Origin of the sequence: Serratia sp. T13T92, from assembly GCF_047530105.1 — a bacterium.
In the GTDB taxonomy this organism is placed as follows: Bacteria; Pseudomonadota; Gammaproteobacteria; order Enterobacterales; family Enterobacteriaceae; genus Chania; species Chania fonticola.
This window is the reverse complement of the sequence record NZ_JBLJAK010000023.1, coordinates 1-55,749: the sequence shown is the minus strand read 5'-3', so window position 1 is coordinate 55,749 and position 55,749 is coordinate 1. Positions and strand designations below refer to the sequence as shown.

The following is a 55,749-nucleotide window of genomic DNA, read 5'->3' as shown; positions in this document are numbered from 1 at the left end:
GATCTATCATATCAACCGAATCAAATATATAAAAATCAACATTTTTATTATTTGTTCCGCCCGTTAAGGGTAATCCACCTATATACAAAAATGGGCTATGGACATATTTATAAGTACTCCCTTTTTTTGTAAAACAGCCAACGTAGTGTAGTTGGCCACCTACTTTGGCATAGACAATATTCCTCAATTCAGCTTTGGTCATTCTATATTTCTGCCCCCAGATCACCCCCGAAGAATCAAGACCGGCTTTTACAGCGCAAGAAGCTTCCACCATGCATGTTTCAAGAGCGGGGTCTTTGTTTGCGTCACAAGCAGCTACAACACTAGGTGGTGCGGCAGCAGTCCATTCGATTGCACGAATAGTCATCATACCTGAGCTATCCGGTGTCGTCACAAAAAGGCGACCGACGGAAACCGTTTCAGCCAAACTTGCCGGAGATAAAACAAGAAGGAATGGGATTAAACAGGAACGCCCCATATTAATAATTTTATTTATCATGATAAAAATACTCCTGAATAAGTACTACCATTATTCTTCCTATACATTCTGGGGCTGTAAGCATTATTTAATAAATCGATAATTATTCATAAACTAAACTAAAATTGAGAATCGCATTAAAAACACCACGGCTGATTGTCTTATTGGCTATAGCTTTCGGCTCACCACGGACGAAAGCATTAAAGTTTATATCCATAGTGCCAGGGTTTATTTCAATGTTCATGTTTGTGCCATTGTTAATATTTATCGGCTCGCCGTTGTTCGTATTTTCAAGGCCAATAGCCAATCCTGAGTCCATATCACCAGAACTCACCGACAAATAACCTGGCAGAGCGGTACTTCCTGCTCCAGTAAAAGAAACACGAATCATTTTTGCCAGCGATGTATCACAATTCTGTAAATGAATAGTAATCGTCTGGCTTTTCACCCTTTCGTGAGCATAAAGATATTTATCGATGATTTCACCAAAGTCCAAAGGTATGTTTTCATCACCCGGTGAAAGTACGCAAGGTTGTCTAACCAGTTCCCCGGAGAATTTAAGGTTTTCCGCCGCATACCCGCCAGATGAAATAAATATGAAACTCAGTATCAAATTTCTGAATAGTCCAACATTCATTGATTCATCTTCCTAATATTTCTACTGATACTGAACTGTTAACGTTGCAGATGCAGTAAACTTCCCCTCGGAGAGAGTCACACCATATTCGCTCAGTGGAACCGCTTCAAGCTTTGGCCTACGGGCGGGATCAATTAAAATGGGTTGAGAAAATGCAATAGGTTTACCATCACTATAAATCTTTATGCCAAGTCCGTTAATCGTGCTCTGAATTGTTCCAGGCGAAAAAGAAGCGACAGAACTAGATGATAATGTCATACTCATGGTCCAAGGCGGAGAATCTATACAGTCTAATATGAAGTTGATTTCCTTACGATAACTGTCACCATCAATTTTATTAATGCCGACCTTATCAAATGAAACGTTAATATCTTTCCCGCCGTTAACTATACAAGGAGGGGGTTCAATCAGCGTTCCTTTAAATTCCATATCAACTGCACAGGCATCAGACACGGTAAAACCAACTAATGCGCTTATAAGTATCTGCTGCCATTTATTACTCATTGATAATATACCTGCATGATCGCTGTCGCGGAAAAAACTTGTCCTTTGAGTGTTGCCCCTGGCCGTTTTACCAAAGTAGCGTAAAGCTGGGGTAAGACTGGATAGCTAAAGTTAAGGAACGAATTCACCGGAAAAGCAGTTGTGCCATCGGTTAAGGCTATCCCCAGATCGGTAACGGTGGTCTGCAGATTACCATCTCCAAACCCTGCGACTGTTCCTACGACTCTTAGCATCATCGAATTAGTATATTGTGCTGAGCAATTTATGGTGTAACTCACAGGCATTCGGTACTGAGTGCCATCAATGTGGTTAATCATGACATTGTTGCCAAAATCAACCGAGATAACGCCTTTATCTCCTGTACCCGTAATGACGCAGGGCGCAGGTTCCAAAATTCTTCCCTGAATATTCACGGTAATACTTTGCGGGGCAGGGACAGCCCACGAAAAAGTGCTGTATCCGAGGATCAGGGCGAAGACCTGATACATTACGGTGAGCCGAATCATAGATTTCATATTCTTAGTCATACCTCATATAGAAAAAGAGGCTGGCACGAAATGCACCGGCACCAAGCGGTGCCGCTGTTCTCACCGGTGTAATAGTGAAATTAAGGGCGTCCTGCTTTGGTGTAACTAGCAGTGGTACTCCCCTGAAACCGAGCCTGACAGGTTTATTATTTTCATCTTTTATTGCCAGACCTATTCCAGAAGCCCCAGTCACAGCGACCAGCCCGGGATTTGATGTAACCGCAGGGGCTAAAAACGAGAAGGTCACTGAGGGCTGATGACGGTCTATCACTTTATTACCCGTCCAATCATCGCGATTCAGGGTACCAGCACTTATGCAGTCCCTAAGCATCAAACTAAAGGGTACGGGTATGCCAGGATCCCCAACGTGCTGGAAATGCGCAGCCGACAGCGTTCCAAGATCGATTTCCTGATAAGACGAATGTAGATCTAATCTACAGGCGCCTTCGGTCAGTACTCCCCGAACTTGAATTTTTCCTGATACGCCATCTCCGTTCCATTGACCAGGCAGGTTCGTTTGCGCATGAGCGAAATTTATCGCCATGAGAAGTAAGCTTACACGAGCAGCGATTTTTAGCATGTGACCTTCCAACCTAATGATGGTGCTTACTCTTTTACAGGCGTCGCTTTACAGCTTGAGCCCTCGCAGTGGAAAACAAGTTTTGGATGACCGCCATAGTCATTGACATATGTCAGTACTGGCGATGCCCCTAACTTGCTAGCACTGACGTTAAGGTAATCTGATGAAAGAGGTGCCAGCATTAACGGGCGGAATTCACTCTCACTGTTACTAACAGTGCTTCCAGCATCGACAAACGTCACATAATAGGGTGTTGGGTTAGTTAACTTATAGCGTTGCCCTTCACGAACCATTACGACACTTTCCTGCCAGGGTGCAGACCTTGATGTTTCAGGCTGAACAATTTCTGCTGGCCGGTAAAAGAGTTTAATTTTTGTTTGCAATGCAATTTGCAACGTATTTGGTTTGTCGCTGCGTGGCGGAATTTCTCTCATATTGAAATAAAATAATGATTCACGATCTTTAGGCAGACTATCAATAGCCGGCAAAGACTGTAATTTTATCTGACTTTTAGAGCCTGGTTCTACGCGTTGCAGAGGAGGCACGATAGTAAGAGGGCCATTGATTTTATTACCCTTACTATCTTCTATCCATGCCTGAACTAAATAAGGTAATTTTGTATTCTCATTGCTGACATTAAGGCTGACCGATTTGTCATCACCATTAAATATGACTCTTGTGCGGTCTAATGCGATCGCGGCACTTACCGTATGTGCGGTGAAAACTCCCAAAATAGTCACGGTGGCAAAAAGTCCGTTTTTTAAAAATTTCATTAAAGAACTCCGTAATAAATTAATTTGATTTTTTTTAATTCAAAAAAATACAGGGTAAAAGAATGTTTTGCAATTTCTCAGTAACGAGGTTTGTTGGGAATGAAATCTGACATTGTTCAGCACCATTCCAACGCAATTGCATAATGGCAGAAGCCTGGATACCACTTAAGTAAACGCTGCCATCATCATTCACAATTCCTACTTCTCTGTTATCTTTATTCAGCACTGTTGCACCAAAGGGTGGGGAAGACCCATCAGGCAACCTAATGTATATAAGCGCTTTTTCGCCCTGAACAATACTAAAATGACGATAACCTATAGCACCTTCCGTTAACGTTATCTGCTCTACGGTATTTATGGCTTCAGCATTATCACTCAGCTTATTAACGTCGATACTAAGTTGATTTCTATAATAGTTGTTTACATCCGACACGACGGCTTTGCCAAATATATTTGAGCGCGCCACGGCACCAAAACCGCGCACCGGAACATCACTCACCCCATCGGTATCAACCATGACTCGTGCAGAGCCTGGAGTGTTAATACGGTGTAGTGCACCACCTTTCATCGTAGCCGTCAGTCCACCTTGTAACCCGATCCCCGCAGAAGTAAATCCTAACTCCTGATAGCTGGCATTGGCATTCACTTGTACATTATCGCCCGCATGGCTATAAAAACCGCTGGCGGCGTTTTGAGCGCCATTTTTACCCACGCTGATCTGGTAGCTATCGAAATCATTAAGCGTTGAGAAATAGCTCACTTGATTGCTACTCCCCCCTTTGTAACGGGAGCTGTTTAAGCCGATTGAACCATGATCTCCCCAGGGAACTGACAGGGATAAATAAACACCATCATCATTTGAGTTATTAAATTTACTGCGATATGCGTTGACGGAAATATTAATGTTTTTCACGTTAGCAATATCAAGATATTTCGCCAATGCAATATTATAGCGATCATCCACTGAGTTATTCCAATAGGTACGGTGGTTGTAATCTACAAATAGGCTGGCGCCAATACCTGTAAATTGCTGATTAAAGCTCACAGTATACATTTCTTTTGTGCCTGCACGACGATAATCGGACTGTCTTGCATCCAGATAATCGGCCATACTTAAATAGTCTCGCTCTGAGAAGCGATATCCGGCAAAAGTTACCTGACTATTAAACTCATCAAAACGCTTTGAATAACTCAACCGATAGGAGTTACCCTGCAAAGTCTCAGTTTGCGGAAGCTTTGCACGAGAATGCGTTGCATCCAAAGATAAAGCACCAAATAACATCAGATCGCGACCGATACCGACCGCTAAAGCCTGATAATCGTTATTAACCGTGTTTCCTCCGTAAAGTGACCAGCCATTAGCCACACCCCACGAAAACTCTCCCATTGAGAATAAAGGCCCCTGGCTGCGATGACGAAAATCAGTAGGACGCCCGGCCGATACCATATAACGCAACGTTCCCGGCCGCGTCAGATAAGGAATATCTGATGTTTGTACGCTGAACTTCTGGTTTGAGCCATCTTGCTCTTCTACTTCAACGTCAAGCTGACCGTTTACGGCATCGTTAAGATCTTGGATCTTAAATGGGCCAGGCGCGACCTGAGTCTGATAGAGTACCGCCCCTTGTTGCCTGACGGTGACCTTAGCGTTTGTCTTGGCAACACCGGTAATTTCAGGCGCATACCCGCGCAGATTAGGTGGCAACATACTATCGTCACTGCGCAATGAGACTCCGGTAAACCGAAAACTATCAAAAATATCGGAGTTCACGAAGTTTTCACCAAGAGATAAACGTGCCTTCAAACTTTTTATCGGGCGATAAATATAATATCTTGTCCAGTCAAAACGGTTGCTATGGCTACTTCCAGCAGATTTATTATCTATCTGAGCCTGCCAGTCTGCCCGAGCGCGCCAAGGGCCAAAGTTAACACCTGCAGTCCCGTTGCCACTCATGCTGTTATTCTGACTACTATGGCGTGGACGCATAGTAGTGAAATTTGTATTATAATCAAACAATGCACCAAACACGCCATTATCCCAGCGTGAAGGTGGATCCCAGTTCGGTGCCGTGTATTCTAAGAAAGCCTGAGGGATGCTCAGGTTTAATGTTGAAGTTGGCAGTTCAGAGGTTATTTTCCAGCCATCATCGGCAGGAATAACAAGACAAACCTCATCATTGTTGCTCCCTGGTTGCCACTTGAGATCACTAAGATATCCTTCCTTTAAACCAAGTTGTGCGACAAGCTCTTTCGTTAAGCAAGGAAAGCTGGATTTTTCATCTTCAGGAGTTGAATAATAAAGTATATCAAAGTCTGTAATCTTTTTCTGATTCAGAATAACAGCCATGCGATAGACGCCCGGCATGATATAGCCAGCGACAGCGAATACCGAAAGGTCAAGATTATTTTTATCATTCGTATCAAGGATGTCAGTGTTAAACTGAGTTTCTTCAGCCGCATACACATTAATCTGCCCCAAAAAGGCAAGCATAATTATGCATGCGATTCCACTTTTCGATAATTTCAGTATTTTTTTTGACATCCTTGCCACCATCAATTAAAAATAATCTATCTTGTATTTTATAGACGTATTAAAATCGCCTGCTTTTATTATTCCAGCATCGTGCGTCAAGGCTAAATAGTACTTAATACTGATTCCACCCTCGCTTAGTAAGTGTTGAGATAATGGAATCCCGGGTAAGGAAGGTTTGAATTTTTCATCAGAAAGGGCGACACCTACGCCCTGACTTGAGCCTTTATTAATGAAGAGACCATTGTGATTTTCTCCATCAAATGTAATTTCAAAATACCGCCAATTGCTTGCGTTTGGGTTTAACTTTTCCAACGTGCAGTTAATCAAATTGATGCTAAATGGAACGCTCGTACTACGCCCATTTCTCTCTAATTCGCCGACTGTGATCACACCTAAATCTACAGTTTGATTTAAGCTGTTCATATCAATAGTGCAGGCGCTTTCGATAATGCTGCCACGCATATTCAATCTTCCATGGCCAGCATCTTTGCCAACAACAGGATTAATAAAAATAAGGTCGAGACATAAAAGTAGAAAGAATATGGTTTTTTTCACGATTTATTCTCGCTTTAAGCAGACACGAAAAGTAAATACTTAACGTGCCTGTATTAAAGTTACTTATCTGAATTATTATTCGTAAGCAAGCGCGTAGTTAGCGATAGAGGTGAATTCACCTGGGGTAATAACAGCAGTCGGACCGGTATCACCCTGAAGATAAGCAGAGAATACTAAGGTATTGCTTCCGTCCATAAGCAGTTGTGGAGAAGTAGCAGTACCAAACTTAATTGGAGTGCCCGCGCCATCGGTCAGAACGATACTTGCACCTTTCGCAGAACCAGTAATACCCAGCAGGTCTTTATTACTTGCTGATGCTGGACCAGTAAAGGTTGCGGTTACGCCTTTTGTAAGAGCAGCTGTATCACATTTCTCAAGGTCGATTTGGAAAGTAACAGGAGTTGATTTCCCACCATCTTTCAAAGCAGTTGCAGAAACCTGACCCAACTCAATGTTCTGGTTAGAGGTGCCTGGGGTAATTGAACAAGGTGCTTCAATGATTGAACCTGTGAATTTGATCTGACCTTTACCTGCTTCAGTAGCAACAGCAAATGCATTAGACATAAAACCGGCAGCAACGACTAGTGCTAAAATATTTAATTTCACCTAATTTCTCCTTTGTGATTTTCTACTTTCATATAAAAAAGTATTTTCCTGCCCTAATGTTCCTGGCCTTTATAGGTGACTACACTCACTTCACCACAAATCCACTTAACCTGATTGGGCAGAGGGACTATAGTGGGAATTAATGTCGCGTTCATCCAAAACAAGCTCAAATAACATTTACCCATTAAAAACATAGAGTTATGATGCGTTTTTTCATTAAGAATAATGTGTTGCTCAATTGATTTAATACTTTTTCAGGGTAGGTTTAAAAAGTTCTTCCTAAGAGAGTGTAAACAAGTTAGAGAGGTGAGGAGCCTCTTTGTAAGTATTGTTTGGAATACTCTGTATCTCACAAAGACAAAGGAAAAATGGTAAAGATGGCGTACAGCCTGTAAGGCGTTAAACCTTACCAGATGAGTTTAAATAGTCCGTACTGATCTGAGAAGCCAACTGAGCAGATACTGTTGGGGTAATCCCGGACGGATAATGGAGGATATTCTGGATGTGGTCTCAAGTTTCGTGCTAGCGGATAGTCTGGAAGAATTATCCGGGAGAGGTAAAAAAGAGGCCGTAACGTTATCCGTTACGGACTCCTTCAAAAGCTTAACTGGCAATCATCAGGTTTTTAGCAAGAATCAAAAAAAACGGGCGTACATATAACTTAGAATTTTTTATAATTTTAGGCATGTATATTATTAGTAATAAAATAAGATTGTTAGTTATTCCCATCGGAGATGGTTTTTAATTTGTCATCTTAAACATAACAATAAATTTAGAGCCTGCACAATTTATATCTATAATAATTAATTAAAGCTTTATTGAAATCTCCTTTTCGTTCACATCCTATTTTTTTCATTATTCTCATGCGGTAGTAACTGACTGTTTTAGAGTTAATCCCCAGCAATGAGCCTATAAATGTTGGAGTAAAACCATTATAGAGATAAAAGCATATACGCTTCTCTCTCTGGTTTAAACTCCAGAATGAGGCATGTTCACGTACCCGGACTGGTTGAGAATGGGCAGAGTTATGTGAGTTTAGCATTTTGTCAAAGTAGCTTAAATGACAATCCTCGCTTGATATGAAAGAGACAGACCGTGAAATATATTCATTTATCCCAAGCCCTAGCATATGTAAAAAGTCTTTATCTGCTATAATCACGTGTGAGGTTTTTCTTAAGTAAGCATTTCTATGAATATCTTCATAAACAGAGAGTACTTTTCCAGAAAGGTAGCACTGGATGGAAATACCAGCGTTTAATTTACTCGGTGCTATCTTACTGATAGTGTTTTCAATGTACTTCACGACACCTAAACTAAAATACATATTATCTGTGACAATATAATAATTAATATTTTTGATGGGAGAATCATAAGATAATTCGATTGTTCCATTATCCTTAATGGTCCCATGCAACCCATCTACCTCAGGCAGGAAGTTAAATTCACTCATGATATTAATCTCATCTCTTTTATAATGTCTAAGTTCTACATTCACAGAATATAAGACTAAGATAAACTAGCAAATGAGAATGTGTGTCTCTTTGCGTTATTGGTGAGAATTATCTTACTGCAATGTTGGCTATTTTAATAATAAAGAAAACTCAATAATAATTAATAAGGTTTTTTGGGATATTGGTGGGTAATGATGTTGGCGGTTCAATCCCTGCACACAAACATAGTGGCTCTTCATTTACTTGTATAACATTATGATATTTAAGGATAAAATAACTTACTTTTTCTATGTAAAGCCAAACTATTTCTTTATGGCCGTGTTAAAAATCCCATTCTTGAAGACGCTACTGACTCGAAAGTTCTGATATTACGCCTCCCTTAACTCCGATAATCACAATGTTAAAATTATAACATAAAATCAGGTGGTTAATGGGGTTATATTGACTTAATCCTTAATTTTGACAATGTAAATGTTAGAATAATACCATGATATCAAGTGATTAATGCGACTGAGGTATAAGTTTGTGAAAATTGCCAACCTTCAGCATAGTCGAAACCATTGATCACTCATGAAATCATAACCATATGATACTAATCAGTAAATAATAATGCATCACGTAATTGCCTTACTAACTGTAGTGTTAATTTAAGGAGGTGTCTTGTTCAATTATTGCCCCTACAGAAAATTCTTAGACACAGATCAAAGCGAGGGTTGCGGCTTAATGTCATAATATTCACATTATTTAATGGAGGTAATGTAATGGATAAGGTTATTAAGACCAGCGGCCAGGAGACATCATCATGCTTTGTGATCGCGGATGCTGTTATCTTTTGTCCCATGGAAAATACATTTAAATCAATTGCTAATGGAGTTGAGTTCCCTATCCTTGTCTCAGCTTCTGAATGCTTCCTCCACCTGATAAAAAATCATGGAGTACTCGTCACGAAGGGGGCTCTTATGCAAATAGGATGGGAGCAATATGGACTTCATGTCAGTGACAATACCTACTATCAGAATATCCTGACCCTGCGTAAAGGGCTTAGGCAATGCGGTATTGGTTTCGAAGTGATCAAAACAGTTCCCAGAAAAGGTTTATTGATACCAAATTCCATCAAAGTTATACCTTTGTCTAGTGGCGTTCCGGTAGTTCAAGAGGCTCCAGAGGCTCCAGAGGCTCCAGAGGTTCCAGAAGTTCCAGAAGTTTCAGAAGTTTCAGAAGTTTCAGAAGTTTCAGAAGTTTCAGAAGTTTCAGAAGTTTCAGAAGCTCAGGCCAGCATCTCAACTATTTCATCACAAGATCAAATATCTGCTCGCCCAGTTGAAAAGTTACCAGCACAAACCCAAGTTTTAACGCATCACCCAGAATCCTTAAGAAGTAAGCGGATAATGCATTTTGCCTTTAGCCTACTTGCTTTTACATCGTTGATCGTTGGAGGGGGATTATTCCTGCCGGAGTGCTATTCATCAACATTTCATAACATTGGGGATATAAATGGTTGCCGGGTTAATATTAATGAAAATAAAAGCGCAGAAGATGATTTTTATAAGTTTAACGCCAAGGATCCGGTCAGTTGTCAAGGCAACGAAGTGGTCTATTTCTCAACTTTTCAGTTCATACCCAGGGTTTCCGTTATGAAGTGTCGTGAAGAATTTACTTATCTACAACGAAATGATTGCATCTCCTATTACTATATAGAGAATCAATCGTGATAAAAAGATTTTTTAGTTTATGTATATATGTTGCTGCTATTTCCATAATTTTCATTATGTTAGGTAAGTGGTTGTTAACAGGCATTGGTTACTGGCGTGATACGCACTTTTCGTGTGATACCAAGCTCATTGTTAAGAAAAAAGACGATACTATTTCACTGGTAATGACATACTTTTTAAACGGAGATAATGGTTTTGTTGTAATCAAAGGCCAGCTGGAGAGAGAAAAACGTCAATACAATGTGAGTCGAAAAACCTATTTTTCTATGCGTAAAACGGGTGATTTATTGCGTGTAAAATCAACATTAACTATAAAAACGCCAGCGGGAGATAACGCTTTAATGTCAGATTTAAAGAATATATTGCCTGCCTTTTATTTAGAAAAAGACATGATACTGGAGATAACTGTTGAGCCGCAGGGATGGAATGGTTACCTGTTTTCCACAGGATATGTACCTTCATTTTATTGCAGAAGAACATAAATATCGTGGGGCTAAAACTCGAGAACGACAATCACCACCAAGGCGAAAATAAATTGCAAAATTTGCGACATAAACAATCCGAACGGCATACAGGCTAGGAAAGCGCTATTTAGCCACAGCCCGTGGTGCCTTTCATTACCCTGCATTACGATTAGAACAAAATACTTTGGGCGAGAGTTATGCGTTCAGATTATTGCTGGCCATCGGCGGCCAGCAGCGTTTGATCGTGAAATTACCCCTATAAAAATAGGGGGTTAAGCGCTATTTCGCCTGGGCCAGCACGTTACCTTCCCAACCCTGTTGGGCATAGTCGTTAAGATGGGCGATCTTACGCACCGGCTGCCCTTGGCTGAAGTTGATGTCATGCAGTGGAACCCAAACCTGCGAGGCCGCAAAGGCAGACTTGAAGTGATACTCCGCATGGCTCAGATCCGAAATCGCCGTCCAGTAAGTCCCGATGCCTTTGTTCTGGTCCGGGCGCTTGCTGTATTTGGCATACATGTCGGTGACCTTTTGTTCGCTTGGCTCTGCCGGTGAGCCGATCGGGTAAGCCACATTATTGAGCACCGATAAGATGAAGCCCTGCGCCTGGTTTTTATTGTCCGGCTGCGGCAGATTTTTCAAATCATAGCTGGCGCGCACCAGGCGCTCATCCGCTTCCAAGCCACCAGGGATCTCGCTGCGCTTGGCATTCTGATACTTGGCCAGGTTCTGCAGTTGTTTATCGTAAGAAGGGGGATTGGTCATCACCCGATAATTTTTGTCGTGATAGATATTCACTTTGCCATTATCGATCTCGATGATGGCCGAATCGCCGCTAACGTCCTCGATCGCGATGTGTTTGGTATCCGAAGCGTAATCGATAGGCATATGGGCGGCGGCCAGGCGAACATCGCTGCGGATGGCTTTAACCGCTTCATCAACGGTGGCGTAGTTATCCAGGATGTAGCTCAACCAGGCGCGGCTTTCGATCACCGGTTTGTCCTGATTGTCCTGCTGCACTTGGCTGCCATTCATATAAAACAGCGTATGGCCCGCCAGCCCCTTTTCATTCATACCGTCCATTGGGAACACGCCATCGGCGTATACCACGACGCTGCCGTAGTGGGTTTGCCACTGGGCGGCGTTCTTCGCATCCCCGCCGTTATGCGCAATACCGCGTGGTGTGATCACCAGTGAGGGATCTACCGGCCCGAAGAAATCCAGATTGCGTGCGCTGACCATATAGCCCGGGTACATATTCATAAAGGCACGGGTGCAGGCTTGCGCCCCGGTTGCCAGGCTGGCGCTGAGTGCGGCACCCACCAGTAGGGCTGATACGCTGTGTGTGAACTTTTTCATGGTTATTTTCCTTACCTGAATGAGGTGAACAAAATAATGGTAAGCCCGCGAACTAATATCGTAGAGTGGATGAACGGGGGGAAATCCCCCGCAATTTTGTGGAGGAGAGATGGGGAAGATAGGTTTTTCGTTGGCGCAGATTGAAGCTTTCGCCAGCGTTTGCGAGACCGGCAATCTCACCCAGGCCGCCAAGCGGTTGGGGAAGGATCGCACCACCGTCAGTGAACTGATCGAAAATCTGGAATTGGATCTAGGCTATTCACTGTGCGATCGCCGTACCCGCCCATTGCAACTGACCGAGGCGGGCCAACGCCTTTACCGGCAAGCTCGGCTGTTTTTGCAGGAGGCAGAGGCCCTTAGCCTGCTGGCTCAGCATATTCCGCAGCAGGTGCGGCAGAAACTGACGCTGTGCTATGACCCGTTTACTCCGCGCGCTTTTTTAACGGAACTGGCGATGTTTCTGGGTCAGCGCGGTATTCAGCTTGATTTGCTGATGATGGAGCGTGGTGAGGGTGAGCAGGCGTTGGCAGACGATGTGGCGGATATTGGCGTTTATCAGGCGATCAACCGTTCGATTGGCGAAAAGTTTAAGTGGCGAGCCTTGGGGGCCATTGAGTTGGCCGTCTACGCTCGCGAGGGATTTTTCCCCGTAGGCAGCCCGGTCACCTTACTGTCGCTAGCATCCAGTACCCAACTTATTCCCTTTAATGACCTACCCGAACCGATGGCGAAGCGCCTGCAAATCGCCGATCGCATTCAGGTCGTCAATGAACCGGCTTTGCTGCAAACGTTGTTAACCGCCGGGCTGGGATGGGCATTCCTGCCAACTCATCTGAAAATGCAGCACTTGCCGCAGGTAGAGCGGCTCGATACGGAATTGGGGAAACAGGGATTGATGCACCCGATGGTGGCGCTGTGGAAGCCTGGGGCCAATAGCGAGTTGCTGAGCCTGATCGAAAGCATGCAGCAGATCTTTGATGGTTCAGTGGTAGCTTGAGGAGATTGTCGCCCCCTCATGCGAAGGGGCGAATTTCAACGGTTTACTGCTCGTCTTTCTGCTCTTCAGCCTCGACCTTACGGTACCAGCGTGGGTGATGCTTCTTCGCCCAGCGGCGGCTGACCTTGCCTTCAATCATGCCTTTGATCGAGCCTTTCACCCAGAATGCCATATACATATGGATCAGAATGGCGTGGATCAGCACGATCGCCGACGCGGCGTGGATCAACAGTGCATAGCGGATCACCGGGATCGGGAAGTTGTGGGCGAAATAAGGGCGCCAAATGATAATACCGGTGATCAACAGCACGAAAATCATGCTCATGATGCTCCAGAACATCATCTTCTGGCCGGCATTATATTTGCCGACGTCAGCGACCTTATGCTCATTGCCCTTCAACACTTCCACGATGCCCTTGACCCACGGCAAGTCCTCTTTCTCGGGGATGTTATGCTTCACAAAGCGGAAGAACATAAACATCAGCGCGATAAAGATCAGCACGCCAAAGAAAGGATGCAGGATGCGGCCCATCTGCGGCGTACCAAAGGTCTCGGTCAGCCATTGCAGCGTAGGGAAGAACAGCGCAATACCGGACAGCGACACCAGGAAGAAGCAGATGACCACCGTCCAGTGACAGGCCCGGTCGATAAACTTGGTGCGAACGATCATTTTACTTTTGCTCATGATGGTCCTCCTCGTCTTCATCATCCACTTCCTTGTTCGGGCCAATGCCGATGTAGTGGTAAATCAAACCGGCAAAGGTGGCGATGAAGCCCGCCACGGATAAGGGTTTGAGCACGCTTTTCCACAGCCCGATCGACAGATCGATATGCGGGTATTTTGGCAGATTGTGGTACAGCTCGGGGTTATCGGCATGGTGCAGTACGTACATCACATGGGTGCCGCCAACGCCTTGCGGGTTATACACACCTGCCTGGTCAAAGCCGCGTTTCTTCAGCTTTTCGACCCGCTCCTCTGCCACGTCCAGCATTTCTGCCTTGGTGCCAAAGTGGATAGCGCCCGTCGGGCAAGTCTTCACACAGGCCGGTTCCTGGCCCACGCTGACGCGGTCAACGCACAGGGTACATTTGTACGCCCGGTTATCTTGCGGGTTCAGTCGTGGAATGTTGAACGGGCAGCCGCTGATGCAGTAACCACAGCCGATGCAGTGCTCGGACTGAAAATCCACGATGCCGTTGGCATATTGGATAATCGCACCAGCAGACGGGCAGGCCTTCAGGCAACCCGGATCTGCGCAGTGCATGCAGCCATCCTTGCGGATCAGCCATTCCAGCTTGCCGTTCTGCTCCACTTCCGAGAAACGCATCAGCGTCCAGGATTTGGCACTCAGATCGGCGGGGTTGTCATAAACCCCGACGCAGTGGCCCACTTCGTCGCGAATGTCGTTCCACTCGGAACAGGCCACCTGACAGGCCTTGCAACCGATGCAGGTGGAAACGTCAATCAGCTTGGCGACCTCGACCTTGTAATCACGCGCTTGCGGAGGCGGTGTCAGGGTGTTGGTGGCCGAACGTTTGATAATGTCTTGGGATTGCATGGACATAAATTCGGCTCCTTACACCTTTTCCACGTTAACCAGAAACGCCTTGTATTCCGGCGTTTGCGAGTTGGCATCGCCGACAAACGGCGTCAGGGTGTTAGCCAGATAGCCTTTGCGGGCTGCCCCTTCAAAACCCCAATGCAGTGGAATACCGATGGTGTCGACATCCTGCCCGTTAACCTTCAGGGTTTGCAGACGGCGGGTCACCACGGCTTTCGCCTTGATAAAGCCCCGCTTGCTGCTGACCTTGACGGTATCGCCTTGCTCAATCCCTTTCTCCTTCGCCAGCCGTTCACTGATTTCCACGAACTGTTCCGGCTGCATGATCGCGTTAAGGCGCGCGTGCTTGGTCCAGGTGTGGAAATGCTCGGTCAGACGATAGGTGGTACCGACGTAAGGGAACTCGGATTTATCACCCATGCGCTTGGCGTCGGACGGATAGAGACGGGCCGCCGGGTTAGAGATCACGTTTGGATGCAGTGGGTTGGTGCCCAACGGCGTTTCAAACGGCTCGTAGTGTTCCGGGAACGGCCCTTCCGCCATTTTGTCGAGGGCAAACAGCCTGCCAAGCCCTTCCGGTTGCATGATGAACGGCCCAACGCCGCTGCCCGGTGCGGCGGTGTTGTAGTCTGGAATATCATTCCCGACCCACTTGCTGCCGTTCCATTCAATCAGCATGCGTTGCGGATCCCAAGGTTTACCCATTGGGTCGGCGGAGGCGCGGTTGTAGATAATGCGGCGGTTCAGCGGCCATGCCCAGGCCCAGCCCAGCGTGTTGCCCAAACCGGACGGATCGCTATTATCACGGTTGGCCATCTGGTTACCCTTGCTGGTCCAACTGCCGGTATAGATCCAACAGGCTGAAGCCGTGCTGCCGTCATCGCGCAGCATCGCGAAGGAATCCAGCAACTGGCCTTTTTTCGCCAGCAGATTGCCGTTGGCGTCATACAGATCTTCCAGCGCGTAGCCGTTGCTGTCTTTGGCCACTTCCTCGGATTCAGGGTGATCTGGCCGTTCATAGTGCCAGCCCATTTTCAGTAACGGTTCGACACCTTTACCGCCTTCGCTGCCGTACATCTGGCGCAGACGATGGTACAGACCGGCCAGGATCTCGCCGTCGGTAATCGCTTCACCTGGGGCATCGCCGCCTTTCCAGTGCCATTGCAGCCAGCGGCCGGAGTTGGCGATCGAGCCGTCTTCTTCGGCAAAGCAGGTGGATGGCAGCCGGAACACTTCGGTTTGGATCGACGCGGTATCGACATCGTTCATCTCGCCGTGGTTCTGCCAGAAATTGGAGGTTTCCGTGACCAGCGGGTCGATGATCACCAGATACTTCAGCTTGGCCAGTGAGGCGACCACCTGATTCTTATCCGGGAAGGAGGCGACCGGGTTAAAGCCCTGGCAGATATAGCCGTTGACCTTATTCTGATCCATCATCTGGAAGTACTTCATGACGTCGTAGGACTGATCCCACTTCGGCAACCAATCAAAGCCCCAGTTATTCTCTTTCTGAGCAGCGTCGCCGTAGAAGCTCTTCATCAGGCTGACGAAGAATTTCGGGTAATTGCTCCAGTAGTTAACCTGGCCAGGCAAGGTGGCCTTTGGCGTATTGGCGGCCAGATAGGTAGCCAGATCGGTCTGTTTATCCGAAGGCAGCGTCAGGTAACCCGGCAGGCTGGTGGACAGCAGGCCAATATCGGTCAACCCCTGAATGTTGGAGTGACCGCGCAGGGCGTTGATGCCACCACCCGCCATGCCCATGTTGCCGAGCAGCAACTGGATCATCGCCATGGTACGGATGTTTTGCGCGCCGACCGTGTGCTGGGTCCAGCCCAAGGCGTACAGGAAGGTGGTGGTTCGGTCTGCTGCGCTGGTGGAGGCCAGGACTTCACACACCTTCAGGAAATCTTCCTTCGGGGTGCCGCAGATATTTTCCACCACTTCTGGCGTGTAGCGACTGACGTGTGCTTTCAGCAGGTTCCAGACGCAACGCGGATGCTGGAGCGTATCATCACGCAAGGCATAGCCATCTTCACCAAACTGGTAGTTCCAGGTGGTTTTGTCGTACTGACGTTTGTTGTCGTCATAACCGCTGAACAACCCGTCTTCAAACGTAAAGTCATCGCGGACCAACAGGTTGGCGTTGGTGTAATGCTTGACGTATTCAGCGTTGATCTTGTTGTTGGAGATCAGGTACAGCAATACGCCCGACAGGAAGGTAATGTCGGTGCCGGAGCGGATCGGCGCGTAGATATCGGCGACCGATGCGGTACGGGTAAAGCGAGGATCGACGACGATTAACGTGGCGTCGTTGTTGTTTTTGGCTTCCATCGCCCAGCGGAATCCCACCGGATGCGCTTCAGCGGCGTTGCCGCCCATCACCATCACAACGTTGGCGTTTTTGATATCAACCCAGTGGTTGGTCATCGCACCGCGACCAAATGTTGGAGCAAGACTTGCTACCGTTGGTCCGTGTCAGACACGCGCTTGGTTATCAACTGCCAGCATGCCCAGCGATCGGACAAACTTTTGTGTCAGCATGCCGGTTTCGTTACTGGCCGCAGAGGCGCATAACATCCCGGTGGAGAGCCAACGGTTTACCGTTACGCCAGCGGCGTTGGTGGCTTCGAAGTTGGCGTCCCGGTCATTTTTCATCAACCTGGCAATGCGGTCAAAGGCATCATTCCAGCTGATGCGCTGCCATTTATCTGAACCCGGCGCGCGATACTCTGGGTAACGCAGGCGGCTATCGCTGTGGATATAGTCCAGCAGGCCGGCGCCTTTCGGGCACAGTGCCCCGCGGTTTACCGGGTGATCCGCGTCGCCTTCGATATGGAAAATCGTCGATTTGGCGTTTTTTGCCCCATCGCCCAGGCTATACATCAATAAACCGCAGCCTACGGAACAGTAGGTACAGGTGTTGCGGGTTTCTTTGGCGCGCAATAATTTGTAGTTGCGCGTTTCCGCTAACGCAGCCTTGGGCGCGAAGCCTAATGCTGCCACCGTGGTCCCAGCCATCCCGCCAGCGCAGATTTTAAAAAACTGTCTGCGATTGACGTCCATTGCTTTCCCTAATGCTTATCAGTGGTTTTTTAGTGATGGCAAACTAACAGCAATAACCCAAGCGTTATTGAGGGAAATCAAAATAAGGGAGAGTTAGCGGGAAAATACTCCTTAATAAGTAGCCAGCGGCGCGGCAAGTAATCCTTAATTTATCGCGATAGGTCTAAATTTGTTAAGTGGTTAATTTACCTTATTAATTTCAAGTGAAAACTATCTGTGAATATTGTAGATAAACCTGTTTCACCGATTGCCGGGAGAATTATCGACGGTATTTTGTTACCCATTTCCGAATGGGTATTTTTTTTAAGTGGTTATTTTCTTGCGAAAAATGGCGTTAATTTGGAATTTGCTTCGCAAAGTTAATACGCAATCCGATCGAATCGTTGAATAGTTTGTTTTATGAGCATAAATAGGTAGGGAACTAGCCACGAGAATGACGGATAGATTTTTTAAGGACGGAAACCATGATGCAGACCTACCTGACGTTACGTGCGTTGGCGAGGGGGATTAACCCGGAAACGGGGGAATTTTTGAATCACACCTCGCTGGTTCATTCCCCTGGGACGATCCGGATGCTGTTTGCCCTAGCGGATGAGTTTTACGCCGAGCGAGAACGAGTGAAAAAGGCAAAGTTATCACCCGAGGAGCGGCGGCAGAAAAATATTGCCGAAGGCAGGCCAGCCAACTTCAATTTCCCCTGGTCGGAAGAAGACAGGAAGCTATTGGAGGAAGGTTACAGCGCTGGCAAAACGATAGAGGCGTTAAGCGTGGAGTTTGGTCGCTCCCTGCGCGGCATTGCGGTTCAGCTTGAAAAAATGGAGTTGATCACCGAAGAGCAGGCCGCTGCTTATAACTGACCGGGTTAAGCCTCCCTTCTGGAGGCCACTTGTCAGCAAGCTTCAATCCACCGGCGAGGTGGGTAGGCGAACGATGTCCTGATTGTCGTTACCCATCCAATAGACGCCTTCTTTTGCCCAGAATGGGCCTTCGACAAAGTCGAGCAGGTCGGAATACTCTTCGTAGAACTGCTTGCCGTTTCGGTCATAAACCCGCATGTAGCCGGAGTAATGCCCGCCATCGCCAGGCATGGTGAAGCGCGGAATAAACTCGAAGGTTTTATAATAACGCACCACATACTGCTGGTTGGGGCTCCACTCTTCGTATCGCAGTGTCCCTTGTTTCCACCACAGGTAGCAGCCAACAATGGCCGCCACCAGGATTGCCACCGCTACCCAGCGCTTACGCTCGCGTACCAGAGTTTCTTGGCTTTTTATTTTTGGCATCAGTGTTCTTTCAGACCCATTCCAATTTAGCTTTTGGCCAGCATACCAGCACCGCCGCTTTTACTGACCTATGTCACATACATAGGCCGCATCAATCTTTATCATGCTGCATAACGTCCGAGGTTCGGAGTTATTTGGAGTCACATCCCTCATGCAGCATCCTACCTTCCCGACGCCATTTCCCTATTTTCCGTATCACCAAACCCACTGGGGTAAAGGATCTTAGCGTGGAGACATCAACGCCGTCTACGGCACAGTTTTATGCCTTGCGTCTGTTACCGCAACAAGACCTGCTGGTTGCACTACGTGATTTTATCCGGCAGCAGAATTTGCGTGCCGCCTGGATCAGCGGCTGTGTCGGCAGCTTGAGCGAAGTGGCTTTGCGTTATGCCGGCTGCGAAGGCACCACGTTATTGAGCGGAAAATTTGAAGTGGTCTCACTGATTGGCACGTTGGAGGCCGGAGGCGAACATCTGCATCTGGCAGTGGCCGATGAGCATGGCCATATGACCGGCGGCCATGTGATGGCAGGCTGCACCGTGCGCACCACGCTCGAATTGGTGATTGGGGAATTGAACGATGTCGTATTTAGCCGACAACCTTGCGCGCTTTCGGGCTATGACGAATTAAACGTCGAGCAACGCTAATTTTCCTACTAGTTGAGTGAGGTTGTTATGGCACGTAATGGGTTATCGAGTCAGACGTTGGTGTTGATGGTGATTTCAATAGCCATCAACATGATCGGCGGGCAGTTGGTATCGATGTTGAAGCTGCCTATTTTCTTCGATTCTATCGGTACCTTGCTGAGTGCAATTCTCGCCGGGCCGATTATCGGCATGTTGACCGGTTTATTGACCAACCTGATCTGGGGCCTGCTCACCGGCCCGATTGCGGCGGCGTTCGCACCGGTGGCAATGGTGATTGGTTTGGTGGCTGGCTTATTGGCTAGCATCGGCTGGTTCCGGACGTTACCAAAAGTGATCCTGAGTGGCGTGGTGATCACCTTGGCCGTGACGATAGTTGCCGTACCGATCCGTACTTATCTGTTTGCCGGGGTCACTGGCAGTGGCGCAGACTTCTTTGTCGCCTATGTGCATTCTATGGGCAGCAACCTGATCGAATCCGTCGCAATGACCGTGCTGGGGATCAATCTGATAGATAAAGTGCTGGTTGCCATTATCGTCTGGCTATTGGTGCGCAATATGTCGCAGCGAACACTGCGTAATTTCCCTGCAATGGCCGCCGTGCGTTAATGCACCCGTTTACCTCGCTGGCTCTTTGGCTGGTATTGGGTACTAGCAGCTTACTGATGCCGTTTGGCTATCCGTTGCTAGCCTATAGCCTGGCGAGCGTTCTATTGCTGATCCTGATGAAAAGTACCCGGCATCGCTGGCGCTATGTGGCGTGGATCATGTTACCCATGGCGGGCGGCTTATGGCTGGTGCATAGCGGTTGGCTGGCGTGGTGGTTACGGGGGGAGGCGCGTGATGATAGCGAAATGCTCAACGCCGCCGCGCTCTGGCTACGCTTGTTGGCGTTGTTAAGTTTTGGGCAAATCTGGCTGCAATACGTGCCGCCACAGCGCGTTATTCGCGCCCTGTTTGCCAGCCGTTTGCCGCTCGGGCTGGCATACCTGCTGGCGGGGCCGTTGCTGGTTGCCGAACAGCTGAGAGCGCAACTGGCCGCGATTTACCAGGCACAGCTGGCGCGAGGCGTACCGTTAGACGGTTATTGGTATCAACGATTGCGCTACATTCCGGCATTGGTTATCCCGTTAACCCACAGTGCGTTGAATGATTTAACCGCGCGTAGCACGGCGCTGGATATGCGCGCTTTTCGGCTGCATCCCAGACGCACAACGCTATGGGCTCCGAGCGACAGCCTGCTGCAACGTAGCGTGCGCTATGGCTTGCTGTTGGTGGTGGCATTGGAAATAGGAGCCTGGCTGTGGTTGTGGCACTGAATGCGCTGAGCTTTATTCCTCAAGGTAGTCGCTGGCAGTTGGAAAGCATCGATCTACATTGCGAGGTTCCAGGTTTATATGGCATTAGCGGTGGGAATGGCAGCGGCAAAACCACGCTTGCCCAGCTGCTGGCAGGCTGTTTCCCCGACTTCTTACCCGGCACATTACAGGGATCGGGACTGGTCCTCGGTGAGGAAATAGGTTCGCGCCCGTTGGTTGAAATGGCGCAACAGGTGCAGCTCATTCAACAGGCACCACAGCTGCAACTCTCAGGCTGTACCTTCACGGTCGAAGAGGAGATTGCCTTCGGGCCGGAGAATCTGTGCCTGGATGAAGCCGAGATCTTGGCGCGTATCGAACAGGCGCTGACGTTTACCGATTGCCACGCTTTACGCCATCGTCACCCGGCCACGCTCTCTGGCGGCGAGGCGCAACGGGTGGTGATGGCCTGTGCGCTGGCGATGCGCCCCCGGCTACTATTGCTGGATGAAGCCTTTAGCCGCCTGACCCCCGATGCTACCACCAAGCTGTTACAACAGCTGGCCACCTACGCTAACCAGCAGCAGTGCGTGATTTTGCTGTTTGAACGGTCGCTCACCAAGGTTGCCGTTTATTGCCTGCAAACTTGGGCGTTGGAGCAAGGCAGGCTCTCATTATGCTGACGATTGAATCGCTGGAATATCAGTGGCCAGGGGTGAGCGAACCCATCATTAGCGGTTTGGATTTGACCATTGAGGCGGGGGAATGGGTGGCCCTGATCGGGGATAATGGCGCAGGGAAATCCACGTTATTACGCCTGATGGCCGGGTTGCTAAAACCGACCGGGGGCAAGGTTCTCTTGCAGGGGCAGAATATTGCCACCCTAAAAGCGGCACAGCGTGCTCCGTTGCTGGGAGTATTATTTCAGGAAGCGGAACGGCAGATCTTTCGTAACCGGGTACGCGATGAGATCGCTTTTGGCTTACGCCATCAGGGTGTGCGCGGCGATAGTCTGGAGCAGCGTGTTAATCAAACGCTGGCGCTTTGTGAGCTAACGGATGTAGCGGATGCTCACCCATTGGATTTACACGCCGGACAGCGGCGTATGGTTGCGGTAGCCAGCCTCGCAGCTGTAGCACCGCCTCTGATACTGCTGGATGAGCCCAGTCGTGACTTTGATAGCTATTGGTTGGGGGTATTTACCCGCTGGTTAGCGGTTTGCCGTTCGCAAGGCTCCACCGTGCTGGCCATTAGCCATGATTATGCTTTTGTTAAAACGCACTTTCCTCGCGTGATCCGCCTGGCCGATGGGGTTATAGCGGAGGATGGCGATGCGGGTCGGATAGTGGGTTAGCCTTCAACTCCATCATCGTTTTATCCCATTCTTGACGCATATCGAGTGATGATTTTCCCTGGTTTTTTCTTACCGTATCAACGGCTGCCTGGGCATATTTGGACATAGGAAAACCTCGATTGGTGGTGATATTAAAAAGCCCGCTGTTATGCGGGCTGCTGTTATGCGGGCTCTCTGTTCAATGATGGCACTTAAAACTTACTCGATATTCTGAATTTGCTCACGCATCTGCTCTATCAGCACCTTTAGCTCGATAGCTGAAGTAGTCACTTCGGCATTGATCGACTTGGACGCCAGCGTATTCGATTCGCGGTTGAATTCCTGCATCATAAAGTCGAGGCGACGGCCAACGGCTTCTTTCTTCTTCAGGATATTGTGCGTCTCTTTGACGTGCGCTTCCAGGCGGTCCAGCTCTTCGGCGACGTCGATACGCTGTGCCATCAGCACCAGTTCCTGCTCTAGGCGAGTGTTTTCCAACTGTACCTGGGCTTCTTCCAGCTTGCTGACCAAACGTTCGCGCTGCCATTGCAGGATATTAGGCATCTGGGCGCGTACTTTGATCACTTCGGCGCTCACGCCGTCGAGGCGTTGCTCGATCAGGGCTTTCAGCGCGGTGCCTTCGCTTTCGCGAGCCACGATGAAATCATCCAGTGCACCTTCCAGCGCCTGCATCAGCTCGTTGCTGATGAGGTCCAGATCCTGTTCCTGAGCGGACATCACGCCCGGCCAGCGCAGGACGTCGATTGGATCGATTTCCCCTTCGTCGCTCTGCATTTTGACCCAGTTGGCGGCTTCAACCAGCTGCTTGGCCAGTTTTTCGTTCAGGATCATCGAGCTTTGCGCGCTTGGGTCGAGCTCAAAGCGCAGGTTGCACTCCACTTTGCCACGTGTCAGGCGGCCACGGATACGCTCGCGGATCACTGGCTCAAGGCTGCGGAACTGCTCAGGCAGGCGGATGTAGGTTTCTAAGTAGCGTTGGTTAACGGAACGCAGCTCCCAAGCTGCGCTGCCCCATTCACCCTTGATTTCACGCCGGGCGTAGGCGGTCATGCTGCGGATCATTGTGCGTACCCGTAAATAGGAAAAGATGGAACGATTATAGCGTTGCGCCTGCGGGCAGGATAGGCATAACGTCACGAAGCCCGTATAATGCGCAGCCAAACGTTAATAAGAAGCCGGAGAGAGCCCATGCGTCCTGCAGGCAGAGCACCACAACAAGTTCGCCCCCTGACACTAACCCGTCACTACACGAAACACGCTGAAGGTTCAGTGCTGGTTGAGTTTGGCGATACCAAAGTTTTGTGCACCGCCACGGTAGAAGAGGGCGTTCCGCGCTTTTTGAAAGGCCAAGGGCAAGGGTGGATCACCGCAGAATACGGCATGTTGCCGCGTTCTACCCACAGCCGTAATGCCCGCGAAGCGGCCAAAGGCAAGCAGGGTGGCCGTACGTTGGAGATCCAGCGTCTGATCGCTCGTTCACTGCGTGCCGCAGTGGATCTGAAAAAGCTCGGTGAGTTCACCATCACCCTGGACTGCGATGTGCTGCAAGCCGATGGCGGCACCCGTACCGCTTCCATCTCCGGTGCCTGTGTGGCGCTGGCCGATGCGCTGAATGCGCTGGTTGCCGCCGGTAAACTGAAAGCCAACCCGATGAAAGGGATGGTGGCCGCAGTTTCTGTCGGTATCGTTGGCGGCGAAGCGCTGTGCGATCTGGAGTATGTGGAAGATTCTGCCGCAGAAACCGATATGAACGTGGTGATGATGGAAGATGGCCGCATGATCGAGGTGCAAGGCACCGCCGAGGGTGAGCCGTTCAGCCACGATGAGCTATTGGCGCTACTGGCGCTGGCCCGAGGGGGCATCGAAACCATCTTCCAGGCGCAGAAAGCGGCGCTGGCAGACTGATTTTTAAAGGCGACCAAGCAGTCGCCTTTTTTATGCCCGGAAAATAGAACCAAAGTTACCGACCAAATTAGGAGAAGCAGTAATGAAAGCCTACCAGCGCCAGTTTATCGAGTTTGCGCTCCGCAAGCAGGTATTAAAATTCGGCGAGTTCACCCTGAAATCCGGCCGTACCAGCCCCTATTTCTTCAATGCCGGCCTGTTTAATACCGGGCGTGATCTGGCGCTGTTAGGGCGTTTTTATGCCGAAGCGCTGGTGGATTCCGGCATCGAGTTCGATCTGCTGTTTGGCCCAGCCTACAAAGGTATCCCGATCGCGACCACCACCGCAGTGGCATTGGCAGAACATCACAATCTCGATGTGCCTTATTGCTTCAACCGCAAAGAAGCCAAGGAACATGGTGAAGGTGGCACGCTGGTAGGCAGCCCGTTGCAGGGCCGTGTGATGCTGGTGGATGACGTGATCACCGCCGGGACGGCCATCCGCGAATCGATGGAGATTATCAGTGCCCATAACGCCAGCCTGGCAGGTGTGCTGATTTCTCTCGATCGTCAGGAACGTGGCCGTGCCGACATTTCTGCAATCCAGGAAGTGGAGCGTGATTATCACTGCAAAGTGATCTCGATTATTACGCTCAAGGAGTTGATTGCTTACCTGGAAGAGCAGCCGGAAATGTCCGAAAGCCTGGTGGCAGTGCGGGCCTATCGCGAGCAGTACGGGGTTTAAAATAATAGCGCCGGGTTGAACCCGGCGATATTTATTACTGCAGTTGTGCCGCTAACAGCGGCCAGCGGGCATCGAAATCCTGCGTTGGGCGGTAGCGGAATTCAGAGCGAATATAGCGCGACAGCATCCCTTCACAGAAGGCCAGGATCTGGCTGGCCAGCAAGGTCTCATCGACGATAAAGCCCTTTCCTTCCCGAAGCTTGCGTTCCTTCAACACCTGACGCAGTTGCGCTTCAATCCGCTCGAACAGCTGGTTGATCCTGCCCTGCAGGCGATCCTGCTCAAACATCAGCGCGTGGCCGGTCATGATCCTGGTCAGGCCTGGGTTGCGCTCTGCAAACCCCAGTACCAACAACACAATCAGGCGTAGGCGGTTGAACGTCTCTTTTTCATCCTGCAAGATCAGGTTGATGCGCGTTATCAGGCTATCTTCAATAAACTCGATCAGGCTATCAAACATCCGCGTCTTGCTGGGGAAATGCCGATAAAGGGCAGCCTCAGAGACACCAACGTTTGCGGCAAGCTTGGCTGTGGTAATGCGCTGGCTGCCGTCGCTGGATTCCAGCATCTGGGCTAACGCCTGCAATATCTCCTCACGCCGATTCCTTTTGGTATTTTCTTTTTCTGCCATGTTTGATTAGACCCTTGCTAAAACGGCTTATCCCCTCAATCTCTTCGGGTATAGATTTGCGAAAACCCGCGCACCGGCCGTTGCAGAGTAAACTCTGTGCGGCTTATAAGATCGCTGTTGTACGGTGTAATGGCTAACAGGTCTTTTCAGACCCTTATTCTCCGTGCGTTACTCTCAATTGCCAGACCAACCGTGCCGCATTGCTAGCGGCGCGGTGGCAGGCGCCATCCCTGTAAATCATTCGGTTACGGGCAGGTTCTATTGGCGACCAGAGTGGCCAAAACCACCGGTACCCCGTTCGCTGCTATCGAACTCTTCCACCAGATTAAACTCGGCTTGCACTACCGGCACAAATACCATCTGTGCGATGCGTTCACCCGGCTCGATAGTGAAGGATTTCTGGCCACGGTTCCATACGGACACCATCAGTTGGCCCTGATAATCGGAGTCGATCAGGCCAACCAGGTTACCCAGCACGACGCCGTGCTTATGGCCCAGACCGGAGCGCGGCAGGATCACTGCAGCTAGACCGGTATCGGCGATGTGGATAGCCAGGCCGGTAGGCAGCAGGGTGGTTTCGCCTGGTGCCAGCTCAACCGCGCTGTCCAGACAGGCGCGCAGATCAAGCCCGGCAGAGCCTGGGGTGGCATAGGTCGGCAGTGGGAAATCTTGACCGATACGTGGGTCAAGGATCTTAACGTCGATTTTTTTCATCATAACGGCTGACTATCTCGTCTAGTAAACGTTGGCCAAGGAGTGCCTTGTCGCTATGCGGCAGGCGCTTGTCTCCATCCTGCCAAAAAAGATGCAGGGCATTGGTATCACTGTTAAAACCGTGCTCTGCAAGCGATACATCGTTGGCGCAGATTAAATCCAGTTTTTTACGCAGTAGTTTTTGTCGCGCATATTCTTCCACATTCTGGGTTTCAGCCGCAAACCCGACGACAAAGGGACGATTTTTGCTCATCGCGGCAACGCCCGCGACAATATCCGGATTCTTGATCATCTTGAGGATGATTTCATCACCCTGCTTTTTGATTTTCTCATCGGCAATCTGTTCTGCCCGGTAATCCGCCACGGCAGCGCAGGAGATAAAGATGTTCTGCTGCGCGGCGTGTTGTTGTACCGCTTGCTCCATTTCCAGCGCGCTGACAACATCCACACGGGTTACCCAAGGCGGCGTAGGCAGGCTGACCGGCCCGGCGATCAACGTGACTTGCGCACCGCGAGCGGCGGCGGCCTTGGCGATAGCAAAACCCATTTTGCCGGAGCTGTGGTTGCTGACGAAACGCACCGGATCCAGTGCCTCACGGGTGGGGCCCGCGGTGATCATAATCTTTAAATGTTGCAGATCCTGCGGCGCAGAGAAATGAGCGTTAGCCAGTTCCACTATCTCCAACGGATCCAGCATGCGGCCGGGCCCGATATCGCCACAGGCCTGGCTACCGCTGTCTGGCCCCCACAGCAGCACACCACGCCCTTGTAGGGTCTGTAGATTGGCCTGGGTGGCGGCAGCGCGGTACATCTGTTGGTTCATGGCCGGTGCTGCCGCGATCGGGGCAGCGGTAGCCAGGCAGACCGTGGTCAGCAGATCGTTGGCCATGCCGGCGGCAACGCGGGCCAGCAGATCGGCGGTGGCCGGGGCCAGGATCACCAGATCGGCCCATTTGCCCAATTCAATATGGCCCATGGCGGCTTCTGCTGCGGGATCCAGCAGATCGTCGAAAACCGGATAGCCGGAAACGGCCTGCAGCGTCAGTGGGGTAATGAAGGCTTTGGCAGCGCTGGTCATTACCACTCTTACCTCGGCGCCTCTGTCGCGCAGGCGGCGCACCAGCTCAGGGCATTTGTAAGCGGCAATACCGCCACTGATGCCAAGCACAATATGTTTGCCGGAAAGTCCCGTCATCATGATTGTCCGATTGAAATCCGAAAGAGGCGGACATTTTAGCATAACCGCCGCCAGGTGGAGCGATTCTGCTGTGTATGCAGCCAGTTACATGCGGGTTTTCGTAACACTTCGCAATATTATCAATCACCTGTCGCACGATGAAATTCCCCGTGACATGCTGCTGTAGCAGGCAGGGAGGTGGCAATGAGCAATCAGGATATGTCCTTATGGTCTGGGGCTTTGGCACCCAGGGAAAAATTGATGCGTGATGGCGCAGCGGCGCTCTCCGATATGGAGCTGTTGGCAATTTTCTTGCGAACCGGGCTACCTGGGGTTCACGTCTCACAGAGGGCCGAACAGTTGCTGGCGCACTTTGGTTCGCTGTATCACCTGGTTTCGGCTGACTACGAACAATTTCATAGTCAGAAAGGGTTGGGGATTGCCACCTATGCACAGCTGCAGGCAATTTCCGAATTAGCTTTCAGGCTGTTTTCCGGCCCCCATTTGCTGGAAAACGCGCTGCTGAACCCGAAAATTACCCAGCATTACCTGCACAGTTTGCTGGCTCACCATGAGCGAGAGGTGTTTTTAGTGTTGTTTTTAGACAATCAGCATCGGGTTATTCGCCATCAGGAGATGTTTGCTGGTACCATCAACAGCGTCGTTGTCCACCCAAGAGAAATTGTGCGTGCGGCGTTGAAGGCTAATGCAGCAGCCCTCATTCTGGCGCATAATCATCCTTCGGGTAAGGCTGAACCCAGTCACGCCGACCGTTTGATAACCGAGCAAGTGGTTAATGCTTGCCGGTTATTGGAGATCCGAGTGCTCGATCATTTGGTGATAGGCCGGGGTGAATGCGTCTCTTTTGCCGAGCGCGGATGGCTATAAGCAACTTTTTCGCGATCCTTGAGGGATCTTTAGCTGTTCGGGACTTGAGCACTTACGCTTCAGAGCGTATACTACGCCACCTTTGAGAATCTTGGGTTTGGCGTTAAGAGCCTATCTCAGCAGGTTTCCAACCTGATGTGAGGTTTCTGACCTGATGACGAGAGTCTCCTCAGTATGAAGTTTGCTGAGATGGGCTCTAAAAGCCTGACGAGGCGGCCATACCCTATACGAAGCTCGAGCTGATTTGATTTTTGGAGAATAAGACATGTCACGAGTCTGCCAAGTTACTGGCAAGCGCCCGGTGAGCGGTAACAACCGTTCCCACGCAATGAACGCGACCAAACGCCGTTTTCTGCCTAACCTGCACTCACACCGTTTTTGGGTTGAGGCTGAGAAGCGCTTTGTAACTCTGCGTGTATCTGCTAAAGGTATGCGTGTTATCGATAAGAAGGGTATTGAGACGGTCTTGGCCGATCTGCGTGCCCGTGGTGAGAAGTATTAAGGAACTGCATCATGGCTAAAGGTGTTCGCGAGAAGATCAAGCTGGTTTCTTCTGCTGGTACTGGTCACTTCTATACCACCACGAAGAACAAGCGTACTAAGCCGGAAAAATTGGAACTGAAGAAATTCGATCCAGTTGTCCGTCAACACGTGATCTACAAAGAAGCTAAAATTAAATAATTTTAGTGGATTAATGAAAACCCGGCCTAGGCCGGGTTTTTTCATTTATAAAGGGTAGAAAAACGCAGAGAGGGAGCCAGTCATGCCTGAATTACCAGAAGTCGAAACCAGCCGCCGTGGTATCGAGCCTTATCTTGTTGGCCACAACATCCAGTACGCGGTGGTGCGTAACGCTCGCCTGCGTTGGCCGGTCTCCGAGCAGATCCTGGCGTTGAGCGATCGGCCGGTGCGCAGCGTACAGCGCCGTGCCAAGTATCTGCTGATCGAGTTGGACCACGGCTGGATTATCGTGCATCTGGGGATGTCCGGCAGTTTACGCATGTTGGCAGAGGAAACCGAGGCAGGTAAGCATGACCACGTCGATCTGGTGATGAGCAACGGTTTTATCCTACGCTACACCGACCCGCGCCGCTTTGGTGCCTGGCTATGGTGTGAAGATCTGGCCGCCAGCAACGTATTGGCTCATCTTGGCCCAGAACCGCTGGGTGAAGAGTTCAATGGCACCTACCTGTACGAGAAATCCCGTAATAAGCGCACGCTGATTAAGCCTTGGTTGATGGATAACAAGCTGGTGGTTGGCGTGGGGAATATCTATGCCAGCGAATCGCTGTTTACCGCCGGGATCCTGCCGGATCGTCAGGCGGGATCCTTGACCAAGGCGCAGGCGGATCTGTTGGCCGAAACCATCAAGGCGGTGTTGCTGCGTTCAATTGAACAAGGGGGAACAACGCTGCGTGACTTCCTGCAGTCGGACGGTAAGCCGGGGTATTTTGCGCAGGAACTGCAGGTCTATGGCCGGGCAGGTGAACCCTGCCGTGCCTGTGGCACACCGATTGAGAGCGCCAAACACGGGCAGCGCAGCACCTTCTTCTGCCGCCGCTGCCAGCATTGATTACTGCGAGGCGAGCTTTTCCATCAGCGCTTTGGTGACGACATCCGGCAAGAACGGTGCGATGTCGCCGCCATGACGTGCCACTTCCTTCACCAAGGAAGAAGAGATAAATGACCACTGCTCGGAAGGCATCAGAAACACGCTTTCCAACGTTGGCATCAGATGGCGGTTCATGTTCGCCAGCTGCAATTCATATTCAAAGTCGGACACCGCACGCAGGCCGCGTATCAGAATATTGGCGTTCTGATGGGCGGCGAAGTGCGCCATCAACTCGCTGAACCCCAGCACCTCGACGTTATCCAGATGAGAGGTCACCTGCGTGGCCAGGGCAACGCGTTCTTCCAGCGTAAACAGCGGTTTTTTGCTCGAGCTGGCGGCAATGGCCAGGATCACGTGATCAAACATCAGTGAGGCGCGGGTGACCAGATCCAGATGGCCGTTGGTCATTGGATCGAAGGTACCTGGGTAGATGGCTTTGCTGCTCATGGTTTACTTCTCTGAATAGTTGCGGCCCAATGCCCACAGTGCGGCATATTTATTGAAGGTATATTGCGCGTTGACCACGGCTAACAGCAAGCCCTGTTTGCCGTCGAGGAAACCGGCCCGCAGCAGCCAGGTTTTGCAGAACGCCCCCAGCGTGTGGGTGAGGATCGACAGATAACCGCAGCGCTTACCGGCCTGGTGGCGTTGGATTGCCCACTGCTCGGCGTAGTGCAGCTGTTTGCGCTGGAAGGCAAAAAAGTCACGGCAGGTCAGGTGCAGCAGATCGCCTTGCAGCGGCACGACTTTTGCGCCGCCGGTGTTGAGGGATTCATGGACCAGGTCGTCGTTATAGCGATAGCGCTGATTGGCATACAGCCGGTTGACCCGATCGGGATACCAGCCGCTGTGGCGCATAAAGCGGCCAAGAAACAGGTTACGGCGGCCCAGGCTGTAGACGACGTTATCGTCGGCGTTGGCTAATACCTGCTCGATGGAGTGGCGCAATTCTGGCGTGACGCGCTCGTCGGCGTCGATCATCAGCACGTAATCCTGAGTGGCGTAGCTTTGTGCCTTCTGCCGCTGCTTGCCGAAGCCTTGCCAGTCGGTATGGGTAAACACCTTGGCCCCCAGACTTTCCGCCAAAGCGACGGAACCGTCGGTACTGCCGGAATCTAGCACGATGATTTCATCAGCCCAGGCGACCGATTGCAGGCATTCGCTCAGCAACTCGGCTTCGTTTTTGGCGATCATCACTACCGACAGGCTGTTACGGTGGCTCATTTAGTGGCTCCGTGGCGGCAGGTGTGGCTCCAACAGCTGCAGCAGGCGTTGCAACGCCCCTTGGTTCTGATACAGCACTTCAACCGCGTGGCGGCCGTAATAGCGGCGATAATCTTCATCGGTCAGCAGCGTTTCTATTTCTTTCACCAAGGAGTCGACATCGCTGATGGTGATCATCCCGCCTGCTTCGGAGAGTTTGGCGCAGATATCTTTGAAGTTGAAGGTATGTGGGCCCATCAGCACCGGAATGGCATGGGCTGCCGCTTCCAGGGGGTTATGCCCCCCGCGCTCAACCAGGCTGCCACCGACGAAGGCCAGATCGGCAATGCCGTACAGCAGCATCAGTTCGCCCATGGTATCGCCAATCACGACCTGCGTGCTGCCGGAAGGGATTTCGCCGCTGCTGCGGGTGGTGTAGCTGAAGCCCGCTTTTTGCGTCAGCTCTTTGGCGGTTGGGAAGCGCTCCGGGTGGCGCGGCACCAGGATAAGTAATAGGTCGGGGTGCTTTTCCAGCAACCGGCGGTGGGCTTCCAGCAGAATGGTTTCTTCACCTTCGTGAGTGCTGGTGGCGATCCACACCGGGCGGCGTGGTGCCCATTGGCGGCGTAGCGTAATGGCTCTGGCCGCCAGCTCTGGCGTTACGGAGATATCGAACTTCAGGCTGCCGGTGACGGTCAGCTGTGAACGCTTCAGGCCCAGTTCGATAAAGCGCTCGCCGTCTTCCTGATTTTGTGCAGCGATCAGGGTAATGCGGCGCAGGATATCACGGATAAAACCGCCGATTTTCTTGTAGCCAGCTGCTGAACGGGCGGAAAGGCGCGCGTTGGCGATCACCAGCGGGATTTGGCGCTGATGCAGGGCGTTAATCAGGTTGGGCCACAGCTCGGTTTCCATGATGATCACCAGCTTGGGATCCACCTGGTCGAGGAAACGGCGCATCGAACCCGGCAGATCGTAAGGCAGGTAGACATGATGCACATCTTTACCGAAAGCGGACTGCACCCGTTCGGAACCCGTTGGCGTCATTGTGGTCACAGTAATCGGCAGGTAAGGGTAACGATGGCGCAGGGCGCGAACCAGAGGGATCGCCGCCAGGGTTTCGCCAACGGAAACGGAATGCAGCATAATGCCGCCCGATACTACTTTCCCGGCGCAGAAACCATAGCGTTCCGCCCAGCGTTTACGGTAGGCTGGTGCTTTGCGGCTGCGCAGCAGTAAGCGGAGCCAGATCAGGGGTTGGATAAGGTAGAGTAGTACCTGATATAAACGGAGCAGCATTCTATCAATTTCATTTATATGGGTTATCCAGAATAGTACCATAACCGGAAGGGAAAGGCGCTAACTTGGTGGCTCGGTGTCAGGTTGGGACAACAGGCGAGAGATGTCGCCGATAGGTTTGTAATGAAGAATATTTTAATTATCCGCCGCGACAATATTGGCGATCTCGTGTGTACCACCCCGCTGATTGAAGGGGTGAAAACCGCTTACCCTGACGCCAACCTCTATCTGCTTATCAATAAAGTCAGCCAGGATGTGGTGAAAAATAACCCGCATCTCACCAAGGTGTTTGTTTATAAGAAGGCCAAACACAAGGCCAAGAATGAGACCACCCTTGGGGTATATTTTGAGCGGCTGATGATATTTTTACAGCTGAGAAAAATAAAGTTTGATGCGGCTATTTTGGCTAATCCAGTGCCGTGCAAATATAGCCTGCGCCTGGCAAAAATGGCCGGGGTTAAAAATATTATCGGCGCAGATCTTGGTACCAGTGAAATTCATCACCCTTTCCGCGCGGCAGATTTTCACGGCAAGCATCAGGTGGAACACACGTTCAGCTACCTGTCTGCCATCACCGATCGTTCCATTGCCATTCCCCCGGTGAAGGTTTTCCTCACTGCGGCAGAACAACAGCAAGCGCAGCAACGTTTGCATAGCCTGTTGCCCCCGGTTGAGCGGGTGTTTGCCGTGCATATCAGCAGCCGCAGCCCGAAACGGCGCTGGCCCATTGAGCGCTATGCCGAAATCATCAACCGCCTGGTTGCCGATCCCACCACCGGCGTGCTGATCTTCTGGTCACCGCAGGGGACGCTGACGCCTGATGATATCGGCGATCAAAAGCGAGCGGAGCAGCTATTGGCTGGCTGCCAGAATGAAAGAGTAGCGCTTTACCCAACGGCCTCGGTACGCGAACTGTTGGCCGGTTTCGAGCTATGCGACAGGGTGCTGTGCAGCGACGGTGGCCAGATGCATCTGGCCGCGGCACTGAATAAAAGCATGGTGGTATTCTTTGGCGATACGGATAAAGAGTCTTGGCATCCGTGGAGCGGGCAATATCGGATCCTGCAAACCGAGTCGGGTGATTGCGTCGATGTTACCGTCGATGAGGTGTGGCAAGAAATACAGGCCTTGAATTAATTAACAACCAGGCAGGGTAAACCTGCCTGGACTTATTTCTTTAACGCCAGATACTGTTGGCAAATAGGCTCCAGGCCATAGCTCAGCAACTGCTGGTGATTAATGGCCGGCGGCTGAGCATAAATCTCTGCCATTTTCTCCGCCAGTGAGGCTTCATTTAATTCCGCCAGTGCACGGGTTAACCCCGCTTTTTCCAGAATTTCCTCAGGCCCGCCAGGGCAGCGGGTGCTGACGACCGGCGTGTCGCACAGCAAGGCTTCAACCAGCACGTTACCGAACCCTTCACTGTCTGAACTGAGCACCAGCATCGCGGCGTGTTTGATCAGGGGATAGGGATTGGCCTGAAAACCGAGGAACAGCACGCGATCGCTAATGTTTAACTCTGTGGCAAGGCGTTTGGTCTCGTTGATTTGCGCTTCATTGCCGGCGCCCACCAGCGCCAAAGGGGCCTGGATACCAGACAGTGCGTAGGCTTTCAGCAAGCGGTCGTGGCGTTTATGTGGATGAAAACGGCCCACGTGCACCAGATAGTCTTTGCCTGCCAGTTCACAAGGCTCTGCCGCCTGCTGTTCGATGGCGGCGATATCAAACGGGTTGTTGATCACCGCCAGCTGGTTAGGAGCAATCCCCAGGTTTTGCTGGAGATCGTTGCCCACCGCCTGCGAGACGGCAACGATATTCTGCCGTTGGTAGACGCCCGCGACCTTGCGGCGTTTCAGCCAGCGATCGAGGCCGGTACGGTGACCCAGGTAGGAGGTGGACAGGATACCGTGAATGCAGAACCACAGACGGGTGCTGTCCAGCACTTTGCTATGGCTGACGATACGATCGGTCTTATGCAGGTTGGAGAACACCAGGTCGTAACGGCCGTGCTGCTGCTCGTTGGCGGCAACCGCGCGATCCAACATCGCGGCGCGGCGTGCCAGCTCGGTCAGCTTACGCCAAGGCGATCGACAGTTGTCGCTGAGCACCTGATAATCAATGCCGGTGGGGATCGGGTAGTTGCAGACGTCCCGCAATGAGATCAGGCTGACATCATGCCCCAACTGCTGCATGCCCTGGCACAGGGTCAGTACCACCTTTTCTGCTCCGCCGCCCGGCAGGCCGTCGATAATCATCAGAATACGCATAAGTTAGTCCAGCAGTCGGTTATACAACGATATGAGCTGTTCTGAGAGGTGTGCTGGCGTGGCAGACATGATACGCAGCCGCGCCGCCTCTCCCATGCTCGAACCCAAGGCTTGCCGCGGCAATGCAACGATAGCATCGGTGAGGGCACTGACGTCCAGCGCATCACAGACAAAGCCGTTTTGCCCAGGAGTGATGAACTCAGCGCCACCGCAAGTGGTGCTGGTGATCACCGGGAGTCCGCATGACATGGCTTCCAATATCACGTTGGGGAATGGATCGTACAAGGTTGGCAGCAACAGGGCGTCGGCGGCCTGATAGAACGGCAACGTCTGTTTCTGCACGCCCATGAAACGCACCCGATCGCCACAACCCAGCTTTTGCGCCAGTGAGCGGTAACGCTTTTCTGCTTTATCTTTACCCACTACCAACAGGTAGCTGTCGGTGGCGGCTACGGCGCGAATTGCGGCTGCCAGCCCTTTACGTTCAAAGCCCGAACCGACAAAGATCAGGCAGTGCGCCTGCTGCGGGAGCTGATATTGCGCCCGCAATTGCTGCCGCTGTTGCTCATTCGCCGGTAAAAATTTCTGATTGTCGATGGCATTGTAGATCACCGTGATTTTATCGGCTGGCACGCCGAAATCGGCGATGATTTCCCGTTTGATCATCTCGGCGTTGCAGATCACCGCTTTCAGCTCTGGCGCGGCATACATGGCGCGTTCGGCACACATCACATAGCGGTGATAGCGGTTGGAGAACAGCCATTTGCGCCGCCACTCCGGCAACAGGCGTGCCCGTTGCAGCAGCCAGCGGCGATGGACGCCGTCACCTGCGCGATAGATATCACAGCCAGGGATGCGTTCATGGCTTTGTACCAGATCGAAGCTCTCTTTCTGCCACAGGGCTCGAGCTGCTTCTGCAAAACCGCGTTCGCGGCTGATGCGCCCGAACTTCATCGGGTTGCACAGGTGGATGTGCCAGTTTGGGTTAACGTCCCCCTGCCACTCGCGGGTGATGACGTTCAGATCCAGATCTTGTTGTTCCAGTGCCTCCAGGGCACGGGAAACGAAACGTTCTGCCCCGCCGTCCGGGCGGTATTTTTGGCGGACAATCGCCAGGCGAAATGCTTTCATGCAAGCGTGCTCCGCGCGGCTGCAATCACCACGTCTGTAGGAATAAGGTCCAGGTAGCGCTCATCGGTGCCGGTATTGATGGCATCCGGGTCCGGCAGGCTGCCGTAGTCCCCGGCCCAAATCACCTGGCCGATAACCTGCCAGGGGCGCCAGAATACCAGCTTGGATGGCCCGAACAGCGCTACGCAGGGCGTCTGTAATGCCGCCGCCATATGCATGGGGACTGAATCTACCCCGATAAACAGTTTGGCATGGTCGATCAACGCTGCCAGCTGACGCAGAGTCAACTGCCCGGCCAGAGAAACCACCCCTTGCTGTGGGCACTGTTTCAGTATTTGCGCCACCATGTCCTGCTCTTTGGCATCAGGCCCCGAGGTGATCACCAACTGGTGCCCTTCGGCCTGCAATGCGCTGATGGTGGCCGCCATTTTTTCTTCGCTCCAGCATTTAAAGAACCAGCGCGAAGTGGGTTGTACCACGATATAGCTACCGGTGACGCCATTTTGTTGCAAAAGCTGGTGGCTGGCCTGCCAATCTTGTGGGCTGTAGCTCATGGTGACCTGCTGGTTTTGCTCAGGTAAACCCAGCGGTTGCAGCAGCGAGAGGTTTTGTTCAACGGTATGCAGATGCTCGTGCCCGGCTACCGGCACCAACTGAGTGTGGCAATAGCGCCACAGGAAGCCACGGCGCTTGGGGAAATCGAACCCCAGACGAATGCGCGCACCGGTGAGGCGAGTAATCAACGCGCTGCGCCACTGATCGGCCAGGTTGACCACCAGATCGTAGCGTTGTGCCTGCAACTGACGGATCAGATGCAGTTCGTGGCCCAAGTGTGCCTTGGTGCCCTGTTTTTTCCACTGGCGATCGATGACAAAGATTTGCGACAGCGCCGGGTTGCTCGCCAACATCTCCTGCGTTTCTTTGTACAGCAGGATGTCGATTTGAGCATCGGGATAGTTCTGCCGCAGCGTATTGATGACCGGAGTGGTCAGCAGCATATCGCCATGATGGCGCAGCTTGACGATCAGAATACGCTGTATGGGCGTGGCAGAAACAGGGGCTGGCGCGTCGTTCATAGTCAGTCGCTTTCAGGGAAACCAATCTTTGATTCTAAATGACCCGATTGCATGTGGCTACTGTTGCTCGGTTTTCTTGCCTGTGCAGAAAAAAATAGTGGCATAGGGTGACAATTACGGCTCAATGTTGTCCAAACGAGGCGATAAAGTCGTTTGCCCTGAGGAATGGGGCTGCGTAACATAATGTAAATCTGTGACTATCAGGTTCCCAATGTATGACTAAACCGGCGTTTCTTATCACGATTGATACCGAAGGCGATAATCTGTGGCAAAACCACGACCGCATTTCGACCGAGAACACGCGTTTTTTGCCGCGCTTTCAGGCGCTGTGTGAAAAATATGCCTGCAAGCCGGTTTATCTGACCAACTATGAAATGGCGGTGGATACACAGTACGTTGAATTTGCCCGCGACGTGATAGCACGCGGCACCGGCGAAGTGGGAATGCACCTGCACGCCTGGAACAGCCCACCGCTGACGCCGCTCACCGATGATGACTGGCGGCATAAACCCTATCTGATCGAATACCCAGCCGACCAAATTCGCGCCAAGGTCGATCATATGACCAAGCTGCTGGAAGATACCTTCCAGACCAAGATGCTCAGCCACCGTGCCGGGCGCTGGGCGTTTAATGAGTTTTATGCCTCATTGCTGCTGGAATATGGCTATCAGGTCGATTGTTCCGTCACTCCGCGCGTTAACTGGCAGTATTCGCCCGGCAATCCGCAGGGCAACGGTGGGACCGACTATCGTCATTTCCCCTCGCAGGCCTATTTTATCGATCCGGCCAATATCGCCCAACACGGTAATTCCACGCTGTTGGAAGTGCCAATGAGCATTCAGTATAAACATTCGGCGCTGATGAATGCGGTGAAGCAGGGCTATGACAGCCTGCGGGGTAAAAAGCGTTCGCCGTCGGTGCATTGGCTGCGTCCCTCCGGTAACAATCTGGACAAGATGAAGCTGGTGGTCGAACGCTCTCTGGCGCAGGGGCACGATTACGTCGAATTTATGCTGCACTCCTCCGAGTTTATGCCGGGAGGCAGCCCGACGTTCAAAACCGAGCAGGATATTGACGCGTTATATCGCGATTTGGAGCAGCTGTTTGCCTGGTTGCAACAGCGCACGGTTGGCATGACCTTGGCTGAATACTATCAACTGAAAGTGAATTAACATGTCCAAAAAATGGAAAATCAAGGCCGCTGACTGGTTCTTGCGGCGCTATACGGCAAAGCATGGCCGTTTCCAGCCGCCAGCGACTTTCGACAGCCGTCTCCAGTTCGAGAATATCGTGATTTATTCCACGACGGCACTGGGGGATTTCATGTTCAATACCCCGGTGTTAAGAGCGATGCGCGAACGCTACCCGGTGGCGCATATCACGCTGGTGGTACATGAAAAGAATAGGGAACTGGTAGAAAACGGCCGCTATTACGATCGCGTCGTTTACTGGAATAGCAAAATAAAGACCCTGGGGCCGCTGTTGAAATCGTTGCGTGAGCATCAGCCTGATTTGGCGCTGATCATGCATTCACACCTGCCCTATGACATTATCAGCGCCATTATGGCCGGGGCTAAATATGTCATCCGGGATAACTACAGTTCGGGGATCTGCGGGCTGGAGCCTTGGCTGACCAACTACGTATTCCATTATTACGGCCACTTTATCCGCCGTAAGCTGGAGTTGGTTTCTATTCTGGGCTGCCGCAGCGACGATCCGACCATGGAAATACCGGCCCCTTATACGCCAGGAATTAAAAATCCTGATTTCTGCACCATTGGTTTCCAGCTAGGCGCTTCAACAGAATCACGCTGCTGGCCGGTGGGGCACTTTGCCAAACTGGCGGATATGCTGGTTGCTCGCTATGACAACATGCGCTTCGTGCTGATCGGCGCGCCAATGGAAGAAGGAAAAGCCCAGCAGTTCCAGCGGCTGATCAATGCCAATACCCAGGCCTGCGTTGATAACCAGATCGGCAAGACCGGGCTGCAAGGGGCGCTGACGCTGATCAGCAGCCTCGATGTGCTGGTCACCGGCGATACCGGGCCGCTCCATCTGGCAGTGGCCCTGAAAACCAAGACCATCAGCCTGTTTGTCACCGCCGATCCGCGCTCAACCGGGCCGATCCAGGATCACCAACTGCACCGTATCATTCATCAGTCACGCACGGGCTACACCATGCCATTGGAAGCGGAAGGCCCGGTGGGGGTTATACAACCGCAGCGGGTGTATGACGAAATTGTAGCCCATGTTCCGCTGAAACCTTGAGGATGAACGTATTGGTCTTGAGACAGCTGACAAACCCACCGGACTTCCAACGTAGGGGCGCTGCATGCTGCGCCCAGTGTGTTTAGCGTTTTTTCAGCCACCAACGAAGTTTAGATAAGCAGGTATCCACGCGCGCGAAACGCATCTGGCGGACTTTCTTGTGCGGAACGTCGCTGTTGCTACACAGGGCTGCCGTTTGGCGCAGGATCGCCAGGGTTTCCGGCGGGTAGTGATAATAGCCGTAGACCGCCTTCGACATGGCCTTTAACTCCGAGAAGGCGTTGGCGAGCATCAGGGCAGCCAGCTGCCGCAGTGGCTCATCACCGCGATGAGCGTCCACGAAGCGCAGCATCTTCTGCATGGCAAACAGCATATCTTCACTATCTTTCGCCCGGATGTTGCGGGTGATCCCCCGGTCATTATCCCGATAGAAGTAGAGCGAGTGGTCGAGATGAGCGATGTGGCGGGTTTTGAAATATTGGAACGGCGTGAAGATCACGTCTTCATAGCGGCGGCCGTTTTCGAACGTTTCCCCAGCCAGCAGCGTACGCCGGTAAATCCGGCTCCAGACGTGCCACATTGAGTGGGCGAACAGCGGCTTCAGACTGGCCAGGCCGTGCTGTTCGAAATCGTAGATGCGGTAGCGTACCTCGCTATTGGCGGGCACTGCTGGCGGGCTGCCAGAGAATTTCTGATAGTTGAAATCAATCAGGTCATCTTTGCCCGTGAGTAACAGCGGGCGCAGGATCGCCAGATAGTCGCTGCTCAGCAGGTCGTCGCCGTCCAGGAACGCGACGTAGCGTCCGCTGACGTGTTGCAAACCGACGTTACGAGCGTGGGCAACGCCGCGGTTTGCCTGAGTAATGAATTTGCTATGCGGATGTTGTCTGGCAGCCAGGAACTGGTTCACCAAGGCCGCTGACGCATCGCTTGAGCCGTCATCGATAATCACCACTTCAATATCATCGCCGATCTGATCGTATAACGAGCTCAGGCTGGCGATGACAAAGTCTTCATTGTTGTAAATCGGCACAATAAAGCTAAGCAGCAGCGGTGACGAACTCATACTGACGGTTCCTGACGCTTTTTCACCGACAGCACGCTGGCGATTATGGCCAGGCAGAAGACTGCCGTGCCTTCGGTACTGAAGAAAATAACGTCGCTAAGCCCGTAGACAAACAGGCTGAAGGTCACCCCCAGCAACAGCGCATTGCGATACGGCTTAAATGAGGAGATGAATAGGCCGATGTAGAGCGCCAATAACAACAAACTTCCCCAGAGGCCTTTGAGCGAATAGGTTTCCAGCAGCTCGTTATGCAGATGCACGTTGATGTAAGGCGTTACCCCGTACAACCGCGGCTCCTGCGCAATGATGGCGCGGATCTCTTCCCCACGCTGTTCGGCAGATTGCCCCAATGGTGCAAGCGAGCCAGTGCGTATGGCGATGACCTGCATCGTCAAGCGCGAAATAATCGAGTTATCCACTTCGGGCTGGTCGATCATTTGCAGATTGGTTTTGAAATCGGCAACGCGCTGTTCGATCTGTGACTTAAAAGCGAAGCCGCAGGCCAATAGCAATAAAGGCACCGAGGCGACCAGCTGGATCTTATGTTTGCGGGTCACCAGATCTTTGGTTGCCAACAGGGACAGGCAGATGGCAACGGGGTACACCAGTATGGCCGCCCGCGTTCCGGTGAGGATCAGAGTGGAGAAGGTGAGCAAGAAGCCAACCACGTACAGCGGGATGCGATACTTGGTCCGCAGCATCAGTATCGCCTTCATCATGACCAGGCTGATGGCGGTCATCAGGTAGGCAACGACGGTGGCCCGGTCGAAGTTAAGCTCCACGCGCGAGATATCTAACCGCAGGCCCTGATAAAGCGCATAACCATTGACGGCCAAGCCGCAAGCCAGCGCCACGACAATAAAGGCGCGCTGCATGCAAAGGCGCTCGTTCAGCGCGATCAGTAAAATAAACGCTGTGGCAATCTGCAGCTTACCGGTCGACATATACGAGCGGTAAATATTGATGTATTCGCCGGGCTGCTTGAAATGGTTCATCCAGAAAATCGTTCCCATACCCACGCAGAAAAACAGCAGCGGCAGGATCAGGTTTCTTTTGTTTTTCAGGAAGTACCTTAAGTGCAGGCAAACGGCAATAAAGGAGATATAGCTGGAGACATAAAACAGGTTACGCCCCGTGTCGAAGCCGAAAGGGATGGTACAAAAGGCAATGGCGCATCCCAGATAGATCAGGTAGCTAAAAATAGGATGCGGGGCTGTTTCTTTAAACATGGAGTAAGGTTTCCGGCTCACATTACGGTTAGGCAATAAAGGATTGCAGCGTGTCGTCGAATTCTGTTTTGAACAGAGCATAGCTGAAATGTTGAGCGGGGTAGTGCCGGGCATTCTGGCTCATCTGGTGATAGGTTTCCGCCACCAGCAGTTTCTCTACCGCATCCGCGCAATCGATATGCGACAACAGCTTCGGCTTGACCAGGCTGTCGGAGAGGGGATCGTAAACCTCGTGCGGGAAATCGACCTTGATGCCGGTTAACCGCTGGTGTTCTTCAATGGACACCGTCGGCGTCAAGCCAATGCCGCAGTAGCCGTCTTTCACCGCTTCCGGCTGGCCGTCTACCATGGGGAAGATCACCGGTACGCCAAAATAGAGCGACTCCATGCAGGATAAGCCGAAGGGTTCGGTGATCGGTGTGCTCATATAGATTTGTGTACGGTTGAAAAAGTCTGCCACGTTATCCTGAAACCCGCTGAAAACCACCCGCTCCCCGAGCTGCAGTTTGGCTGCCAGGGCTTCAAACGCTGCCCGATCCGGGCCTTTGCCCGCAATTTCCAGATAAACGTCGTGCCCACGGCGCAGCAGCTCCTGCATCATCAGCAAAGAAACGCTGATGCCTTTCAGGCTCACCAGGCGTGAGGCGGTTCCAATTCTGATCGGCTGTACCAATGATTTTGGCGTTTCACCGATCCCGGTAGGCGTTTTGATGCGGTTGATCACCACTGGATTCGGGCAAGGTAGATTAAAACGCAGCTCCATTACCCGTTTTGAGGCATGGGAGGCAGAAATCACGCCGTCCAGCATGGCGAAAAAGCGCAACGTCTTGTGGTTTTTGGCGTAGCGCCATGAGCAGCCATGATCGTAATAAACCAGTTTGCCACGCTTGGGCTTGGCCGCCAGCCCTGGGATCAGATCCCACACGATAATGACGTCGGCGTTTGCCCGCTCGATTTTTCTTTGCAGCAGGTATTTGCGCAGAAACTGTGGGCAACGCAGAGGGAGCGAATTGAACAGCCGGTTGGCAAAGGTGACCTGCTGGTTCGGCATCTGTTGGCGGATCTCTTCGCCAACTTCGCTGCTGACGCAAATCACCTGGTTACTGCCGTCGTGGGTATCATTGATATACTGCAGGAACAGGCGCTCAACCCCGCCCATCTTGCCTAAATTGATAATATGCAGCTTTTTCATTCAATAACCTTTTGCAGTTCTGTCCAAACGGCGTCGGCGGTGAGAGTGGCCATGCTTTTTTCCGGCGAAATCAGTGAGTGCTGATTCTGCCCGTAACCCCCAATCAGCCCCGGATCGGTCGGGCCGAACAGGGTGATATTCGGGCGATCCAGCGCGGCGGTAAGGTGGCTTAGCCCGGTATCGACCGACACCACGGCTTTTGCCCCAGCCAGCACTTCGGCAACCTGTTGCAGGCTGAGCTTGGGCAACACCTCAACATGTTCAAACCCTTCTGCCAGCCGTAAAGCGCGTTGGCGTTCGTGCTCAGCACCCCAAGGTAGCTTGATGTTTATGCCGCTCGGAGCGATCAGTGCGATCAATTCGCGCCAGTTTGCCTCCGGCCAGTGTTTTTCATCCCGCGTAGTGGCGTGCAGGAACACCAGATATTGCCCGGCATCGGCGGGTGGTTGGCTCAGAAAACGAGCGGCAATGGCGTAATCACCCGTGCTCTGTGGCTTTGCATACCCCAGGCTCTTAGCGAACAGCTCGCGAATGCGTTCCACCGCATGCTGCTGTTTGTCGATCTCATGGCGATGATTATAGAACCAGCTGGCAAAAGGCTCACGGACGCTTTTGCAGTCCAGACCGTGTTTGCTGCCGTGCGCGATGCGTGTCACCAACGCTGCACTCTTGATCAGGCCCTGGGCGTCGATCACGAGGTCATAGTTGCGCTCCTGTACCTGGCGCTTGAAATCGCAGCGCTGTTGGCGCGTTTCACTACCAAACCAATTTTTACGCCAGCGGCGAATGGCTACCGGGATCACGCGATCCACCGCCGGATGCCAGGTAGGGATCTGGCTGAACCCCTCTTCCACCACCCAATCGAAGCGGATACCGGGGATGGCATGCATCGCGTCGGTCAAGGCCGGCAGCGTATGGAGCACATCCCCCATCGAAGAGGTCTTTACTATCAGCACCTGCATGATTATTCCTCGCTGGCGGCTAGTAACGGCGTCAGCGCGTCTAACACCTGCTGTGGCTGGATGTCGATCAGGCTCTGGTGATAACCCTGGTCGGCATCGCCTTTGCGTACCTTGTGATAACCACTGATCAGGCGGATCACTTTGGCCTGATGGGACAGCGGTGGGGTGAAGTCCGGGCTGCTTGGGCCGTACAAGGCTATCAGAGGTTTATTCAACGCTGCTGCAACGTGCATCAGGCCGGAATCGTTACTGACCACGGCCCGGCAGGAGGCCAACAGGATCACTGCCTGTTCGAGCTGGGTTTCCCCGGCCAGGTTGAAGCAGAAATCGCGAGATTTTTCCGCCAAGGCGGCACGGATCTGCTCACCGGCCTCGTGGTCTTTGGCCGAACCAAACAGGGTGATTTGATAGCCTGCATCGATCAGCATCTGCGCCAGCGTGGCGTAGTGGTAATGCGGCCAGCGCTTGGCCGGGCCGAATTCGGCGCCTGGGCAAAAACCGATAATGGGCCGGTGATCGGTGAGATTAAACGCCGAAGTGGTTTCGGCAATCTCTTCGTCACTGACCTGCAACTGCGGCCAGAGTATCGGCTGCGGCAGATCTTCGGCGCGCTGTATCCGCTGCTTGTCATAGGCCAGCGCGACATAGCGCTGCACCATCAGTGGAAATGCCGCTTTATCCAGTACGCGGAGATCGTTGAGCAGGCCGTAGCGCATCTCGCCGCGCCAGCCGGTACGCTGCGGCACGTTGGCAAAGAAGGGCACCAGGGCAGACTTGAATGAGTTGGGCAGCACATAGGCACGGTCATAGCCATTAGCGCGTAGCGCATGGCCAAGACGGCGGCGTTCGCCCAATGCCAGGGCACCGTGGCCCAGCGGCATTGCCAACGCCTGGTTGACTTCGGGCATCCGCGCCAGCAGAGGACGGCACCAGGCAGGTGCCATCACATCGATTTCTGCCGACGGGTACTCGGCCTTCAGGGTGCGGTAGAGACTTTGCGACATCATCATATCGCCAACCCACGAAGGGCCAATGACCAGTATTTTCATACCGTGAGTAACTTCCTTCAGCGCTTAAGCGGGACGATTCAACCAGGCCATGTATTCTTTCACGCCTTCGGCCACGGTTTTGAACGGTGCGTCATAACCGGCAGCGCGCAACTTGGTTTGATCGGCCTGAGTGTAAGCCTGGTAGCGGCCTTTCAGCTTTTCCGGGAACTCAATGTATTCCACGGCACCGGACTGATGATATTCCACCACTGCATCGGCCACCGCCTGGAAGGTTTCCGCACGGCCGGTACCGCAGTTGAAGATGCCGGATACACCGTTCTTCCAGAACCACAGGTTGACTGCCGCCACGTCGCCGACGTAGATGAAGTCACGCTTGAAGTTTTCGCTGCCGGCGAACAGTTTTGGATTTTCGCCGCGGTTGATCTGGTTGTTCAGGTGGAACGCTACGCTGGCCATGCTGCCTTTATGGCCTTCACGCGGGCCGTAAACGTTGAAGTAACGGAAGCCACACACCTGCGAATCCGCTTCTGGCAGGATCTCGCGCACGTATTGGTCGAACAGGAATTTGGAGTAGCCGTAAACGTTCAGCGGCTGCTCAAACTGACGCTCTTCGATAAAGTTATCGGTGCGGCCGCCGTAGGTGGCAGCAGAAGAGGCATACAGGAACGGGATCTGACGATCCAGGCAGTAATGCAGGATGTCTTTGGAATACTGATAGTTGTTATCCATCATGTATTTGCCATCCCACTCGGTGGTGGAGGAGCAGGCACCTTCATGGAAAATGGCGTCAATTTCGCCCAAATCGTCACCGGCCATGATGCTGGCGATAAAGTCTTCTTTATCGACATAGTCAGCGATATCAAGGTCGACCAGGTTAACGAATTTGGTGCCATCTTTCAGGTTATCCACCACCAGGATATCGCGATATCCGTTTTCATTCAGTGCCTTGATGATGTTGCTGCCAATCATGCCAGCGCCGCCAGTGACGATAATCATTGGGTTTACCCCTGTGTTCTTCCCGGTGGTGCACAATGCTCCACCCTATATGCTGCCTATAATAGCATTTCATGCCATTGGGAACATCGGTACGGCTCTTAATATCCCGTGCCGTTACACGATGTGCCGGTTTGCCGTGATATCTGCTGCAATTTTCAGATTCTCTGTGGCGGAATGTCGTCAGTTTAGTAACAAAGCAGTAAAATATGCCGAAAATGCCCCTATCCTGGAGATGACCGAATGTCTGCGTCTTTTTACCAGCAGCTGGAACAGCAGCTTGCTACCACTCGCGCCGAAGGGCTGTTTAAACAAGAGCGCATTATCACGTCGGCCCAACAGGCCGATATCTCGGTGGCCGATGGTCGCCAGGTGATCAACTTCTGCGCCAATAACTATCTCGGGCTGGCTAACCACCCGGCGCTGATCGCGGCGGCAAAGGCTGGGATGGACAGCCATGGCTTCGGCATGGCGTCAGTGCGTTTTATCTGTGGTACACAGGATAGCCATAAGCAGTTGGAACAAAAGTTGGCCGATTTCCTGGGAATGGAAGATGCGATCCTCTACTCCTCTTGTTTTGACGCCAACGGTGGCCTGTTTGAAACCCTGCTGGGCCCGGAAGACGCCATTATTTCCGACGCGCTGAACCATGCTTCGATCATCGACGGCGTGCGCCTGTGCAAGGCCAAGCGCTATCGCTATGCCAATAACGACATGAGTGAACTGGCCGAGCAGCTGAAGCAGGCCAAGGCAGACGGTGCGCGCCACATCATGATCGCCACCGACGGGGTGTTCTCTATGGACGGTGTGATCGCCAACCTGAAGGGCGTGTGCGATCTGGCGGACCAATACGATGCGCTGGTGATGGTCGATGACTCCCACGCGGTGGGGTTTGTCGGCGCCAACGGGCGTGGGACGCACGAATACTGCGAAGTGATGGACCGCGTCGATATTATCACCGGCACCTTGGGTAAGGCGCTGGGCGGAGCTTCCGGCGGCTATACCGCTGGCAAGAAAGAGGTTGTTGAGTGGTTGCGTCAGCGTTCACGTCCTTATCTGTTCTCCAACTCGCTGGCGCCGGCCATTGTTGCAGCCTCGATCAAGGTGTTGGAACTGCTCGAAGACGGGGACGCCCTGCGCGATCGTCTGTGGGCCAATGCCAGCCTGTTCCGCGAAAAAATGACCGCAGCGGGCTTTACGCTTGCCGGGGCCGATCACGCCATCATCCCGGTGATGTTGGGTGAAGCAAAACTGGCGCAGGATTTCGCCAACGCACTGCTTAAGGAAGGCATCTACGTTACTGGTTTCTTCTACCCGGTGGTGCCAAAAGGTCAGGCACGTATCCGCACCCAGATGTCAGCCGATCACTCACCGGAGCAGATTGAACGTGCCGTTGAGGCGTTTATCCGCATCGGTAAGACGCTTGGCGTTATTGCATAAGGTAATTCGATGAAAGCGTTAGCAAAACTGAAAGCGGAAGAAGGTATTTGGATGACCGATGTGCCTCAGCCTGAGCTGGGCCACAACGATGTCATGATTAAGATCCGCAAAACCGCTATCTGCGGTACTGATGTGCATATCTATAACTGGGACGAATGGTCGCAGAAAACCATTCCGGTACCGATGGTCGTGGGCCACGAATATGTGGGTGAAGTGGTCGCCATCGGCCAGGAGGTCAAAGGCTTCAGCATCGGCGATCGCGTTTCTGGCGAAGGGCACATCACCTGTGGCCACTGCCGTAACTGCCGTGGTGGCCGTACGCACCTGTGCCGCAACACCACCGGCGTGGGCGTAAACCGCCCAGGTTCATTTGCCGAATATCTGGTGATCCCGGCGTTCAACGCCTTCAAAATCCCGGACAATATCTCGGACGAGCTGGCCTCGATCTTCGACCCGTTTGGTAACGCCGTGCATACCGCGCTCTCCTTCGACCTGGTTGGGGAGGACGTGCTGGTGTCTGGCGCAGGCCCAATCGGCATTATGGCCGCTGCGGTATGTAAACACGTTGGTGCACGCCACGTGGTGATCACCGACGTGAACGAATATCGCCTGGAACTGGCGCGCAAGATGGGTGTAACCCGTGCGGTAAACGTCAGCAAAGAAAACCTGACGGACGTGATGGCCGAATTGGGCATGACCGAAGGGTTTGACGTGGGCCTGGAGATGTCCGGTGCGCCACCGGCGTTCCGTTCGTTGCTCAATGCCATGAACCACGGCGGCCGTATTGCGATGCTGGGGATCCCACCTTCGGATATGTCGATTGACTGGACCCAGGTGATCTTCAAGGGGCTGTTTATCAAAGGGATCTACGGCCGCGAAATGTTCGAAACCTGGTACAAGATGGCGGCACTGATCCAATCCGGTCTGGATCTGACGCCGATCATCACCCACCGTTTCTCGATTGACGAGTTCCAGCAGGGCTTTGACGCCATGCGTTCCGGGCAGTCTGGGAAAGTGGTACTGAGCTGGGATTGATGTGATTGGCTAAGCGGGCGCTGCATGCGGCGCCCCTTGGCTACTTGGTCATTAATGAAAGGCGGAGCGTAAGCCCCGCCTTTTATCTTATGGTTTGGTCGACTCTGAACCCATCCAGTGCTGCCAATGGCGTTTGATCACCATCACGACCGGCGATTGCGCCACGCTTTCTGCAATGATGCCCAGTGCATGGCTGGCATTCACGCCTTCCTGCGGTAATTTAACTTTGCACTGCTTGATGCCCCCGGTGAACGGATTTTTCGGCTGCGGTTTGTGTGGCTTGGATGGCGGCACATAGCCGCTTCCACTCTGCTGCGGTTCATTGAGCAGCGAGCTGGGTTTCACCAGCACGATGTCTGAAGGCAGCGTAGCCAGCATCTGTTGCAGCACTTTTACCGTTGCCGGGCGCGGATGGCCGATGGCGATGGCCGATCCGTTGCGGCGCGCCAGTTCGACGGCACGATTAAACTGGCGGCGGATATCGTCAGGGTTGGCCGTATCGTCAAGGAACACCCTGCGTTTGATCACCTTCACGCCGGTGCCCGCCGCCGCATGTGTGGCCTGGCTGTTGCCGATGGTCATGCTGTCGAGAAAATAGAGATGGTAGTTTTCCAGCGCCTGCATGACCTTTTGCATGCCCGGCAGGCTGGAGGTCATGGCGCTGCCCATATGGTTGTTCATGCCCACCGCAAAAGGCACGTTATTCACCGCGTTACGGATGATACGCTGCACTTCTTCACTGCTCATGGAGGGTTGTAAGGTATCGCGCTCCAGCGGCTGTTTGCTGAGCGGAGCCATGGGCATGTGGATCAGCACTTCACGGCCTTGGCTATGGGCTTTGGTGGCCATCAGATGGGCGTGAGGCGCATTGGGCAGCACGGCAACGGAGATCGCCGTCGGCATTTGCAGTACGGCATTTTCTTCATGTGGGCGATAGCCCACGTCATCGATCACGATAGAGAGCTTGCCTGCCTGTGCTGCGCTAACGAACAGCAGCGCACTCAGCAACAGGGCAGTACGCGTTTTGCTATAGTACAAATCTATCTTCCCAACCACGGCTGTGGGTTAACGGCCTGACCCTGGCGACGGATTTCGAAATAGAGCGATGGCGTTCCCTGACCACCACTGGTACCGACCAGGGCGATAGGCTGACCGGCACGCACCTGCGCCCCGACGCTAACCAAAGCGCTCTGGTTGTAGCCATACAGGCTCATATCGCCCTTACCGTGTTCGACTACGACCACCAGGCCATAGCCTTGCAGCCAGTCGGCCAGCAGCACGCGGCCATCGGCAATGGCTTTCACCTCGCTGCCTTCGGCTGCGGAGATCACCATGCCTTTCCAGCGTAACTCACCTTGCAGTTGCTCGCCAAAGCGATGTTCGATGCGGCCACGCACCGGCCATACGGCTTGCCCCCCAGGCTTGCCTAAACCGCCGGTTCGCGCCATCAGTGAACGCTCACCTTCGCTCGGCTTATAGCTGGTGCCGGTTTTCTTCGCCTGCTGCTCTTTGACTTTGACCTGCTCACGCACCTTGGCCGCTTCACGCGCTTCGCGTTCGGCTCGGGCGCGGGCTTCACGTTCGGCACGGGCGATCTGATCGCGTAGACGGGTTTCGTTCTGGCGCAGTTCCACCAGCCGCTGCTGATCTTTTTCCAACGAGGCTTCTAACGCGGTCAGGGTTTTTTTACGGGCGATGCGCGCCTGTTCCAGCTTTTGCTGCTGGGTTTGTTGCTCGCCAAGCAAGGATTTCTGCTGACCCTGTTTGGCCACCAGCGAGCTCTTTTGCTCTGCCAATTGCTTACGGGTCTGCTTGAGCTGTTCAATCGACTGCTGGCGGGCTTCGTTCAGATAGCCGAAATAAGCCAGCATGCGTTCACTGCGCTGGGTTTCTTCACCGCTGAGCACCAACTGCAAGGCGCTGTGTTGCCCTTGGCGGAAGGCGGCATCGAGCTGTTTGGCGAGGATTTCCTGCTGAGTGGACTGCTGTTTTTGTAGCTTGGCGATGGAGGTGTTCAGCCCGGAAATGTCTTTGCCCAGTATGTCGAGCGTACCTTGGGTATCACGCAGCGAACGGCTGGCTTGCGCGATGGTCTTTTCCTGGAGTTTGAGCTGATTTTGCAGCGAACTGCGCTGTTGTTGCTGCAGTTTAACCGCTTTTTCTTTTTCGGCGATGCTCTGCTGAATGTCTTTGAGCTGGGATTTGTTATCTTCCGCGGCGTTGCCGGTGAATGGCAACAGCAATGCGCCAGCGAAAAACACGCTGGCGCAGATAGTGGTTAACTTCCGTGGCGCAGAGCGTTCAGGCAGCGGCTGGCTGCCTGAGTTTGCGCTTCGGGTTACCCTTGATAGTGCAAAATTCGCCTTCTCCCTCATGGGGAAGGATTATTCCACGATGAACAGCGGCTTACCAGTCATCTCTTGCGGGATTTCCATTCCCATCAGTGACAGCATGGTTGGAGCGATGTCGGACAGTTTGCCACCTTCCACCGCTTTGGCGGCTTTACCGATGTAGATCAACGGTACTGGCAGGCTGGTATGGGCAGTGTGCGCCTGGCCGGTAGCCGGATCGCGCATTTGCTCGGCGTTACCGTGATCGGCTGTAACCAAGAGTTGGCCGTCAACGGCTTTCACCGCTTCAACGACTTGCGCAATACAGTTATCCAGGGTTTCTACCGCTTTGACGGCTGCATCATAGACACCGGTGTGGCCAACCATGTCGCCGTTCGGGTAGTTACAGATGATGGCGTCATATTTACCGCTGTGGATGGCTGCCAACAGCTTTTCGGTCAGCTCGGCGGAGCTCATCTCTGGCTGTAAATCGTAGGTGGCCACTTTTGGCGAGTTGATCAGAATACGGTCTTCACCTTTGAACGGTTCTTCGACGCCGCCGTTATAGAAGAAGGTGACGTGGGCGTATTTTTCGGTTTCCGAGATGCGCAGCTGGGTTTTGTCGTGCTTCATCAGCCACTCACCGAAGGTGTTGGCCAGCGAGGCTGGTGGATAGGCACAGGCGGTTTTGATGTCGGCGGCGTATTCGGTCAGCATGACAAAATCACCAAACTTGACCACTTTACTACGTGGGAAGCCGTCGAAATCGGCATTGACGAAGGCGCGGGTGATCTGGCGCGCACGGTCGGCACGGAAGTTCATGAAGATTAACGCGTCACCGTCGTTCATTTCGGCGCTGGCTTCGCCCGCTGCCTGGATCACGGTCGGTTTAACGAACTCGTCGTTTTCGCCGCGGGCATAGGCAGCCTGCAGCGCGGCCACGGCGTTGTCGGCGGTGAATTCGCCTTTGGCCTGAGTCATCAGATCGTAGGCCAGCTGTACGCGGTCCCAACGATTATCACGATCCATCGCGTAGTAACGGCCGATCACCGTGGCGATACGCCCGGCACCCAGCGTGGCAAATTCATCACTGAAACGTTTCAGTGAATTTTCAGCACTGCGCGGTGGAGTGTCGCGTCCATCCAGGAAGGCATGCAGGTAAACCGCTTTGGCTCCGCGCTGTGCGGCCAGTTTGATCATCGCCAGGATATGTTCTTCATGGCTGTGGACGCCACCAGGGGACATCAGGCCCATGATGTGTACCGCTTTGCCTGCCTTCACGGCCTTGTCGACGGCGCTGGTCAGCGTTGCGTTGGTGAAGAAGTCACCGTCTTTGATCTCTTTATCCAGACGGGTCAGGTCCTGATACACGATGCGGCCGGCGCCGAGGTTCACGTGACCGACTTCCGAGTTACCCATCTGGCCATCAGGCAGGCCGACATCCAGACCGGAAGCGGCAATCAGGGTATGTGGCTGTTGTTGCCACAGACGGTCCATGACCGGCGTTTTGGCGTTCAGGATCGCGTTGTCCTGTTGCTCTTCCCGGTGGCCGTAACCGTCCAGGATCACCAGTACCATGGGCTTTTTCTTGCTCGACATTGCAGTAACCTCTTTATGATCGTTTTAAGTTGTGAATAGCCATCAGCCCATTGGCACTGGAATGATGGCTATTCACCCTCTGGAACCTGATGATACTACAATGTGGCCGACTAAAAAGAGCCCAAAGAGATCAAAGATGCGGTGAACAGCCTCGACTTTCTCAACGTCATGACGGTAATTTTCCAGTGTACTCCGCAGTTTCTGCATTCCCGTTTGCTTATTGGCTGTATTTGACGCATTCGGCAGGTATACTCTGAAACCTTGACTTATTTTTCCCTTAACTGACGGGAGTTGTTACACCCCATGCTGCAAGAAATTATGCAATTTGTTAGCCGGCACCCCATACTTAGTCTGGCCTGGGTCGGTCTGCTGGCTGCCGTGATCGTCATGACCTTCAAGAGCCGTTTCTCCAAGGTTAAAGAGATCGCCCGCGGTGAAGCTACTCGCTTGATTAATAAAGAAGACGCGGTAGTGGTAGATACCCGTACCCGTGATGATTTCCGCAGAGGCCATATCGCCAACGCGATCAACCTGACGGCGAGCGAGATCAAAACCGGCAGCTTCGGCGAACTGGACAAACACAAGGCCCAGCCGGTCATCGTGGTCTGTGCCAATGGCACCGCCTCACGCGAACCCGCAGAAAACCTGAGCAAAGCCGGGTTTGAACAGGTCTATACCCTGAAAGACGGCATTGCCGGCTGGAGTGGGGAAAACCTGCCGTTGGCGCGTGGCAAGTAAATTTTAGTGTGATTGAAGGGGTTTCCATGGCTAACATTGAGATCTACACCAAGGCAACCTGCCCGTTCTGTCATCGCGCCAAGGCGCTGCTGAACAGCAAGGGAGCTGCGTTTAGCGAGATTGCCATCGATGGTGATAACGTCAAGCGCGAAGCAATGATTGCGCGCAGTGGGCGAACCACCGTGCCTCAGATTTTCATCGATGGCCAACATATTGGCGGCTGTGATGATTTACATGCACTTGATGCTCGCGGTGGGCTGGATCCGCTGCTGTAAACCAGCGGCGGTCCCACTGCCAAGATGTGGGTATTGCAACCACTGAGTGTCTATAAGGATATTTAACCAAGGGTATTACACACATGTCAGAACAAAACAGCACAGAGATGGCTTTCCAGATCCAACGCATTTACACCAAGGATATCTCATTCGAAGCGCCAAACGCTCCGCAGGTATTCCAGCAAGAATGGCAGCCAGAAGTTAAGCTCGATCTGGATACGGCTTCCAGCCACCTGGCAGACGACGTCTACGAAGTGGTACTGCGCGTTACCGTTACCGCCTCTCTGGGTGAAGAAACCGCATTCCTGTGTGAAGTCCAGCAGGCAGGTATCTTCTCCATCTCCGGTATCGAAGGCACGCAACTGGCACATTGCCTGGGTGCATACTGCCCGAACATTCTGTTCCCGTATGCGCGTGAGTGCATCACCAGCCTGGTTTCTCGCGGTACCTTCCCGCAGTTGAACCTGGCACCGGTAAACTTTGACGCACTGTTCATGAGCTATTTGCAGCAGCAGGCGGAAGGCGAAAGCGCTGAACCTCATCAGGATGCCTGATGAATACCGTCAATGCTTCAATGACTGTAATCGGTGCCGGCTCGTACGGCACCGCTTTAGCCATTACGCTGGCGCGTAACGGCCACCCGGTAGTGCTGTGGGGGCATAACCCCGAGCAGATCCAGATTATGCAGCGCGATCGCTGCAATCAGGCATTCCTTCCCGGCGTCCCTTTCCCCGATACCCTGTTGCTCGAAACCGATCTTGCTCGTGCATTAGCGGCCAGCCGTGATGTGTTGGTGGTGGTGCCTAGCCACGTGTTTGGTGACGTATTGCGTCAGCTGAAACCTCATCTGCGCCCGGATGCCCGTATCGTATGGGCGACCAAAGGTCTGGAAGCGGAAACGGGGCGGCTGTTGCAAGACGTGGCTCGTGAAGCTCTGGGGGATACCATCCCACTGGCGGTCGTTTCTGGGCCAACGTTTGCCAAAGAGCTGGCGGCCGGATTGCCAACGGCGATCGCCCTCGCCGCCACCGACGAGCAGTTTGCCGAAGATTTACAGCAACTGCTGCACTGTGGCAAAAGCTTCCGCGTCTACAGCAACCCGGATTTCATCGGGGTACAGCTGGGTGGGGCGGTGAAAAACGTGATTGCTATCGGTGCCGGTATGTCTGACGGTATTGGTTTTGGTGCCAACGCGCGTACCGCATTGATCACTCGTGGCCTGGCGGAAATGAGCCGTCTCGGCTCGGCATTGGGTGCCGATCCTTCCACCTTTATGGGCATGGCTGGGCTGGGCGATCTGGTGTTAACCTGTACGGATAATCAATCGCGCAACCGTCGTTTCGGTATTATGCTGGGGCAAGGCAAGGGCGTGCAGGAAGCGCAGGATAGCATCGGCCAGGTGGTTGAAGGCTATCGCAATACCAAAGAGGTATTGGCGCTGGCGCAGCGCTTTGGCGTGGAAATGCCGATCACCGAACAGATCTATCAGGTGCTGTACTGTGATAAAAATGCCCGCGAGGCAGCGTTGACTCTGCTTGGGCGCACCAAGAAAGACGAAAAGCACAGTGCTTGACCTTGGCTGCGGTGCAGCAATGTATCGCGCCGCGACAATTTGATTAGGTTACCCTGCCGGGATCAGGCGGGGTAGTCTGTTTTGGCAGAGAGGAAGCGATGTCGTCAGAAGAGTTAGAACAGGTCTGGAGCAGCATTAAATCAGAGGCGAGAGCACTGGCAGATTGTGAACCGATGCTGGCTAGCTTTTTCCACGCGACCTTGCTCAAGCATGAAAATCTGGGCAGTGCGCTCAGCTATATTCTGGCGAACAAACTGGCCAATCCGATCATGCCGGCGATTGCCGTGCGTGAGGTGGTGGAAGATGCCTATCGTTCCGACGCTCAAATGATCGTCTCAGCGGCCCGCGATATTCTGGCGGTGCGGCTGCGCGACCCCGCAGTAGATAAATATTCAACGCCGCTGCTGTACCTGAAAGGTTTCCATGCCTTGCAGGCGTACCGCATCGGCCATTGGTTGTGGATGCAGGGCCGCCAGGCATTGGCGATCTACCTGCAAAATCAAATCTCGGTCGCCTTTGGGGTGGATATTCACCCGGCAGCCACCATCGGCTGCGGCATCATGCTCGACCACGCCACCGGCATTGTGATCGGTGAAACCGCCGTAGTGGAGAATAACGTCTCTATCCTGCAGTCGGTAACCCTGGGCGGGACAGGTAAAACCAGCGGCGATCGCCACCCTAAAATTCGCGAAGGCGTGATGATTGGCGCGGGGGCTAAAATCCTCGGCAATATTGAAGTGGGGAAAGGGGCCAAGATCGGTGCTGGTTCCGTAGTGCTGCAACCCGTGCCGCCACATACCACCGCCGCAGGCGTGCCCGCACGTATTGTTGGCCGCCCGGAAAGCGATACGCCATCGATGGATATGAACCAGTACTTCAACGGTGCCAATCACGGGTTTGAGTATGGCGACGGTATCTGAATAGTTTATCTGTAGTTATCTCTCATTACCTCCAATACCCCTTTAATCCCTTGTAAACCGGCATGTGACGCAAAATCACATATCGGTTTATATCTGTATTTCTTGTTATTAC

Annotated in this window: 59 protein-coding genes (1 of these 59 only partly in view); 25 read left to right on the top strand and 34 right to left on the bottom strand. The window is 52.4% G+C overall.

Annotation, left to right across the window (positions count from 1 at the left end; genetic code table 11):
- From ACMV5I_RS19510 to ACMV5I_RS19465, 10 genes are all read right to left on the bottom strand, one after another.
- A protein-coding gene (locus ACMV5I_RS19510; RefSeq protein WP_202672487.1) for a hypothetical protein crosses the window boundary here: on the bottom strand, positions 1-499 show its 5' portion. It extends 368 nt beyond the left edge of the window; 499 of the gene's 867 nt are visible here — the first part of the coding sequence; its start codon is at positions 497-499; its stop codon lies beyond the left edge, outside the window.
- A gap of 82 nt (positions 500-581) precedes the next feature.
- The gene (locus ACMV5I_RS19505; RefSeq protein WP_202672488.1) at positions 582-1,115 is read right to left on the bottom strand and encodes a fimbrial protein; all 534 of its coding nucleotides are present in this window, start codon (positions 1,113-1,115) and stop codon (positions 582-584) included.
- Positions 1,116-1,136: 21 nt separating this feature from the next.
- Positions 1,137-1,619, bottom strand: a complete 483-nt coding sequence (locus tag ACMV5I_RS19500) for a fimbrial protein (RefSeq protein ID WP_202672489.1) — start codon at positions 1,617-1,619, stop codon at positions 1,137-1,139.
- Positions 1,616-2,134 carry a fimbrial protein gene (locus tag ACMV5I_RS19495; protein ID WP_202672490.1) on the bottom strand — a complete coding sequence of 173 codons (519 nt, stop codon included), beginning with the start codon at positions 2,132-2,134 and terminating at the stop codon, positions 1,616-1,618. Before ACMV5I_RS19495 ends, ACMV5I_RS19500 begins: the two co-directional genes overlap by 4 nt.
- A gap of 4 nt (positions 2,135-2,138) precedes the next feature.
- Positions 2,139-2,726, bottom strand: coding sequence for a fimbrial protein (locus ACMV5I_RS19490; protein WP_024527844.1), 588 nt, complete (start codon positions 2,724-2,726; stop codon positions 2,139-2,141).
- A 26-nt stretch (positions 2,727-2,752) separates the two neighbouring features.
- Entirely contained in the window at positions 2,753-3,499 is a 747-nt protein-coding gene (locus tag ACMV5I_RS19485) for a fimbria/pilus periplasmic chaperone (RefSeq protein WP_065683723.1), read from the bottom strand.
- Between the two features lie 34 nt (positions 3,500-3,533).
- The gene (locus ACMV5I_RS19480) at positions 3,534-6,041 is read right to left on the bottom strand and encodes an outer membrane usher protein (protein WP_414825089.1); all 2,508 of its coding nucleotides are present in this window, start codon (positions 6,039-6,041) and stop codon (positions 3,534-3,536) included.
- 15 nt (positions 6,042-6,056) lie between these two features.
- The gene (locus ACMV5I_RS19475; protein WP_196061721.1) at positions 6,057-6,587 is read right to left on the bottom strand and encodes a fimbrial protein; all 531 of its coding nucleotides are present in this window, start codon (positions 6,585-6,587) and stop codon (positions 6,057-6,059) included.
- Between the two features lie 75 nt (positions 6,588-6,662).
- Positions 6,663-7,193 carry a fimbrial protein gene (locus ACMV5I_RS19470; protein WP_414825088.1) on the bottom strand — a complete coding sequence of 177 codons (531 nt, stop codon included), beginning with the start codon at positions 7,191-7,193 and terminating at the stop codon, positions 6,663-6,665.
- Between the two features lie 772 nt (positions 7,194-7,965).
- Entirely contained in the window at positions 7,966-8,643 is a 678-nt protein-coding gene (locus ACMV5I_RS19465; protein ID WP_202672495.1) for a helix-turn-helix transcriptional regulator, read from the bottom strand.
- A gap of 762 nt (positions 8,644-9,405) precedes the next feature.
- Between ACMV5I_RS19465 and ACMV5I_RS19460 the strand changes: the two genes are divergently transcribed.
- Together ACMV5I_RS19460 and ACMV5I_RS19455 are read left to right on the top strand one after the other, a co-directional pair.
- The gene (locus ACMV5I_RS19460; RefSeq protein ID WP_414825087.1) at positions 9,406-10,356 is read left to right on the top strand and encodes a winged helix-turn-helix domain-containing protein; all 951 of its coding nucleotides are present in this window, start codon (positions 9,406-9,408) and stop codon (positions 10,354-10,356) included.
- Complete coding sequence (locus tag ACMV5I_RS19455) at positions 10,353-10,838, top strand: hypothetical protein (protein WP_202672497.1); 486 nt, start codon at positions 10,353-10,355, stop codon at positions 10,836-10,838. The genes ACMV5I_RS19460 and ACMV5I_RS19455 overlap by 4 nt, the downstream gene beginning before the upstream one ends.
- A gap of 261 nt (positions 10,839-11,099) precedes the next feature.
- Here the strand turns inward: ACMV5I_RS19455 and ACMV5I_RS19450 are convergent, their stop codons facing one another.
- Entirely contained in the window at positions 11,100-12,179 is a 1,080-nt protein-coding gene (locus ACMV5I_RS19450) for a linear amide C-N hydrolase (protein WP_121608292.1), read from the bottom strand.
- Between the two features lie 109 nt (positions 12,180-12,288).
- Between ACMV5I_RS19450 and ACMV5I_RS19445 the strand changes: the two genes are divergently transcribed.
- Positions 12,289-13,176, top strand: coding sequence for a LysR family transcriptional regulator (locus ACMV5I_RS19445; RefSeq protein WP_141133221.1), 888 nt, complete (start codon positions 12,289-12,291; stop codon positions 13,174-13,176).
- Between the two features lie 43 nt (positions 13,177-13,219).
- Here the strand turns inward: ACMV5I_RS19445 and fdnI are convergent, their stop codons facing one another.
- From fdnI to fdnG, 3 genes are read right to left on the bottom strand one after another with little or no spacing between them, the layout of a single operon-like run.
- Positions 13,220-13,861, bottom strand: a complete 642-nt coding sequence (gene fdnI, locus ACMV5I_RS19440) for a formate dehydrogenase-N subunit gamma (RefSeq protein WP_024482937.1) — start codon at positions 13,859-13,861, stop codon at positions 13,220-13,222.
- Entirely contained in the window at positions 13,848-14,741 is an 894-nt protein-coding gene (gene fdxH / locus ACMV5I_RS19435; protein WP_414825086.1) for a formate dehydrogenase subunit beta, read from the bottom strand. The genes fdnI and fdxH overlap by 14 nt, the downstream gene beginning before the upstream one ends.
- Before the next feature lie 12 nt (positions 14,742-14,753).
- Positions 14,754-17,801, bottom strand: coding sequence for a formate dehydrogenase-N subunit alpha (gene fdnG, locus ACMV5I_RS19430; protein ID WP_115159583.1), 3,048 nt, complete (start codon positions 17,799-17,801; stop codon positions 14,754-14,756).
- Between the two features lie 467 nt (positions 17,802-18,268).
- On the opposite strand from fdnG, the gene ACMV5I_RS19425 reads away from it, so the two are divergent.
- Positions 18,269-18,658, top strand: a complete 390-nt coding sequence (locus tag ACMV5I_RS19425) for a hypothetical protein (RefSeq protein WP_414825102.1) — start codon at positions 18,269-18,271, stop codon at positions 18,656-18,658.
- A 42-nt stretch (positions 18,659-18,700) separates the two neighbouring features.
- Here ACMV5I_RS19425 and ACMV5I_RS19420 read toward each other — a convergent pair whose 3' ends face one another.
- Complete coding sequence (locus ACMV5I_RS19420) at positions 18,701-19,084, bottom strand: hypothetical protein (RefSeq protein ID WP_121608296.1); 384 nt, start codon at positions 19,082-19,084, stop codon at positions 18,701-18,703.
- A 227-nt stretch (positions 19,085-19,311) separates the two neighbouring features.
- Here ACMV5I_RS19420 and ACMV5I_RS19415 point away from each other — a divergent pair, with 227 nt between their 5' ends.
- Genes ACMV5I_RS19415 through ACMV5I_RS19395 form a run of 5 tightly spaced genes read left to right on the top strand, consistent with a single transcriptional unit; the run spans position 19,312 to position 22,380 of the window.
- A complete protein-coding gene (locus ACMV5I_RS19415; RefSeq protein WP_202728520.1) occupies positions 19,312-19,731 on the top strand; it encodes a PPC domain-containing DNA-binding protein in 420 nt (139 codons plus the stop codon).
- Positions 19,732-19,758: 27 nt separating this feature from the next.
- The gene (locus ACMV5I_RS19410) at positions 19,759-20,337 is read left to right on the top strand and encodes an ECF transporter S component (protein WP_414825085.1); all 579 of its coding nucleotides are present in this window, start codon (positions 19,759-19,761) and stop codon (positions 20,335-20,337) included.
- Positions 20,337-21,047 carry an energy-coupling factor transporter transmembrane protein EcfT gene (locus ACMV5I_RS19405; protein ID WP_414825084.1) on the top strand — a complete coding sequence of 237 codons (711 nt, stop codon included), beginning with the start codon at positions 20,337-20,339 and terminating at the stop codon, positions 21,045-21,047. Before ACMV5I_RS19410 ends, ACMV5I_RS19405 begins: the two co-directional genes overlap by 1 nt.
- Positions 21,032-21,709, top strand: coding sequence for an energy-coupling factor ABC transporter ATP-binding protein (locus tag ACMV5I_RS19400; protein ID WP_414825083.1), 678 nt, complete (start codon positions 21,032-21,034; stop codon positions 21,707-21,709). The genes ACMV5I_RS19405 and ACMV5I_RS19400 overlap by 16 nt, the downstream gene beginning before the upstream one ends.
- Positions 21,703-22,380 (top strand): ABC transporter ATP-binding protein, encoded by a 678-nt coding sequence (locus tag ACMV5I_RS19395; protein WP_414825082.1) that lies wholly within the window; start codon positions 21,703-21,705, stop codon positions 22,378-22,380. The genes ACMV5I_RS19400 and ACMV5I_RS19395 overlap by 7 nt, the downstream gene beginning before the upstream one ends.
- A gap of 198 nt (positions 22,381-22,578) precedes the next feature.
- Here ACMV5I_RS19395 and ACMV5I_RS19390 read toward each other — a convergent pair whose 3' ends face one another.
- A complete protein-coding gene (locus tag ACMV5I_RS19390; RefSeq protein ID WP_021181835.1) occupies positions 22,579-23,442 on the bottom strand; it encodes a YicC/YloC family endoribonuclease in 864 nt (287 codons plus the stop codon).
- 126 nt (positions 23,443-23,568) lie between these two features.
- On the opposite strand from ACMV5I_RS19390, the gene rph reads away from it, so the two are divergent.
- Positions 23,569-24,285, top strand: a complete 717-nt coding sequence (rph, locus tag ACMV5I_RS19385) for a ribonuclease PH (RefSeq protein WP_024482927.1) — start codon at positions 23,569-23,571, stop codon at positions 24,283-24,285.
- Positions 24,286-24,367: 82 nt separating this feature from the next.
- On the top strand, positions 24,368-25,009 hold the full coding sequence (gene pyrE, locus ACMV5I_RS19380) for an orotate phosphoribosyltransferase (protein WP_121608301.1): 642 nt from the start codon (positions 24,368-24,370) through the stop codon (positions 25,007-25,009).
- A gap of 34 nt (positions 25,010-25,043) precedes the next feature.
- Here pyrE and slmA read toward each other — a convergent pair whose 3' ends face one another.
- The 3 genes from slmA to coaBC form a co-directional block, all read right to left on the bottom strand.
- On the bottom strand, positions 25,044-25,640 hold the full coding sequence (slmA, locus tag ACMV5I_RS19375; RefSeq protein WP_021181838.1) for a nucleoid occlusion factor SlmA: 597 nt from the start codon (positions 25,638-25,640) through the stop codon (positions 25,044-25,046).
- A gap of 258 nt (positions 25,641-25,898) precedes the next feature.
- Positions 25,899-26,357 (bottom strand): dUTP diphosphatase, encoded by a 459-nt coding sequence (gene dut, locus ACMV5I_RS19370; protein WP_039996197.1) that lies wholly within the window; start codon positions 26,355-26,357, stop codon positions 25,899-25,901.
- Positions 26,335-27,552: a bifunctional phosphopantothenoylcysteine decarboxylase/phosphopantothenate--cysteine ligase CoaBC gene (gene coaBC / locus ACMV5I_RS19365; RefSeq protein WP_414825081.1), complete on the bottom strand. Its 1,218-nt coding sequence runs from the start codon at positions 27,550-27,552 to the stop codon at positions 26,335-26,337. Before coaBC ends, dut begins: the two co-directional genes overlap by 23 nt.
- A gap of 183 nt (positions 27,553-27,735) precedes the next feature.
- Between coaBC and radC the strand changes: the two genes are divergently transcribed.
- The 4 genes from radC to mutM all read left to right on the top strand — a co-directional run bounded on the left by radC (position 27,736) and on the right by mutM (position 29,992).
- On the top strand, positions 27,736-28,419 hold the full coding sequence (gene radC, locus ACMV5I_RS19360; protein WP_202810530.1) for a RadC family protein: 684 nt from the start codon (positions 27,736-27,738) through the stop codon (positions 28,417-28,419).
- Positions 28,420-28,684: 265 nt separating this feature from the next.
- A complete protein-coding gene (rpmB, locus tag ACMV5I_RS19355; RefSeq protein ID WP_004931195.1) occupies positions 28,685-28,921 on the top strand; it encodes a 50S ribosomal protein L28 in 237 nt (78 codons plus the stop codon).
- A gap of 11 nt (positions 28,922-28,932) precedes the next feature.
- Complete coding sequence (gene rpmG, locus ACMV5I_RS19350; protein ID WP_004392084.1) at positions 28,933-29,100, top strand: 50S ribosomal protein L33; 168 nt, start codon at positions 28,933-28,935, stop codon at positions 29,098-29,100.
- 82 nt (positions 29,101-29,182) lie between these two features.
- The gene (gene mutM / locus ACMV5I_RS19345; RefSeq protein WP_414825080.1) at positions 29,183-29,992 is read left to right on the top strand and encodes a bifunctional DNA-formamidopyrimidine glycosylase/DNA-(apurinic or apyrimidinic site) lyase; all 810 of its coding nucleotides are present in this window, start codon (positions 29,183-29,185) and stop codon (positions 29,990-29,992) included.
- Here the strand turns inward: mutM and coaD are convergent, their stop codons facing one another.
- The 3 genes from coaD to waaA are packed head-to-tail and all read right to left on the bottom strand — an operon-like array spanning position 29,993 to position 32,533.
- Entirely contained in the window at positions 29,993-30,478 is a 486-nt protein-coding gene (coaD, locus tag ACMV5I_RS19340; protein ID WP_141133212.1) for a pantetheine-phosphate adenylyltransferase, read from the bottom strand. It lies immediately after the preceding gene.
- 3 nt (positions 30,479-30,481) lie between these two features.
- Positions 30,482-31,255, bottom strand: coding sequence for a glycosyltransferase family 2 protein (locus ACMV5I_RS19335; protein ID WP_059199335.1), 774 nt, complete (start codon positions 31,253-31,255; stop codon positions 30,482-30,484).
- Positions 31,256-32,533 carry a lipid IV(A) 3-deoxy-D-manno-octulosonic acid transferase gene (waaA, locus tag ACMV5I_RS19330; RefSeq protein WP_024482919.1) on the bottom strand — a complete coding sequence of 426 codons (1,278 nt, stop codon included), beginning with the start codon at positions 32,531-32,533 and terminating at the stop codon, positions 31,256-31,258. It lies immediately after the preceding gene.
- Positions 32,534-32,656: 123 nt separating this feature from the next.
- Between waaA and ACMV5I_RS19325 the strand changes: the two genes are divergently transcribed.
- A complete protein-coding gene (locus ACMV5I_RS19325; RefSeq protein WP_414825079.1) occupies positions 32,657-33,670 on the top strand; it encodes a glycosyltransferase family 9 protein in 1,014 nt (337 codons plus the stop codon).
- 32 nt (positions 33,671-33,702) lie between these two features.
- On the opposite strand, the gene ACMV5I_RS19320 is transcribed toward ACMV5I_RS19325, so the two are convergent.
- Genes ACMV5I_RS19320 through rfaQ form a run of 3 tightly spaced genes read right to left on the bottom strand, consistent with a single transcriptional unit; the run spans position 33,703 to position 37,007 of the window.
- Positions 33,703-34,800: a glycosyltransferase gene (locus ACMV5I_RS19320; protein WP_414825078.1), complete on the bottom strand. Its 1,098-nt coding sequence runs from the start codon at positions 34,798-34,800 to the stop codon at positions 33,703-33,705.
- 3 nt (positions 34,801-34,803) lie between these two features.
- A complete protein-coding gene (locus tag ACMV5I_RS19315) occupies positions 34,804-35,931 on the bottom strand; it encodes a glycosyltransferase family 4 protein (RefSeq protein WP_121608307.1) in 1,128 nt (375 codons plus the stop codon).
- Positions 35,928-37,007: a putative lipopolysaccharide heptosyltransferase III gene (gene rfaQ, locus ACMV5I_RS19310; RefSeq protein ID WP_024527877.1), complete on the bottom strand. Its 1,080-nt coding sequence runs from the start codon at positions 37,005-37,007 to the stop codon at positions 35,928-35,930. Before rfaQ ends, ACMV5I_RS19315 begins: the two co-directional genes overlap by 4 nt.
- A 215-nt stretch (positions 37,008-37,222) precedes the next feature.
- On the opposite strand from rfaQ, the gene ACMV5I_RS19305 reads away from it, so the two are divergent.
- Both ACMV5I_RS19305 and ACMV5I_RS19300 read left to right on the top strand, forming a co-directional pair.
- A complete protein-coding gene (locus tag ACMV5I_RS19305) occupies positions 37,223-38,179 on the top strand; it encodes a polysaccharide deacetylase family protein (protein ID WP_414825077.1) in 957 nt (318 codons plus the stop codon).
- A gap of 1 nt (position 38,180) precedes the next feature.
- Positions 38,181-39,275 carry a glycosyltransferase family 9 protein gene (locus ACMV5I_RS19300; protein ID WP_414825076.1) on the top strand — a complete coding sequence of 365 codons (1,095 nt, stop codon included), beginning with the start codon at positions 38,181-38,183 and terminating at the stop codon, positions 39,273-39,275.
- Between the two features lie 82 nt (positions 39,276-39,357).
- Here the strand turns inward: ACMV5I_RS19300 and ACMV5I_RS19295 are convergent, their stop codons facing one another.
- From ACMV5I_RS19295 to rfaD, 6 genes are read right to left on the bottom strand one after another with little or no spacing between them, the layout of a single operon-like run.
- A complete protein-coding gene (locus tag ACMV5I_RS19295; protein ID WP_414825075.1) occupies positions 39,358-40,341 on the bottom strand; it encodes a glycosyltransferase in 984 nt (327 codons plus the stop codon).
- Positions 40,338-41,570 carry an O-antigen ligase family protein gene (locus tag ACMV5I_RS19290; RefSeq protein WP_202810537.1) on the bottom strand — a complete coding sequence of 411 codons (1,233 nt, stop codon included), beginning with the start codon at positions 41,568-41,570 and terminating at the stop codon, positions 40,338-40,340. The genes ACMV5I_RS19295 and ACMV5I_RS19290 overlap by 4 nt, the downstream gene beginning before the upstream one ends.
- A gap of 28 nt (positions 41,571-41,598) precedes the next feature.
- A complete protein-coding gene (locus tag ACMV5I_RS19285; RefSeq protein ID WP_414825074.1) occupies positions 41,599-42,762 on the bottom strand; it encodes a glycosyltransferase in 1,164 nt (387 codons plus the stop codon).
- Entirely contained in the window at positions 42,759-43,724 is a 966-nt protein-coding gene (rfaC, locus tag ACMV5I_RS19280; protein WP_261143661.1) for a lipopolysaccharide heptosyltransferase RfaC, read from the bottom strand. The genes ACMV5I_RS19285 and rfaC overlap by 4 nt, the downstream gene beginning before the upstream one ends.
- Positions 43,725-43,726: 2 nt before the next feature.
- Positions 43,727-44,773, bottom strand: coding sequence for an ADP-heptose--LPS heptosyltransferase RfaF (gene rfaF / locus ACMV5I_RS19275; protein WP_261161266.1), 1,047 nt, complete (start codon positions 44,771-44,773; stop codon positions 43,727-43,729).
- 24 nt (positions 44,774-44,797) lie between these two features.
- Positions 44,798-45,730: an ADP-glyceromanno-heptose 6-epimerase gene (gene rfaD, locus ACMV5I_RS19270; RefSeq protein WP_121608312.1), complete on the bottom strand. Its 933-nt coding sequence runs from the start codon at positions 45,728-45,730 to the stop codon at positions 44,798-44,800.
- Between the two features lie 240 nt (positions 45,731-45,970).
- Between rfaD and kbl the strand changes: the two genes are divergently transcribed.
- A complete protein-coding gene (kbl, locus tag ACMV5I_RS19265; protein ID WP_024482907.1) occupies positions 45,971-47,167 on the top strand; it encodes a glycine C-acetyltransferase in 1,197 nt (398 codons plus the stop codon).
- A gap of 9 nt (positions 47,168-47,176) precedes the next feature.
- Positions 47,177-48,202: an L-threonine 3-dehydrogenase gene (gene tdh, locus ACMV5I_RS19260; RefSeq protein ID WP_021181859.1), complete on the top strand. Its 1,026-nt coding sequence runs from the start codon at positions 47,177-47,179 to the stop codon at positions 48,200-48,202.
- An 87-nt stretch (positions 48,203-48,289) separates the two neighbouring features.
- Here the strand turns inward: tdh and ACMV5I_RS19255 are convergent, their stop codons facing one another.
- Genes ACMV5I_RS19255 through gpmM form a run of 3 tightly spaced genes read right to left on the bottom strand, consistent with a single transcriptional unit; the run spans position 48,290 to position 52,131 of the window.
- Positions 48,290-49,240 (bottom strand): divergent polysaccharide deacetylase family protein, encoded by a 951-nt coding sequence (locus ACMV5I_RS19255; RefSeq protein WP_414825073.1) that lies wholly within the window; start codon positions 49,238-49,240, stop codon positions 48,290-48,292.
- Positions 49,241-49,242: 2 nt separating this feature from the next.
- Entirely contained in the window at positions 49,243-50,577 is a 1,335-nt protein-coding gene (gene envC, locus ACMV5I_RS19250; protein ID WP_261467548.1) for a murein hydrolase activator EnvC, read from the bottom strand.
- 9 nt (positions 50,578-50,586) lie between these two features.
- Positions 50,587-52,131, bottom strand: a complete 1,545-nt coding sequence (gpmM, locus tag ACMV5I_RS19245; protein WP_024482904.1) for a 2,3-bisphosphoglycerate-independent phosphoglycerate mutase — start codon at positions 52,129-52,131, stop codon at positions 50,587-50,589.
- A 303-nt stretch (positions 52,132-52,434) separates the two neighbouring features.
- On the opposite strand from gpmM, the gene ACMV5I_RS19240 reads away from it, so the two are divergent.
- The 5 genes from ACMV5I_RS19240 (at position 52,435) to cysE (ending at position 55,637) form a co-directional block, all read left to right on the top strand.
- Positions 52,435-52,869, top strand: coding sequence for a rhodanese-like domain-containing protein (locus ACMV5I_RS19240; RefSeq protein WP_024482903.1), 435 nt, complete (start codon positions 52,435-52,437; stop codon positions 52,867-52,869).
- A 26-nt stretch (positions 52,870-52,895) separates the two neighbouring features.
- A complete protein-coding gene (grxC, locus tag ACMV5I_RS19235; protein WP_024482902.1) occupies positions 52,896-53,144 on the top strand; it encodes a glutaredoxin 3 in 249 nt (82 codons plus the stop codon).
- A gap of 83 nt (positions 53,145-53,227) precedes the next feature.
- Positions 53,228-53,698, top strand: coding sequence for a protein-export chaperone SecB (gene secB / locus ACMV5I_RS19230; protein ID WP_021181865.1), 471 nt, complete (start codon positions 53,228-53,230; stop codon positions 53,696-53,698).
- Entirely contained in the window at positions 53,698-54,717 is a 1,020-nt protein-coding gene (gene gpsA, locus ACMV5I_RS19225; protein ID WP_024482901.1) for an NAD(P)H-dependent glycerol-3-phosphate dehydrogenase, read from the top strand. The genes secB and gpsA overlap by 1 nt, the downstream gene beginning before the upstream one ends.
- Before the next feature lie 98 nt (positions 54,718-54,815).
- Positions 54,816-55,637, top strand: a complete 822-nt coding sequence (gene cysE / locus ACMV5I_RS19220) for a serine O-acetyltransferase (protein ID WP_024482900.1) — start codon at positions 54,816-54,818, stop codon at positions 55,635-55,637.
- Positions 55,638-55,749: the final 112 nt, after the last annotated feature.

Bases quoted from the DNA above. Each gene is read 5' to 3' on its own strand.
- ACMV5I_RS19505 (WP_202672488.1), bottom strand. From the start codon at position 1,115: ATGAATGTTGGACTATTCAGAAATTTGATACTGAGTTTCATATTTATT.
- ACMV5I_RS19500 (WP_202672489.1), bottom strand. From the start codon at position 1,619: ATGAGTAATAAATGGCAGCAGATACTTATAAGCGCATTAGTTGGTTTT.
- ACMV5I_RS19495 (WP_202672490.1), bottom strand. From the start codon at position 2,134: ATGAAATCTATGATTCGGCTCACCGTAATGTATCAGGTCTTCGCCCTG.
- ACMV5I_RS19490 (WP_024527844.1), bottom strand. From the start codon at position 2,726: ATGCTAAAAATCGCTGCTCGTGTAAGCTTACTTCTCATGGCGATAAAT.
- ACMV5I_RS19485 (WP_065683723.1), bottom strand. From the start codon at position 3,499: ATGAAATTTTTAAAAAACGGACTTTTTGCCACCGTGACTATTTTGGGA.
- ACMV5I_RS19480 (WP_414825089.1), bottom strand. From the start codon at position 6,041: ATGTCAAAAAAAATACTGAAATTATCGAAAAGTGGAATCGCATGCATA.
- ACMV5I_RS19465 (WP_202672495.1), bottom strand. From the start codon at position 8,643: ATGAGTGAATTTAACTTCCTGCCTGAGGTAGATGGGTTGCATGGGACC.
- ACMV5I_RS19460 (WP_414825087.1), top strand. From the start codon at position 9,406: ATGGATAAGGTTATTAAGACCAGCGGCCAGGAGACATCATCATGCTTT.
- ACMV5I_RS19450 (WP_121608292.1), bottom strand. From the start codon at position 12,179: ATGAAAAAGTTCACACACAGCGTATCAGCCCTACTGGTGGGTGCCGCA.
- ACMV5I_RS19445 (WP_141133221.1), top strand. From the start codon at position 12,289: ATGGGGAAGATAGGTTTTTCGTTGGCGCAGATTGAAGCTTTCGCCAGC.
- fdnI (WP_024482937.1), bottom strand. From the start codon at position 13,861: ATGAGCAAAAGTAAAATGATCGTTCGCACCAAGTTTATCGACCGGGCC.
- fdxH (WP_414825086.1), bottom strand. From the start codon at position 14,741: ATGTCCATGCAATCCCAAGACATTATCAAACGTTCGGCCACCAACACC.
- ACMV5I_RS19425 (WP_414825102.1), top strand. From the start codon at position 18,269: ATGCAGACCTACCTGACGTTACGTGCGTTGGCGAGGGGGATTAACCCG.
- ACMV5I_RS19420 (WP_121608296.1), bottom strand. From the start codon at position 19,084: ATGCCAAAAATAAAAAGCCAAGAAACTCTGGTACGCGAGCGTAAGCGC.
- ACMV5I_RS19410 (WP_414825085.1), top strand. From the start codon at position 19,759: ATGGCACGTAATGGGTTATCGAGTCAGACGTTGGTGTTGATGGTGATT.
- ACMV5I_RS19405 (WP_414825084.1), top strand. From the start codon at position 20,337: ATGCACCCGTTTACCTCGCTGGCTCTTTGGCTGGTATTGGGTACTAGC.
- ACMV5I_RS19395 (WP_414825082.1), top strand. From the start codon at position 21,703: ATGCTGACGATTGAATCGCTGGAATATCAGTGGCCAGGGGTGAGCGAA.
- ACMV5I_RS19390 (WP_021181835.1), bottom strand. From the start codon at position 23,442: ATGATCCGCAGCATGACCGCCTACGCCCGGCGTGAAATCAAGGGTGAA.
- rph (WP_024482927.1), top strand. From the start codon at position 23,569: ATGCGTCCTGCAGGCAGAGCACCACAACAAGTTCGCCCCCTGACACTA.
- pyrE (WP_121608301.1), top strand. From the start codon at position 24,368: ATGAAAGCCTACCAGCGCCAGTTTATCGAGTTTGCGCTCCGCAAGCAG.
- slmA (WP_021181838.1), bottom strand. From the start codon at position 25,640: ATGGCAGAAAAAGAAAATACCAAAAGGAATCGGCGTGAGGAGATATTG.
- dut (WP_039996197.1), bottom strand. From the start codon at position 26,357: ATGATGAAAAAAATCGACGTTAAGATCCTTGACCCACGTATCGGTCAA.
- coaBC (WP_414825081.1), bottom strand. From the start codon at position 27,552: ATGATGACGGGACTTTCCGGCAAACATATTGTGCTTGGCATCAGTGGC.
- radC (WP_202810530.1), top strand. From the start codon at position 27,736: ATGAGCAATCAGGATATGTCCTTATGGTCTGGGGCTTTGGCACCCAGG.
- rpmB (WP_004931195.1), top strand. From the start codon at position 28,685: ATGTCACGAGTCTGCCAAGTTACTGGCAAGCGCCCGGTGAGCGGTAAC.
- rpmG (WP_004392084.1), top strand. From the start codon at position 28,933: ATGGCTAAAGGTGTTCGCGAGAAGATCAAGCTGGTTTCTTCTGCTGGT.
- mutM (WP_414825080.1), top strand. From the start codon at position 29,183: ATGCCTGAATTACCAGAAGTCGAAACCAGCCGCCGTGGTATCGAGCCT.
- coaD (WP_141133212.1), bottom strand. From the start codon at position 30,478: ATGAGCAGCAAAGCCATCTACCCAGGTACCTTCGATCCAATGACCAAC.
- ACMV5I_RS19335 (WP_059199335.1), bottom strand. From the start codon at position 31,255: ATGAGCCACCGTAACAGCCTGTCGGTAGTGATGATCGCCAAAAACGAA.
- waaA (WP_024482919.1), bottom strand. From the start codon at position 32,533: ATGCTGCTCCGTTTATATCAGGTACTACTCTACCTTATCCAACCCCTG.
- ACMV5I_RS19325 (WP_414825079.1), top strand. From the start codon at position 32,657: ATGAAGAATATTTTAATTATCCGCCGCGACAATATTGGCGATCTCGTG.
- ACMV5I_RS19320 (WP_414825078.1), bottom strand. From the start codon at position 34,800: ATGCGTATTCTGATGATTATCGACGGCCTGCCGGGCGGCGGAGCAGAA.
- ACMV5I_RS19315 (WP_121608307.1), bottom strand. From the start codon at position 35,931: ATGAAAGCATTTCGCCTGGCGATTGTCCGCCAAAAATACCGCCCGGAC.
- rfaQ (WP_024527877.1), bottom strand. From the start codon at position 37,007: ATGAACGACGCGCCAGCCCCTGTTTCTGCCACGCCCATACAGCGTATT.
- ACMV5I_RS19305 (WP_414825077.1), top strand. From the start codon at position 37,223: ATGACTAAACCGGCGTTTCTTATCACGATTGATACCGAAGGCGATAAT.
- ACMV5I_RS19300 (WP_414825076.1), top strand. From the start codon at position 38,181: ATGTCCAAAAAATGGAAAATCAAGGCCGCTGACTGGTTCTTGCGGCGC.
- ACMV5I_RS19295 (WP_414825075.1), bottom strand. From the start codon at position 40,341: ATGAGTTCGTCACCGCTGCTGCTTAGCTTTATTGTGCCGATTTACAAC.
- ACMV5I_RS19290 (WP_202810537.1), bottom strand. From the start codon at position 41,570: ATGTTTAAAGAAACAGCCCCGCATCCTATTTTTAGCTACCTGATCTAT.
- ACMV5I_RS19285 (WP_414825074.1), bottom strand. From the start codon at position 42,762: ATGAAAAAGCTGCATATTATCAATTTAGGCAAGATGGGCGGGGTTGAG.
- rfaC (WP_261143661.1), bottom strand. From the start codon at position 43,724: ATGCAGGTGCTGATAGTAAAGACCTCTTCGATGGGGGATGTGCTCCAT.
- rfaF (WP_261161266.1), bottom strand. From the start codon at position 44,773: ATGAAAATACTGGTCATTGGCCCTTCGTGGGTTGGCGATATGATGATG.
- rfaD (WP_121608312.1), bottom strand. From the start codon at position 45,730: ATGATTATCGTCACTGGCGGCGCTGGCATGATTGGCAGCAACATCATC.
- kbl (WP_024482907.1), top strand. From the start codon at position 45,971: ATGTCTGCGTCTTTTTACCAGCAGCTGGAACAGCAGCTTGCTACCACT.
- tdh (WP_021181859.1), top strand. From the start codon at position 47,177: ATGAAAGCGTTAGCAAAACTGAAAGCGGAAGAAGGTATTTGGATGACC.
- envC (WP_261467548.1), bottom strand. From the start codon at position 50,577: ATGAGGGAGAAGGCGAATTTTGCACTATCAAGGGTAACCCGAAGCGCA.
- gpmM (WP_024482904.1), bottom strand. From the start codon at position 52,131: ATGTCGAGCAAGAAAAAGCCCATGGTACTGGTGATCCTGGACGGTTAC.
- ACMV5I_RS19240 (WP_024482903.1), top strand. From the start codon at position 52,435: ATGCTGCAAGAAATTATGCAATTTGTTAGCCGGCACCCCATACTTAGT.
- grxC (WP_024482902.1), top strand. From the start codon at position 52,896: ATGGCTAACATTGAGATCTACACCAAGGCAACCTGCCCGTTCTGTCAT.
- secB (WP_021181865.1), top strand. From the start codon at position 53,228: ATGTCAGAACAAAACAGCACAGAGATGGCTTTCCAGATCCAACGCATT.
- gpsA (WP_024482901.1), top strand. From the start codon at position 53,698: ATGAATACCGTCAATGCTTCAATGACTGTAATCGGTGCCGGCTCGTAC.
- cysE (WP_024482900.1), top strand. From the start codon at position 54,816: ATGTCGTCAGAAGAGTTAGAACAGGTCTGGAGCAGCATTAAATCAGAG.